Genomic DNA, 57671 nt, shown 5'->3' on the forward strand with positions numbered 1-57671 from the left:
TTGTAAGCAAGTATACGCTCATCTAGATTCGCTTCACGAAGTAATTCAATTCGATTTTGTTCTGCTTTTGCAATTTCCTCAATCGCTCTTGCTTCCCCTTGCGCTTCTAATTCTTTTGCTTCTTTTAACCCTTCAGCTTCTCTGATACGTGCTTCTTTATCCCCTTCAGCCATTAAGATTTTACTTTGCTTTTCCCCTTCAGCACGAAGGACTTTATCTTGTTTTGCAGCTTCAGCCTCTAAAATAATCGCACGTTTATTACGTTCTGCTTTCATTTGTTTTTCCATTGATGCTTGCACATCTTTTGGTGGGTTAATATCTACTACTTCAACACGTTCAATACGAACGCCCCATTTTTCTGTTGCTTCATCAAGCGCTAAGCGAATTTCTGTTGAAATTTTTTCACGACCAGATAATGTTTCATCAAGTTCCATTTTACCAATAATTTGACGCATCGTTGCAGAAGTAATGTTACGAACACCATATTCATAGTTCGAAATACCATATGTCGCAAGTTCTGGTTCCACAATTTGATAGAAAATAATTGTATCAATTTCTACTTGTACATTATCTTTCGTAATTACCTTCTGCGGTGGTACATTCGTTTGTTGAATACGTAAGTCGTGATATACACGAACGCGATCCACAATTGGTATTAATAAATTTAATCCTGGCTGCATAATACGTTGAAACTTACCAAACCTTTCAACGACTCCAACTTTTTGCTGCGGAATAATCTTAATTGTTAATGCGATAAATGTAACAACAATTAGTGCGAAAATAATGGTTAATGTTAATCCTACTACCATAGTTATTCACTCTCCTTTTTCACTTGTAATATAGTACTATGCCTCTTTATAACAATAACTTTTTCTCCAGCATCAATTGGATCATCCGCAATAGCTGTCCAAGTATCTCCATCCACCTTCACAATACCATTCGTTTCGTTTGTAATCGCTTGCATAATAATGCCTTTTTTACCGACTAGCATATCTACTGTATCAGTAAAACCTTTTGCTTCTCGGAAGTTTTTTGAGATTCTTTTTGTGAAGAAAGTCAATGTTAAACTTACAATCGCGCCAACAATAACTTGTAAAAATAGAGCATCAGGAGCAAATAAAGCAATAAGACCTCCGACAACAGCTCCAATTCCAAGCCAAAGCATGTAAAACGTAATCGACAACATTTCTGCAATAAATAAAATACCAGCTATTATAAACCAAATTACCCAAGCAGCCATATGCAACCCTCACTTTCTTTCTCATTTTCTATATGTATATGAAGAAAAGAATGGTTTATCCGCCCTTTCTAATACGTGGGCTCTTACTACAAGCTATTGTACATATTCACTGTTACAATGAGTATTATTAAAATACTATATTAATATATTCTTCATTATACATGAAATTCCCTTTCAAAAAGTGACAAAAAATTTAATTCTTTCAAAATTTATTTTTTAATTTATAATTATTATAACTACTAAAATATTACTTTCTAGGAAGGTGGTGTGCTTATTGCAAACTCGTTCATTAACTTACTATTTAGGATCGAAAATATGCATTACTCTCGCTGACATCGTATACGTAATGATTATTACAACTCATATGTATATCACAACTAAGTCAGCTACATTAACTGCTCTCTTTCCATTATTACAAGTTATTACAAATCTTATAGCAAATACATCTTCACCACTTATAATGAATCGTTTTCCGTCTTATTCATTACTGTTTACACTACAATGGTCAAAAACTGCTCTATTATTTTTATTAATGATATTATTCCCGGTCCTTTCCACAAACATTGTAGCACTATTCTTTTTCATTTTTTTCATTTCATTATGTAGTGGTTGGAGCGCTCCATTACTATACAGTATTCTCCCCCGCCTTACACCACAAGAAAATTTAGTAAAAGTAAATAGTATTTTTTCCTTTTCCATACAAATTGCGCAAGCCGCTGCTTATTCATTTACAAGTGTTATTGTTCTTCTTATCGGCGCTACTTCTACACTCATGATAAATAACATTTTGATGATTTTCGGATTTGTTGCACTACACTTTTCATTACGTTCCATACATAATGAACTAGTAATAGAGCCTTCTTCTTCAAAAGGTGCCGCTTTATTGGAAGGTTGGAAACTCTTATTTCAAAATCCTACTCTCCGTACAGTTACATGTATGGACTTAATTGAAACATTCGCAGGGACAATATGGATCGGCGCTATTACGATAGCTTATGTAACAACTGTTCTTCATAAAGGAGAAGAATGGTGGGGATATATTAATACAAGTTATTATGTTGGGACGTTAATTGGCGGGCTATTAGCGTGGAAAATGAGTACATACATTCAAAACAATTTAATACGCTCCATGGCGATAGGCTCTCTTCTGTTTAGTCTTCTTACATTTTTATATGGTATGACGAGTAGTGGGTTTATTGCGCTTTTTCTATGTGTTCTAATGGGTCCATGTTATCAAATTAGAGATATTTCTCAAACGACAGTGCTACAATCAAGTGTTGCCCCTACTTTATTGTCAAAAATGTATACAGCTCATGGTGCACTCCTCTCGACAGCTTCTGGTCTTTCTATGCTTAGCGTTGGCATTATTACTGATATGTTCGGTGTTCGTACAATTTATATCATCGCTTCTTTTCTTATTTTATGTTCTGCTTGTTTATCTTTTAGCCTATTAAAATATCATAAGACAGATCAAAAAGATATTTCAATGTAATCAATAAAGCAAAAAGGACAGGCATTCCTGTCCTTTTTGTATATTCTATTTATGACAAACCCGGAATTTTTCTATGTTTTGTCGCTTGTTCAAATGCATATGCTACCTTAATTAATATTCCTTCACTAAAAGCCGTACTTGCAAGAGTAATCCCAAAAGGTCTTCCGTTCTCCATATATCCTGCAGGTATTGCTATAGACGGATAACCTGCTTTCGCACATATAGTGGAGCCTATATAAGAAGGGAAAAGAATCGCATCAAGATTATATTTTTCCAGTGCAAAATCAATGCCTTGTTCTTGTGAAAAATATATATCTTCTAATCTTGCATTTAAATATTCTGGATTTCTTAACGTATTAGAAACATCTTTTCTTCTCTCCAACTTAGTTTGTCCATATTTCAGAGCTCTTTCTGCTATATTTTCATTAAACTCCATTAACTCTGAAATAGAATGCACTGGAATCGCAGAAGGTAATTTAGAAAGATAGTTATCTAAACTATGCTTTAATTCATAGAGCGATACACCCCAGCTCCATTCTCTATGAAAAGACGGAATATTTATATCCTCTACTACTGTCGCACCCTCACTACGCAATACTTCAATCGTTTCCTTAAACAATTTTTCATCATACTCACCAGTTTCATAATACTCTTTTGGTGCATTGCTATATACACCAATCTTCGCTCCATTTAAACCATTAACATCAAGGTATTTTGTATAATCATGCTCTGCTATACCTTCACTTTTATGAGTAGCTACATCCTTGTCGTCTAACCCAGTTAAACTCCCTAACAAAATAGCCGCATCTGTTACCGTTCTAGCAAATGGTCCCGCTGTATCCTGCGAATAAGTAAGCGGAATAATGCCTCTACGACTAATTAGACCAACAGTCGGTTTAATACCGACTACAGAGTTTTGAACAGCTGGACTCAATATAGAACCATCTGTTTCTGTTCCAACAGATACTACTGTAAAATTTGCGGCAACTGCTATGGCAGACCCTGTACTTGAGCCTCCAACAAACATATCATCCTCTCCTGTACCGTAAGGGTTTATTGTTTGCCCACCTCTTGCACTATATCCAGCCCACATGTCAAAAGACATTCCATTTGCTAATTCTGTCATATTTGTTTTTCCTATTATCACTGCTCCTGCTTCTCGCAGTTTCGTAACGAGAAATGCATCTTCACTACTTATATTTTGTTCTAGTGCAATCGTACCTGCACTTGTATGCATAGAATCATTCGTTTCAATATTGTCCTTAAGTAACACAGGTACACCGTGTAATGGACCTCTTACACCTTTTGTTTTTCTTTCACAATCCAAAGCTTCTGCAATAAAGATAGCGTCTGGATTGATTTCTAAAATCGAATTGATTTTAGGTCCGTCTTGATCATACTTTGCAATTCTATGAAGATAATACATGACTAATTCTTTTGAAGTTAACTTTCCATCTTCCATCGCAGCTTGTATCTCATGAATTGTTAATTCTTTTTGTAATAGTGACTTGAACTGCATCTCCATTTTCATTCTCCTTCTATAAAACCTTTTATTGATAATATGTCTCTATTACTTTTTCATTTTTTCACTCCTCGCATATACAATTACAATCCCTTTAATTAAATTCAACTTACCAATATAAAAACCTTTTATTTACTGAAAAATAAAAAAAGTCTGAAACGAATGAATTTACGTTTCAGACTCTTTTATTACTGTGCGTATACTTCATCTAACAAATGTAAAAACTCACCTTGTTTCCCAGCTAATCCAGGGCATTTTGCAATACCAATCCATTCGTAGCAAAATACTAAGCCTTCATCTTCCTCACCGGCACTTACAATATGTTCCCAACTATCTTTTACATCTGTTAGTAATGTTACGTGGAAGAAATGGCGTTTTTGATATTCCTTTTTTTCTTTCACATGTATGATGTAATCAGCTAGGAATCGTTCTATGCATAAATGACGTAATCCAGTCTCTTCTTGTACTTCACGTAAAATCGCTGCTTCTAATGTTTCCCCTTCTTCCACTGTTCCTCCTGGTATTTGTATACCAGCTTCAGGTATATCACGATGTTTAAAAACAAGCAGTTGCATAACTCCCTCATTTTCTCTTGTCACATATGCGTGTACTTTTTTATTATATAACACCGTCATAACCCTTCTCTCCCCTCAATTGTTCACTGCGTTACTTCTTCAAGCGTGAGTTGATTTTCATATAAATATGTAGCTTGTGGATTCCCCACATACCTCACATGCCATGGTTCATATCGATAACCAGTAAGCGACTCCTTCTCTTTCGTATATCGAATGACAAAACCAAATTTATGGGCATTTTCAGAAAGCCACTGCCCTTCTTTCGTTTCACCAAAAATTGTCTCTAACTGAAACTTAGCAGATTGTGATGTGATATCCATAGCTAGTCCTGTTTGATGTTCACTCGTTCCAGGAACTGCACTCGACATTGCTGTTTTTGCTTCTCCATCTTGTTTTTTATACATCGTATTTAACGCTTTTTGTCGATCAAAAGATCTAAATCCAGAGACTGCAAATAAGAAAACACGCTCCTTATCCGCTTGCTGAAACATTTCCTCAAGCGCACCAGATGCCTCTTTCCTCATTTTTTTCTTTTCTTGATCCCCATCACTAGAGTAGCGCACTTTCGGAACAACTAAATCAGGCGGTCTATACCCATCTGGTAAACGCCTGCTTTTATTCACAAGCACAAGCATTGAATTCGGATTACTAATTACCGCAATATCCCCATCCATATTCGCAATCGTTTCTTTTGCTTTCGGAAATATATTATTTACATTTACCTCGCGCGCCTGCTTATCCTTATACATTTTATAATTGATTCCCGCTACTCCAACAATGAGTATCGCCGCTACGATACCAAGTAGTATCCATCTTTTTTTCATATAACGACCTCTTATTTTAATAATTTGGCCATTTCATACTCATCGATGTTCTCTCCATCGATAATAAGAGCAGCTCTTTTGACACCTTCCTTCTCAAATCCAGCTTTTTTATATAGTGCCTGAGCTCTTGTATTGTGGGCCATTACCGTTAATTCTAAACGCCATACATCATGTAATCTTGCCCACTTCTCAGTCTCTTTAAACAATCTCGTCCCAATACCTCGCCCGCTATACTCTTGCAAAATACCAATTACAATACTTGCTACATGTCTCTTTCTTTGAATATTATTTCCATTCACTAAAATAAATCCTACTATTCTCTCTTCTTCAACCGCTACCAATATTGTTGCATACTCATTTTCTACAAAGCGCTGAATCATTTGCTCTTGTTGCTTAACTGTAAATTTTCTTTCCCCTGGTTCATACAACATAAATTTCGTTTCTTCATCTAATTGCTTACTTAATTGCAAAAATGATGCTGCATCTTCTACTTTGATTTCCCTAATCACTTCAATCACCCTATCAGTTTCGTAATAAAAAGCTTTCCTTGTAAAAAGATTTTCTCTACTTTCCCGAAAATCCCTTTGTAAATCTCCCAGTATAATTTGACAAATTTCGATATTACTATAACAACGACAAATTATGTCTATTCTGTGACGTCTCCTCATTACAAAAAAACGCAAGCATTACACTCACGTTTTTCATACTCTCTCACCCATTTATGTTTCACTTTATCCATTCACCTTTTCTGCCTGCCAGAAGTATTCACTAAACGCTTTAGCGAGTACATCAATCGATCGGTTTAGCTCTTCCTCTGTATTATCTACGCCACCAACTTCAATTAATATTGCTTGCCCTGACAGATCTTGATTATAGACTCCATTGCCTGTTTGGAATCCTTTTTGAATGACACCGCGGCTAACCCCTGGATACTTCTTATTAATTGTTTCATGTAAAGCCGTTGCTAATTGTAAGTTCTTTTCATAGTTTTTATTTCCTTTTCCTATTACGAAAGCAAGCTTTGCATATGATTTATCTCCAATTGCTTTTGTCGTTACATTTTTCCGAGCACTATCACGATGTAAATCAAAAAAGTACTGCAATTCCTTATTGCTAGTCATTGCTTCTTGTACAATTTCTCGTGACATTTTATAAGAACTATTGCTATTTAATCCTTTACTAATCAACTTTTGCCCAACATCAGTCTTGTCGTTAGTTGCCCCGATTCCTTCATTTGCTAATTGTTCACGAAATCGGTCGCCGACTATTGAAATATTCGTTACGGAACTTGTGGCTTTATTGGGATTTGGATCATTTGTTAAATTCAATAACGGCAAATAAGATTCCCAACTATGCGAATGATAAATAAATGCAACCTGTCGTTTTCCTGTCGTTTGAGCTGGTTGCTTTTTCTCTTTATTCGTATCCTGCTTTGGAGCCTGTCCACCTTCTCCAGTCCGTTCTTTTACTACTTCTTCAAGTGGAACGCTCGACTCTATAGGCAAGTTAGAATAATTTGTTCCTTCACCCGCAATGACAATTTCTGTATCGTACTTACCGAAACCAGGTAGCTCTTTGCCGACAAAACTGCGTACATCGTTAAAACGAATATTCGTAGCCATAGAAAAGAGAAAAGAAGATATTGAAAAATCTTGATTTAAATTTCTATATTCCTGTGTAAAATAATGATTCTCTTTCCCAAGAACGTACATGTAACCATTCATTGATAACTCATTTAACCAATTATATAAATACGTTGACTTTGTCTCTTTCATAGAGGTTACCATCATACTAATAAGAAAAAAAGTCGCTAGTACTATAGCAATAATAAATAATACTAACTTACGTACACTCGTGAACTTCACATAAAAAAAGCCTCGATTCATACTATCACCTCTCTATTTCAAGTTATGTACAAGCTCTAGAGAATAGACCGTCTAAATTCCGGCTATATTGTTAATGAGGTGAGATGAATTGAAGCTACTAATAGGAACATTACCCATTGTACTATCATTTATTTTTTATTGGCTCGCTAAGCATCCTACAGCCCGTGTTGTGTTACATATTTCAGCGTACTTAACACTTTATGTACTCGGTACAATTATTTCTATTCATATATTTGATGTTTTAATGCAAGATTTAGTTTTTATGACAAGCATTCATGGAATTTTATTAAATCCTTTTTTTCTTATTTCAGGAGCATATATAGGGATATACACCTTATACCTACTTTTATCTTACATGATTACAAATATAAAAAATGGAGCGTAATGAAATGCGACCACCGTTCATCTGTCATACCTGCAAAAAAAGAATCGCTCGAAAGAAAGATCTTATTACTGCCACACGATACTTTCGCTTGTATTTATTTCACATTGATTGCTTTAAGCAACAGCAAGTGTTTCTCTCACGATTTATCCCTGTGAATACACTTTTTAATTTCTTTTTTATTATATATGGACTTATTTTTGGCAGCCTTCTGATGCTTACAGAGCCATCTATCATTTGGCTTATTTTCTTATTTCCCATTTTATATCGGTTTCTTTCATATTATTATGTTGAACGTTTTTTCTCTAAATGAAAGTTAGACTTTCCTCTAGGAATACTTAAACATTCCCACTCATTTTCTTTTAACATTTTACCGATGTAAATCATTTGTCCAATATGCAAAGCATAATGAGAAATTTGTCTTTCAATTGCTTGTATGACAGTATGTGCTTCACCGCGAATATATACTGTTTCTAATAAATGTTCTGGCGTTAACACATTCATCGTTTTAAAAACATATTCCCATCCTTCATTCCATGCTGCGAGTACCTCTTCCTTAGAAGAATAACCACCTTCAAATTCAGCATCTCGGTTACGATCTATTTTTTCACCGTCAGATGTTAGAAAATCCGTCCATCTAGAACGCATATTACCGTGTAGATGCTTAATTATGATTGCTATGCTATTTGTTTCTTCATGAGAAGACCATTCAATCTGTTCATATGATAATTGTGAAAGCACCCGTTCCCCTTGTTTCTTTGTTGCTTCAAAATTCGAAATGGCACACTGTACATATTCGCGTCCAATATCCATGTTCCCCCGCCTTTACATTAACTAATTTTTGTTCCATTTGGTAATTCCATATTAGGCTGCAGTAATACAACATCACCAGCTTCAGGTACTCCTCCTAATACTAGGACTTCCGATTTGAACCCAGCTACACGCTTTGACGGAAAGTTTACAATCGCAACGATTTGTTGCCCCACTAAATCTTCTGGATTATACCTTTTCGTAATTTGAGCACTCGACTGTTTTATCCCAATTTCCCCAAAATCAATTTCTAGTTTAATCGCTGGCACCCTCGCTTCTTTAAATTCCTCTGCATATATCACCGTTCCAACCCGCAAATCCAAAGTTAAAAAATCTTCAAAATTAGCCATTTTATCATTCCTCCCAATTATTACTTAGACAAACTTCAAAAATCCCCTTCAAAAAAAGAAAGGTGCCTAAGCACCTTTCTTTTGTAATTCACTTGATTCATTTGATTTGTAGAAGAAGAAACCGAGAATCCCGCCAATACATGATGGGATTAACCATCCTATTCCTTCTTTATATAATGGTAACATCTGTAATACGTTAGAAATCGCGTCAATTTTAATTTTCGCACTTTCTAAACCGTTAAAGAAACTAATTAACAATGCACCTAAAATAGCTCCAATATAAATGGTATTACGCTTCCCAATCCATTTATGGAAGTAAGAAAGTACGATTAATACGATTGCAACTGGATAAATGATCATTAACACTGGTAAAGTAACTGCGATTAATTGTGTTAAACCTAGGTTAGATACAATTAAACTAAACACACATACCATTGTTACAATCGTTTTATGCGAAAGTTTAGGGAATATGTTTGTAAAGAAGCCAGCACAAGCTGATGTTAATCCAACAGAAGTTGTTAAACAAGCGAGTATAATAACAAGTCCTAATAAAATTTTACCACTTGTTCCATACAACTCATTTACAACATTCGTTAAAATAAGTCCACCATTCTCTGATACCCCAAGTGATGTACTTGTTGAACCAAGATAGGCAAGTGATAAATAGATTAACGTTAAACCAAGTACTGCAATAATACCTGATACTACTGTTATTTTTGCAATTTGACTACTCTCTTTTATTCCTTTAGAGCGAATAACTTGTACAACGACAATTCCAAACACGAGAGCACTAATTGCATCCATCGTTAAATATCCTTGAATAAATCCACCAAAGAAAGCATTTTCTTTGTATGATGCTAGCGGCGCAGCTGGTTCTCCAATCGGATCAATAATCGCCTTTCCGACAATAACAGCAACAATCAACACTAACAATGGTGTAAGAAATTTCCCGAACCAATCCACTAATTTAGATGGATTTAATGATAAATACCACGTTATTCCGAAGAAAATTATCGTGAAAAGAAATAACATGTACCACTCTGAAACCAATGCCTCTGATAGAAATGGCTTCATACCCATTTCAAATGAAACGGCTCCCGTACGCGGAATTGCGAAAAATGGTCCAATCGCTAAATAACTAATCAATGGGAAAATAAACGCAAATATAGGGTGAACTCTAGAAGATAGCGCTTTCAAGTCCCCCTCTACAAACGCGACAGCTGTTACAGCTAATAGGGGTAATCCAACTCCCGTTACAAGGAATCCAATTGTAGCAACCCAAACATTCTCTCCAGCTTGTTGCCCTAAAACTGGTGGAAAAATTAAATTTCCTGCTCCTAAAAATAGTGCAAATAACATTAAACCAATTGCTATCGTATCACCTGGCCTTAAACGTCCCTTCATGCTTTTCATTTGCATAGCACTTTTTCATTGTTTATCTCTATTTTCACAATATGCTATGCATCCTCCTCTCTGCTCAAGATGATAAAATATGCCCCTTACAAAGCAGTGTCTTTCTCCATAATTTCTCCATTCCCCTTATTCTTACTCTAATTATTAATTTTGATTTTTTTGAATATTCGACTCATTAGAGTGGTATTACGTGGAGTAAAGTTGTCAGACCTCTTTGTTTTTATCACACATATAGTAACATATTTAGTTGAAAAATAAAAACATATTTTCAAATTGATTTTTTCGAAAATCAAAATTATCTACATTTTTTATTCTTTTGCACAAATATTATAACAATCTCACCTATTATTCTATCGTTATTTGCAAATAACTTTATACGCACAACATAACAAAAGCCATCCAACATAATTAGACGGCTTTTGCATGTTAATCTATCGTTTCAACTTCACGTGGATTTTTCATCTCTTCCACATACACAACTCTAAATCCGTGATCTTCTAAATCTTTCAATAACGTCTCTAATTCACCGTCGTTAAACTCTTCTCCTAATGTAAACATGATTCTACGAACTAATAAGGCATCATTATCAAAAGTCATTAAACTTTGGATACCTGTATATTTTTTTAACACTGTCGATAATTTTTGAATTGCCCCATTATAATCTTGCGTCCCAATCATGACAGAATATTTGCTAGAATGCACACCCCAAGCATCTTCTAATAACTCAAAAACTTTTTTATGCGTTAAAATCCCAAGAAAGACTCCTTTTTCATCAACTACTGATAAATAAGGTAATTTTTTTATTGTAAAAAATACCTTAAAGAACGAAGAATCTTCTCTCACATATCCTTCTTTATCGTTTAATAATTGTAATACACTCTCTTCCAGTGAACCTTTATATTCTAAAATATCTACTTTATATATATTCCCTAAATATTTCTCTTTTTTTTCATCTAAAACTGGTACACAACGATAGCCAGTTTTATTTAAATGCTCCAGTGCTTCCCCTATTGTAATTGAACTTGAACAAAATAAAACTTCCCTTTTCGACACATAATTCCCTTTAATCCTCATAAACAGCCTCCTTATGTTAAAATACTTTCTGTGCCATAACTATATTATATTTTCACAAAAAAATAAATAATTTATTTTACTTTTCTGAAAATTTTTCATTTTCTTGTCATAATTTATTCACGTTTCATTCACTTATATCTCTACAATACCAAACGTTCTCTCGAAACTTCTTTAAGAAAATATATTGTAACTTACGCCGAAAACAGCTAAAATAAGAATAAGAATTTTCTGAATATTCTAAGAGTAGGTGATTACATGTCTTTATTACGCTCACATATTTGTAAATTTACAGTTGGTGTTCTTATTATATTTATCATTAGTCCTATTCCGTCATTATTTATTACACATAAATACTCATACTTCACTGGCTTTATAAGCATTTTTCATAACTTCGCACAGCTTTCTTCTATGACAATTCCAAAGATTGATTGGATGCATGAATCTATCTTTTTCTCACCAAATGAGATGGTACATACTTCTAATCATTCAACTCCATTATTCCCTTACATATGGGAAATATATTTTTTATCGATTGTTCGTTTTACCTTTACTCTTGCAATCGGATTCTTCATCAGTTTAGGGATCGGCCATTTATTTTTTAAAGCACCTCATTCGGTTAAAAAGTTCACTTCTTTATTAAGATGGATACCATACTCTTTTTGCACTGTATTATTACAATGTTCAGTCTTATTACTACTCCTATACATCACAAAATTTATAAAGCTTCCTTACTACTCATCTTTAATTATCGTTTGTAGTACTTCCATGATTATCGTTATGCAAGCAATAAAAAAATGGGTTCCTTTCTTAAGCAACACAAATGAATATGAAATAAAACAATCTTCTTTCCTTGTAGATACATTGTTTTTTGCTCTTACTTCGAATCATAAATCAATTTTAGGCTCCATTATTATTTCATTCCTTTTTATGGAATGCGTTTTTCACGCAAGCGGACTATTGCAATTTATCGTTCAATTCGGCGGAAATGCACCTGTTATTGTTACAATTAGCTTATTACTTTTGTATATCCCGTATTGCATACTCTCATTCCTTCAAACACTATGGACGACAAACCACTTTAAACAACAGTCATACGCTTTAACGAGAAGTATTTCAAAACCTTAATTTGAAATAACCCTCTATAATCTGAAAGTAGGGGGTTATTCCTTTTGTATAGCGGACAAAATAACAGCAAATTCAAAAACTATTACAGAAACATACCAATATTTACCCTTTTCCTTTGACTATTCTTTTCGTTTCGATTTATTATAAAAGTATAACATAATTGCAGGAGGTGACATCTTTATTCCAAACTATGGAATAGAGAACACACTTGGACATATTAAATATTTTTCTCATCTTTGTACTTATCCTTATTTCCGGCTTTTTCGTTGCATCAGAATTTGCTGTTGTAAAAGTACGAAAAAGTCGAATTGACCAGCTTGCAAATGAAGGCAATAAACAAGCATTAGCTGCAAGAAGTGTCATTTCTAATTTAGATGTTTATTTATCAGCTTGTCAGCTCGGGATTACCATTACTTCTTTAGGACTGGGTTGGCTTGGTGAACCGACTGTGGAACATTTACTACGACCGCTCTTTGAAAAGATTAATATTACTGGAACAGTGGCAAATACTTTATCCTTTATAATTGCCTTTAGTGTTATTACATTTTTCCATGTTGTATTAGGTGAATTAGTTCCAAAGTCTTTCGCAATCCAAAGAGCAGAAGCAATCACACTTAAGTTTGCAAGGCCACTTATTTTATTTGATAAAATTATGTATCCATTCATTTGGCTACTTAATAGTACAGCTATCTTTTTCACAAAACTGCTCGGTTTAGAGCCTGCGAAAGAAAATGAACTTGCCCATTCTGAAGAGGAACTACGACTCATTTTAGGTGAAAGTTTCAAAAGCGGCGAAATAAACCAAACCGAATATAAATATGTAAATAATATTTTTGAATTTGACGACCGAGTTGCGAAAGAAATTATGGTCCCTCGTACAGAAATGATTTGCTTATCTACTGAAAATACGTTAGATGAAAATATGGATATCGTTGCAACTGAAAAGTATACACGCTATCCTATCATCGAAAAAGATAAAGATGATATTATCGGTATGATCAATACGAAAGAAGTATTTCACGATCAAACGAAAGGCATTCATAAGCCACTTGAATCTTACATACACCCAGTACTAACTGTATTTGAAACTGTTCCAATTCGCAAAACGTTAGTGCATCTACAAAAGAATCGTGTTCAGATGGCAATCATTATGGATGAATATGGTGGTACTGCTGGGCTTTTAACAATGGAAGATATTCTTGAAGAAATCATTGGAGAAATTCAAGATGAGTTTGATGCGGATGAATCACCTATGATTGAAAAACGTACGCCGAAGCTTACTGTTTTAGATGGAAAAGTACTTATTTCTGAAGTAAATGATATGTTTGGCTTACATATTGACGAGAGCGACTTAGATACAATCGGAGGCTGGCTACTATCTCAAGCAGTTGACGTAAATATTGAAGCTGGCTACTCCATTGAATATGCCGGTTTTCAATTTAAGGCATTAGAGCTTGATGGACATCAAGTCAAAAAAATTGCTGTACATAAATTAGATATAAAAAAGGAGTTATAAAGTGACTGTTTTCTTAACAATCTGTATCATTGCCTGTTTCATCATTTCATTTCTAGCCTTTATTTACCCTATTATCCCAGGCATCCTAGCTGTCTGGGCTGGGTATTTCATTTACCATTTTGGTATAAATGGCGGAGAACTAACGATTTCTTTTTGGATTATTCAAGTTATTTTCACATTATTCATTTTCGTTGCTGATTTTATTGCAAATGGATATTTTTTAAAAAAATACGGGAGTTCTAAATGGGGCGAACGTATTGGAATGATTTCTATCATTGTTGGATCTTTCTTCTTTCCGCCATTCGGTTTAATTATCATACCGTTTTTATCGGTATTTATTACGGAACTAATGCATAAAAAAGCGCCAAAAGACGCTTTTCTAGTAGGAGTTGCTACTGTAGTTGGTTTTTTAAGCAGTACAGTAGCGAAAGCCATTCTCCAAATCATTATGATTATCATATTTGTATGTTATATCGTCTTTTGACCATCCCAGTTTCGGGATGGTTTTTTAATATGAAATACCTACTCGACTATTCTCATATTTATTTTTACTACACAGATTCCACGTAAATTGTGCTGTATCACCAACTGTTATTTTCGCACCACCTTCTGGTAATACATCTTTTTCAGTCCGATATACCCCTGTCACATCACCGTCTATTAAATGCGTTGGACAAACGACCGTCCAGCATAAATTACTACTACTAAGTATCTTATATGCAGCTAAATGATCTTCTGCTGCTGTTGTCGTTTTCCTTTTTGATTCCGTTGATTGAAAACGATATACATTTAGATTTGTTCTTGCTTGTAAAATACCAGCTGTTCCTATTGTAATGATTTTATGAACCCCTTCTTTTTCCATTTGCTTTATAATTTGCGGCATACTTTTCGATAACGTTCCATTTCGATCCGTTCCAAGTGCACTAATTACTATATCGCTTCCTTCAATCGCTTTCTTTATATCATTTTCGTTCAATACATTACCTTCTATAACTTGTAATCTTTCATGATGTATTTCTATTCTATTTAAATCACGCGCTAATGCAGTCACTTCAGCTGAATCCTCTAATGCTAATTTTATTATGTTTGAACCTACTCTCCCTGTTGCTCCCAATATACATACTTTCATATGTTTTCCCCCTCTTTCATTCTTTCTCTATTTTTCAATAATCTCATTCAGTTTGCAACAAAAAAGCTTCCTCACATATAAGAGGAAGCTCTCTATTATTACGTTATTTCTTTTCTTTAGAATCCGTAGACTTCTCAGTTCCACTTGTTTCTTTATCCTTTTTGTCCTCTTGTTGTGTTGTTGTATCGTCTTCTTTCTTCTTGTCCTCATCTTTACTACAACCTACCATTAATAAAGAACTTGCAAGTGCCATAGCAGTTAATGATTTAACCCATTTGTTCATTTGCGTTTCCTCCTTTTGATAGAATATGTACAATCCCATATTACTCTCTATTTTTAAAGGAAAGATTGACAAATAGTAAATAAACGGTAAATATTTGTAAATTTCCTGATAATAAACATGTACACCTAATCATTTTTCTCTACGAAAAATAAAAAACTAAGGCGCCTATCTTTCCGCCTCAGTTTCTTATGCAAACTTCTCATTTTCATATACATGTTTAATCTTATACTCTTTCTTCACAACATATTGCCATACACTATAGGCATAACGGTTCATTTTTAGGAAACAATTTTCTAAAAACGAACGAAATTCTGGATTTGCAACTTCAACTGCCACTTGAGCAAATTTTAACGCTAACCGTTTTAAATGCGAAATATAACAAGTTGCTATTTGGATATCTCCTGAATATTTACTATTAGTTTCCTTCTCCATTCCATGCAAATGAAATGAAATTGGTTCACAGGTTATATGCTGTACATTCTCTCCTTCTTGAAAATTCACTTGTTCATTATACGCTTGCAACATATATGGTAAATGATGCTGTAATAGCTCCTTTAATTCTTCGTCTCTTACCTCTCCTGTATACTCCCCAACCTTGTATATAAGCATATAACTATACTGCATTAACTCTTTCATACAATCCATGAAAGTACCTCCCTTCTCTTTTGTCTATATGTTATAAATATGCTGCTATAACATTTGCTATTCTTGCTAAAAACCAATCCCATTTACTAATTTTCTCAAAATCTTCTTCCGAAAATCTTTTTGACTTATGAAAGTCTTCTTTTAATCGATTCCATACGTCAGCAACAACTGTTTTATCATATATGACACAGTTAGATTCACAATTTAAATAAAAACTTCTATTATCAAAATTCGCTGTACCTATATCAACAATTTCTCCATCAATGATTGTCACTTTCCCGTGAAAAAAACCATTCCGATATTGATAAATCTCCGCTCCAGCATGTAACATATCTTTCAAATACGGATAAGCCGCTTGTTTTAACAATACCGCGTCACTTTTAAATGGCACGAGAATTTTCACATTGACACCACGGTTTAATGCATCTTTTAACTCTTTCATCATTTCTTTACTTGGTACAAAATATGGCGTAGCAATAATTAAAGACTTTTTAGCCCGCTTTAAAAGCGTTCCATATTTTTCCCATAAACCTTTTCCATCTGAAAATAAATATTGATATTTCACATCCCCTATTGCAGGTAAACTTTCATGTACAGGCATTATTTCTCCTGTATCTTCTTTCCAGTCAGCAGCAAATTTTCTTTCCATATCCGTAGCACCATTCCCATTGACTCGTATATGATAATCACGCCACGGACCAAATTTCGGATTTTGTCCAAGGTACTCCTTTCCAATATTAAAACCGCCGACGTATGATACCTTCCCATCTATCGTAACAATGCGTCTATGATTCCGTTGATGCAATGAATAGAATACATGTTTCAGTTTAAGCTTTTTACTAAACGTAAACTGGACACCGTTTCTTTTTAGTTGACGAATTATCTTTTTCTTCAGCTTATATCCACCTATTCGATCAACTGACAATTTCACTTCTACTCCGCTTGATGCCTTTTTCTCAAGTAACTGCAAAAATTCTTTGCTTATTTCATCTTTACCTACAATATAAAAATGGATATATATATACTTTTCTGCATTACGTATATCCTCAAATAATTTCGTATATAATTCTTCACCGTTCGTATACAGTTGAAATTCACCCAATCGAACTTGTCCTAATTCATATTCACTAGCCATTTTTTTCCCCATTTCCACATCGATGTTCATCCAAATGAATACACCTATTAAACAAAGGATTACAACGAAAAAGTGTTTCATGGATATTTTCCTTTCCCACTTACTGTTATTTCTATATCTTCCCTTTTTTAATACAATATCATTCAAGAAAATATGTCATTACATGATATATGTCCATATCAAACGATGGCTCATTTGCATATTGTATGTTGTATCTTAAAATAAAAGGAGGAAATAACAATGGGCTTCGCACATGGTAATGGATTCGCGCTATTAGTCGTATTATTTATCCTCTTAATCATCGTCGGTGCTGCTTGCTTCTGCTAAGTAGTTATCGTCATATGATATGTGGATGAAAAAACTATAAAAGCGGACACCTATTTTTAGGTGTCCGCTTTTCATATAAAAAACATTTCAGTTCGTTATAATACCGTTAACGACTACATATTCAACTCAAAAAGTTAGTAATGTGGCTACTTTCTTACTCTCCGCCTTACGTATATGACGTTGTTCTGCACGCAAAACAGCAATGCGATGTAATTCTTTCTCTTCTTCTGTTTCAGGGATTACTCGAGGAACTGGAACTGGATTATTCTCCTTACTAAGTGCAACGAATGTAACAAATGATGTTGCTGCTATACGTTTCTCACCTGAAATTAAATCTTCTGCTACTACCTTCACAAATACTTCCATAGAAGTTCTACCCGTCCAAATTACAAAGGATTCATAACTAACACAATCTGAAGAGCGAACAGGATGTAAGAAATCTACCCAATCCATAGATGCTGTAACACATTCTTTTCTTGCATGCCTCGTTGCGGAGATAGAAGCAACCATATCCATCTCGGCTAATATTTTTCCACCAAATAGCGTATTATGATCATTTAAATCTGTTGGAAATACTCGGCTCGTTTTAAACACTCTGGATTCATTAGCTGTTTTTCCCTTTACTTCAGTCATTGTTATCACCTCTTTGATTATTTAACCCGCTATTTGCAGACATTAAGACTCCCACCACAAATTTCGGTTGGAGCAAAGAAGTTCGGTAAGAGTTCCATTTCCCATTAACACTAGAGCAGTATGAGCTTACTATCACTACACGTTTAATATTAACAACATTCAGAACTCTTAGTCCACAAAAAAGAACCGATGTGATCAATCGGCTCCTCTAAATACATATTGTTCTTTCGGCTGTTCAACTTTATTCCATTTCGTTACTTCTAAAACAGGAATGTTCGCATGGAATGGCTGATAAAATTCCGTTGATATTTCTCCTTCAACTTGAATCCAATCATCATTATTCCATTCTACCCCTTCTGGTTTTTTCACTAACATACCATATACACCGGAATCCGCTACACAATGTATAATACCGAAACGGAATAAGAAATATTGTTCTTTTTTAGAAGAATCATCTTTGAAAACAAACCCTTTAAAAGATAATTTTTTCCCAGTAAACTCGCCAGGATAATTGTAAATTGTTTCCATCCCTTTTAGGAAGTCTTCATCTTTTAAAGTAATACTATCTTTCGTAACGAACTCTTTTTTCCCTTTTTCCATTACACCACGGTATCCTTCTTTCCCGTAATAAATGCTCGTATCAGGTCTTAGAAATTGCCTTGTCATAAATGGATCTTTACTTTCCGCTTGTGCTACTGGAAAATGAAATCCTTTCGCCTTAACAATGTCCGAATCTAATGTTGCAATCGGGAAAAACAATCCTGTGACTATCGGAAAACAAAATAATGTGTACGAAAATGCTTTTTTCCACCAAGTATTTTCATCTTTCGAATGATCATGCCCGCAATGGCTATGATCGCAACCACAATTGTGCTGTTCTTTTTCTCTTTCTTTTTCCTTTTGATGTTCTTTTTGGAAAACGATAATTATTTGAACGACCGTTAAAAAACCTAAAATAATAGCTGCTGTTTTTGATAAATAGGCATACTTCATATTGATATACTTCGTAATATTACCTGAAATATGAAGTTGCGCGATTAAGATTGTAAAACCTAATAATATATATGCTCGAAACATAACCTACCACCCCATCGCATAAATGAGTAGTGAGCTTGCATAAACAACAAGTGTAACTGTAACTGTAACGACAATTACAAATCTCGTTTTAAATGTTGCAAGCATCATAAACATATTTTTAATATCCACCATCGGTCCATACACGAGGAACGCGACAAGTGATGCTGTTGAAAACGTACTTTGGAATGACGAAGCAATAAATGCATCCGCTTCTGAACAAAGTGATAAAATGTAAGCAAGTCCCATCATAACAGCAGGTGAAGAAAACGGCCCTTGTCCTATAGCAAGCAGTGTTGAAGTTTGTACGAACGTTTGAACTGCAGCTGCAATTAACGCACCTAATACTAAATATTTTCCCATCGAGAAAAATTCCTCAACAGCATGCGTACATACATCCCACATTTTTTTACGTAATGGACGCTTATGATTCACTTCTGGGAAGTGATCATCTCTTAATTGATGTTCTTTAAACATAAATGATAATATAATTCCAACGATAATTGCTACGATAATCGCTACAATAGAACGATACCATACCATGTGCATACTACTTCCAAAGGCAACATAAGTTGCAAATAATACAACCGGATTAATAATTGGACCAGTTAACATAAATGCAATCCCGGCATATGGCGGAACCCCTTTTCCGATTAACCGTCTTACAATCGGAACGATTCCACATTCACAACCCGGAAACATCATACCTAAAAAAGTAGCCATTAAAACAGACAGAAAACGGTTTTTCGGCATCCATTTTGCTACCATATCCTCTGTCACAAACATTTGAATGAATCCTGAAATAAATACACCAATGAGCACAAAAGGAAGTGCTTCGATCAAAATAGAGATAAAGATTGTATTCATTTGCAGGAATGCTTTCGGTAATTGAAACATTTCCATGATGTATTTCCTCCAACTTTTCATTAACAATATGTAATTTTAACCCCATTTTATTAATTGGACAAGACTTATACAGAATTCACTCCCTTCATATACATTACATTTTATAAGTTATATTCTATTCAAAACTTTGGATTCCATAGCAAAAAAGCTGCTCTAGCGCAGTTATACAACTATGCTAGAGCAGCTTTCTTATCGTTAAAAGTAACGTTTCTTCCAAAATACAAATGCTAAAGCGCAAGATAATGTTAAACATATTATAAGCACAATTACAAAACCTTGAGCCTCACCCTCAAACGGAACCTTTACGTTCATTCCAAAGAAACTAGAGACCATTGTTGGTAACGATAATATGATGGTAATAGACGTTAACAGTTTCATAACACTGTTTAAATTATTCGATATAACAGAGCTAAAAGTATTCATCATTCCACTTAAAATATGACTATATATTTCCGCCATTTCAATAGCCTGTTTATTTTCAATTAATACATCTTCTAATAAATCTTGATCGTCTTCATACATTTTTAAAAATGTACTGTTACGCATTAATTTTTGAATTACAATTTTATTCGCCTTTAATGACGTTGTAAAGTAAACTAAACTTTTTTCAAGGCCTAACAATGTGAAAATCTCTTTATTTTTCATCGACTTATTTAACTGATGCTCTAAATCGATTGTTTTTCTGTTAATTTGCTTTAAGTATCTTAAATAATAAGTAGAAATCGTATATAAGAGCTGCAGTGCAAAGCGTGTCTTTTTAAACGTATAAAATTCTTTAATACGTTGATTAATAAAACGTTCAAAAATTGGGTTTTCTTCTAAACAAATTGTCACAAAACAATCTGGCATGACAATCATACCTATTGGAATCGTGTCATAAATCGAATTTCCTTCTTCATCGTGTCTAACTGTTGGAATATCCACGATTATTAAAGTATTATTGTCTTCTTTCTCAATACGAGAGCGTTCTTCATCATCTAAAGGGTCTTTAATGAAATCTAAGTCTACATTTAAAGTTTGTACTAGATATTGAATTTCTTCTTCCGTTGGATGAAGTACATTAATCCAGCAACCCTTTTGCATTTCCTCAACCTCTTGTAGTTTTCCGTTTCGGTCTGTTAAATAAATATTTAACATACTATCACCCCGATTCTATTTACATGTAGGAATCTACCTCTCTTACACAACAGTTTTTGAACCGCCATTCTCAGCATATGAAACATACGTTTAAATTTCAATAGAAAAATTATTTTGAAAACGTTTTTATAAGAAAAATATTATAAACAAAGAAAAAGACAGAGTGCTCTCTGCCTTAAAAAGCTTATGTTGCCTTTATAACATATTTAGAAAGCATCCACAAGTTAAAGCCAACCGAAATCGTATAACCAGCGTATGTTGAAATGATAAAGCTTACATAATCGAAATACGGGAGCAACACAATATTTAAAACTATCTTCACAATAATGCCAATCACTAATCCTAGCACTGTTTTCTGTTGTTGATTAATTCCTTGTAACATCGCAGCTGTTACTGTAAATAGCGAAAATAGTATACAGGCAGGAGCATAATACTGTAAAATCACTCTCCCCATCTCCGGATCATTGCCGGCACCAAATAAAAGCGTATATACTGGTTTTGCTAGCAACATCATTCCAATTGCTGCTGGTACCGTAATACCTACTACTAATACATTCGTCCTCGTAAAATGTTTGTACAGTAACTTCACATTTCCTGCTGTATAGGCTTTTGTCATCTCAGGTACGAGAGACATACTAAAAGCAGTTGCAACGGAAACTGGGATAAGTACAACCATCTGAACAAGACCGATTATTGCATTAATCTTCTCTGCTTCTCCTTGCATATATCCTATTTGTATAAGTAGTTTATTAATTGTAAATGTATCAATCGTCTGATACAACGGAATTGCTAAACCAACGACAACAAACGGTATCGAATATGTAAAGAGCTCCTTATACAGCGAGAAAAAAGATTTCGTTGTTTGCGGTATACTTGCCATTTCTTTTTTCTTTAAGTGCCTTCTCCTTCTCATATAATACGCACTTAAAACAGTTAATCCACCTATCGCTCCCATAAAGGCACCGAACGTTGAAATACCAACAGCTAGAGAGACAGAAGCTTTTAAAATATATAAAACGACAAAACTTCCTATCAAAATGGTTAGAACCCGAAAAAATTGCTCTACAACTACACTTAGAGCAGAAGGCCCCATCGATTGGAATCCTTGAAAGAAGCCCCTTAATAAACTCATTACTGGCACAAGTATTAACGCAAAACTTACAATTCGAATATTAGTAGTGACCGCCCCTACACTATTCCCCGTTTGATCATTTCCATCGATTACAAGTTTAGCCAAATGTGGAGCTAGCAAATATAACGCAAAACACGAAATAACTCCCATTATAAACATAAACACGATTCCACTTTTCAACACTCTCTTAACCGTATGATAATCATTCAGTTGATCATATTTTGATACCATTTTTGAAACTGCAAGTGGTAGTCCCATCGTCGCAATGCTGAGCATAATCGTATATGGACGATATGCATACGTGTATAAAACGTACCCACTCGTACCGACCATTGCTGTAAATGGTATAACATATATAAACCCTAACATTTTTGATATCATAGTTGCCATCGTTAAAAATATCGTTCCACGTATAAACGGTGACCCTTTCATCACATTCCCCCGCTACGCTTTATTATTACACATTATGGACAACTCCTTTTCTTTAGAACCGAAACAAATAAAAAAAGCCAATGAAAAATCATTGACTTTAACGCGCTGCTTTTTTCTTTTTGAAATACTTTAAACCGAAGTATAGGGCAACAAAGAGAACAGCCCCTATAATTATGTAATGTGTGTAATCAGATGCATACTCTTTAATATGTCGCCAATTTCCACCAAGCTTTTCACCTAAATATATAAATAGTATTGACCATGGAATAATCGCAACTACTGTATACAGTGTGAATAGTTTTAACGGCATTTTAGCTAATCCTGCTGGAATAGAGATAGCATGACGTACGACTGGGATAAAGCGCGCAGAAAAGATTACTCCTGCCCCATAACGCTTAAACCAATTTTCTGCTATGTCTAAATGGTGTTTATTAATAAGTAGATATTTTCCATACTTCTCTACAACTGGACGTCCTCCATAGTACCCAAGCCAATATAAAAATATTTGAGCTAAAGTACCACCGATTGTTCCAGCAATAACTGCACCGACAAAACTAATTTTACCATCTGCGACTAAAAAACCAGCATATGAAAGTACAATTTCACTCGGGATAATTTCAATCATTAAAGCTAGTGCTACTCCAAAGTAACCTAAGCTTGCAAAAAATTGCAATAACTGATCTATTATGCTTGCTAACATTTTATTTTCTATCTCCTTTTTTCTTCACATACCATCCCATTATTACATAAAGGTTGCATTCTGCCAATATCTTCATTTCAACAATATCATCGACATAAGCATTATTAATCTATTAATGTTTCTTTCTGTGGTTCTTTCATATAGGCAAACATTTCTTTAATTTGCTCTTCTGTATTTCTAGCAATCGATAAATTAGGTAATTCATTCTCACCAAAAAACTCCACATCTTCTGTTTCAATACTAGTTTTCTTTTCACCACCAATAATCTTACAGGCAATAAAAATTTTATATACATGCGTTGCTGAAGGCGATGGTTGATGTTTTTCTTTATCAAATATAGCTAGTAATTTAAAATGATCTACCTCATAACCTGTCTCTTCGAAAACCTCTTTTGCTGCTACTTCTGTCGGCGTATAACCGATATCAGCCCATCCACCTGGCAATGCCCATTTCCCATCACTTTTTTCTTTCACAAATAATAACTTTTCATTTTGAAAAACGACTGCTCTTATATCGACTTTAGGTGTTTGATAGCCTGTCTCACTTGCAAATAACTTCTCTACAACTTCCCAATCTGTCTTTGTATAATGTGACATCATCGAAATGGAAATATCCCGTAATTGTTGGAAACGTTCTATATCATACACATCCTTAGAATACGTTAAACCCGCTTGAGCTATAGATTGTATTTGTTTTACCCAATCAATCCATTTTACCGTCATGTTTCCACATCTCCATCCTTTATTAAGTATATATTACGTCAATTCTACCAATACATCTTTATTATACAAAAAAAGAGATTGATAATGTTCCAATCTCTTTCAAAATTAATCCAATTCATGTAAATGATCTTGTATATACTTTCTTCTTTTATTTATATATTCCTCAATCATATCAGCTTCTTGATCAAATATTTCTAATTTTTCTTTCATATATGGATCTTGTAGTAAATAAGGACGAATCGACTCACACAAACTTTCTACTTTCGGCATCATAAATGAAACGGTAAATTGTTCTTCTAATATTTCTTCCAAAATACCTCGGTATTGCTTTCTAAATACAGGTATATCTAACAATCTTGCACTTAACGTGTTATAACCTTGAATACGAATATATTCATGATTAAGTGGTCTTCCTTGTACATCGCGTCCCCAAGTCGCATCATAATCCCACGGTATCACTTCAAATAAATTTGTTTCATCGTTATGATATAATGCATAGTTATGAACAAAACCATCAAAGTTTTGTGTAAAAATAACGCCAGCTAACCATCGTAAATATTTATCAACATGCAAAAACTTCCCAATTTCTTTTTCATAAGATTCCCTCGACAAAGCGTTCGCTTGAAATACAAATTCACTCAGCTGTTCTTCACTATTTGCATTCGAATACTTAAATTCATAACCCGCAAAGAGCTCCGTCTTAACATCTTTATCTCTCTCACTCATTAAAGAAAAATTCGCATCATCATCTATCGCATAATAAATAGAACCACTCGGTAATCCTCTATTTTTCAAAAAGTTTTCGTCAACTGATTCTAACTGTAAATATACACCTTGAATTTGACCATTTATTTTTATAAACACATGTTGTGATTTCGGTGAAAGTACACCAATATCATGAAAAAAGTCTAAAGATAATTTATTTCGTATGAGAGACGGATCCATAAACTCAGAATTTAAATGAATCTCTTTCGCACCTTGAAATTTTTTAGGCTTATAAAACATAACATGATAAGACTTTTTCTCAAATTCACGAATATGAGCACCACGGTATACGATATCAATATCATACTTCTTTTTTCCATAAGTTAATTTTGCTGGCACTGGATTGTCTGACCAAATTTCTTTTTTCAATTCCACTAGGTTCATTGGATGAATAAAAAAATCATATGAAGGTAACATATTTCCTCATCCCTTCTCAGTTCTCTTCATTCAATGTATGCACCTTGCCTTGTCCATACATCCGCTATCATCTATTTATATAAAATTACACTCTTGTCCTGTTCAGAAAGACTTCATCTCTCATATCATGTTAAGGAAAAAGAATACCTTTTCACTTTAATACATGATAAGGAGGATTTCTATGAAACGTGATATTAGAAAAGCTGTTGAAGAAATCAAAAGTGCAGGGATGGAGGATTTCTTACACCAAGATCCAAGTACTTTTGAGTGCGATGATGATCATCATAAATGTACAACAGGGTGTAAATGTACAACAGGGCGTAGATGTACAACAGGGAATAAATGTCCAAGAACAAGATGTACTCGCGTGAAACATTGTACTTTCGTTACAAAATGTACTCATGTAAAAAAATGGACTTTCGTTACAAAATGTACTCGTGTACGCGTTCAAAAATGGACTTTTGTTACAAAAGTTACTCGTAGAAAAGAATGCGTTATAGTTACAAAACGTACTCGCGTGAAAAAATGCACTTTCGTTACAAAATGCGTTCGTTTTGAAAAGAAATGTTTCTGGACAAAACGATGTTTCTGTAAAAAATGTGTATTTTTCCCTCATAGCCATCATGGTTCTTGTGATGATTCGTGGGATCATGGTAAGGACTGTCACGATGACGGACACAAATGGAATGATTGCAAAGATAGCAGACACAAGTCTTCTTCTTGCAAGAATAAAAAATTCGATCACTTCTGGTATAAAAAACGTAATTGCTAGTTTTTATGCCTACAAAAAAGGCCGTTTTGCGGCCTTTTTTACGTTCATTGAAAATGACTTATATCTGCAAATTGCTTCACTGCACCTTTCCCTTCTTCAAATTCTATTATACTTAGACTAGCACTATGCATAAATGGATCATCCCATACATTTTCTATTTCAATACCCGCAAAATGTCCTACAAGTAGTTTTGCCGCTGCCGCATGAGAAACAATTAATATACTTTCTCCTTTATGCTTTTCTAAAAGAAGCTGTATCCCATCCATTACCCTTTTATGAACAGCCTCAAAATTTTCTCCCGATGTTGACTGGAAAAGATGTGGCTCATACCAAAACAACTGTATTTCCTCTGGGTATTGCCTTTCTATATCATCAATTGTCTGCCCTTCCCATATCCCCATGTTGATTTCATAGAAATGCTCATCCGCGATTATCGGTATATCACGATCGCCCTTTATTAACTCTGCAGTATGTAGGGTTCTTTCACTTGGACTACTATAGATCGCATGGACAGATAAATCTTTCATTCGATCTCCTAATTGCTTAGCTTGTAACATACCATTTTCAGTTAAAGCAGAATTTTTCCGTCCTTGCATTCGTTTCGCTACATTCCACTCTGTTTCACCATGCCTTGTTACATATATAGTTGTTTTCATTTCTTACTCCCCCTCACCATTTTGGTCGTAACTCCCACGGTTCGACTCTCCCTACAATCCACTCCGCTCGTTTACTTTCAATCCCTTTTATAACTCCATCAGCTATCTCTTCATGAGTAAGCCATCTTCCATATGTATCTTCTAAAATAAAACCTAAAATAATTCTACGATAACTACATCGCGTACTCCCTATTTTTTGTGCAGTCATACGTGATGCTTTACTACCTAAAATATGAAATAAACTATATGTTTCAGACGACAAATCTAGCTCTTTACAAATATTTGATAGTGCATGCTTTGCACTTGTGTGTACCCATGCAACAACTAATGTGATTGGGCCATTTTTCTCAATTGTGCTTTTAATTGCTAGCATTACATCTTCATCATTATGATAATCTAACGCAAGGCATGTAATATTTTCTGTTGCAGAACTCATTTGCTTGACATTTTCTAACTTCTCTTCATCTCTTCCAATAATAGAAACATGAAACCTTTGCTCACAAAGCCAAGTAGAAACTTTCTTTAGCATTCCTGTTCCACCAATTACTAGCGCATGCAACTTTCTTTGCCCCCTTAGTAAAACGTCATATGTGGTTTATCTTCCTTATAATAAGTAAGTCGGTCTTGCAATGTCCCTGAATGAAATTCAAACTTATGCCCGTCTGGATCAACAAAATATATAGATTCACAATCCCTTACATCCCGTTCTCTTCCTTGTAAAATATGAACATCGTTTTCTTCTAACCGCTGCAGTAGACGTTCAAAATCTTTCTGTTCAACAGAAAACGCAATATGCGTATATGATTGATGAATCTCATTTCTCGGAATATGCGTTTCTTCATTAAGCGCTATCCATACCCCACATATATTAAAATATGCAAGTTTTCTTCCTCTAACTAACAACTCTCCTTCCAATACTCTTTCGTAAAATGTAATAGAATCTTCTAGATTAGATACTGAAAAACATAGATGATTGATTCCCTTTAACAACTAAAATTCCTCCTATACAAATAAAAGATGAGCGAAAATTCACTCATCTTTTATTATACTATTTTTTTGTAATATATGCCCATTTATAACTAAAGTCCCCACCGAATGTATGATTCGCAATACCTTTTACGTACGGTTTCTCTAAGTATGCGGTACTTTGTTGATACGTAGGAGAAATCGCAGCATCTTGACCAATTAAGATTTTTTCAGCTTCTGCAAGTGCATTCCAGCGTGCTTTATCATCTTTTAATAGCTCTCCTTTTGATTTCGCTACTAACTCATCATACTTCGGATTAGAATATTCCATTTCATTAAATGAGCTTCCAGTAACAAACATATCAATATAAGTCATTGGATCTGGATAATCTGGACTCCATGCAGATAAAGAGAATTCATATTCAAATTTCTTTTCTAAATCTAACTTCTGCTTATATGGCTGCTGTTTCAAATTCACTTTAATACCAGGTAAGTTTTTCTCTAACTCTTCTTTAATAAAGTCTCCTACCTTTTTACGACTACCGTTATCATCATTTAGTAATTCTACTGTAATTGTATCTTGGCCAAGTTCTTTCTTCGCTTCTTCCCATAATTTTTTTGCTTTTTCTGCATTATCTTTACTGTCACGGAAATTTTTATTTACAGTACGGAAATCTTTCCCATCAGGTCCTGTCGTAAATTTTTCAGGTACTAAGAAATACGCTGGCAATGAACCGTCATTTAAAATAACATTTGCAATTCCTTTTTTATCATATGCCAGGTCAATCGCTTCACGAACTTTTTGATTTTTAAACGTTGCATTTTTTTGGTTAAAGCGCAAGAAATACATACGTGGATCTAACTTCGTTTTAAATTCATCTGGCTTATTCTTTTTATATTTATCAACAAATTCAGAAGTTAAAATAACTCGATCTGCTTGATCACTATCATATAAATTTACTCCCGTGCTTGTTTCCTTCACAATATTCACATTAATTTCGTCTAACTTTACAGTATCTTTATCCCAATAATTAGGATTTTTCTTCAACTGATAATTTTGTTCATGTTTCCATTGACTCATTGTAAATGGTCCATTATATACTAATTTATCTGCTTCTAATCCGTATTTATCTCCTTGCTCTTTCACATATTTTTCATTTAATGGGAAAAATGTAGGGAACGACGTAAGCTCAAGAAAATAAGGTGCTGGTTGCTCTAATTCTACTACCAACGTTTTATCATCCTTCGCTTTAACACCCAATTGATCTGCTGGTAATTCACCTTTATTTACTTTCTGTGCATTTTTCACATCAAATAAAATGAATGCATATTCTGCCGCTATTGCTTTATCTAATGTACGTTGCCATGCATATACAAAATCTTGTGCTCGAACTGGATCACCATTTGACCATTTCGCATCACGTAATTCAAATGTATATGTCTTTTTATCTTCACTAATCTTCACATCTTTTGCCATACCTGGTGTTGGTTTATTATCTTTATCTAGACGATATAAACCTTCCATTGCATTTACAAATACACGGAAAGATACAGAATCTGTTGATTTAGATGTATCCATTGAAGGAATTTCAGCTGTTTCTAGCAAATTTAAAACTTGTTTATCGGCCATTCCCTTATTCGATTCTTTCTTCGTTGTCGAAGCCTTCTCACCATTCCCACATCCTGCAACCAATACACTCGTCGTTAACGCAAGTGCAGCAATTGTTGTTGTCTTTCTCTTCATTCTTCCTTCCCCCAATCTATATGTATAAGTTAAATCCTATATAATATATTTTATTATACAAAAGATTCTGATTATTTTAAATATTTATTTTAACAAACATAGAAAAAAGCGATCGGAAATTTCTTTCCAGCCGCTTTCTTGAATAGCATTTACTTGTAATCCATCCTCTATATCAAATGGATTTTGAACTTTAAATATTTCTTCCATCAGCTTCAAAAACTCTTCTTCAGTTTTAGATTCACCATTAACCATAAATGAGTATGGTTCCACTTCACCTAATTTATAATCGACAACAAATTGAATCTTCACCTTTTGTCTTGGCGTTCCGGTGTTATATCCTTGGAATTCTACTAATTCTAACCCTTCCGTTCCACGATAATATATCCAACCTGAATTTTGAAAATAATTTTCGAAAGATTCACCTATTGAAAAGAAAGGATATTCATAAAGCGAGCTTGTACGAACCTTTTGAATAACGTCTCGATCAGTCGGAAAAAAGAAATGACTAAAAAATATGCTAGCAACTGCTAAAATAGTAACAATTGTCGCTCCCATTTTGCTCGTTCCGCCGCTATCATTGATTAGATAGTTTTCAACTGATTTATCTTTTATTTCTCTTGCTTTTATTCGGTATATACGCCTTTCTGCAAATTGATAATATAATCCATTTGCAAAAATCCCCATACCAAATAGAATAAACACGAGTAATAGAAACGTAAGAGGCACCATATTAATGATTGGCAATGCTACGTTGAAACCCATATAATAAGAAAAAGCATCACACGCTACTAATAACAATACAAATAAAGCTGCAGGTAAATAATACTTACGATATCCGAGCCAACCTACATTGAAAATAGCTGCCCAACCATTCCAGCTCCACTTAGCAATCCGCTTTTCCTCAAGCTCCCATTTCCTTTTGTAATACGGATATTGTCTCCCTACATATACTTCTAATTCCTTGTCTATTAGCGAGCTTCCTTCACTCTGTTCAGTATGCAAAGTCCGCTGGCAACTTTCACAATTTAACTGATTTCCCTCGCAAAGTTGCCCACAATTTATACATTTCAAAACAATCCCTCTTCCCATCCATACGTCATTTCAAAATACCTTCGTGTTTTAATAACCACTCTTTCCTCCATAAACCGCCCGCATACCCAACAAGTTTCCCGCTCTTCCCTATTACACGATGACACGGAACAATTATTGAAATCGGATTACGACTATTTGCTCCTCCTATCGCTCGTACAGCTTTCGTATTTCCGACTTTCTCTGCAATATCTAAATATGAAGCACTTACGCCATAAGGAATAGTATAGAGCGCATCCCATACATTTTTTTGAAATGCTGTTCCCTCGGCAGACAGCGGGACTGTGAACTCTTTTCTATTCCCCTTAAAATATTCATCGAGCTCATTTATACATTGATCTATCATTTCATTTGTATGTTCTTCTTGTCTCTCATCAACAAATATAACAGACGTAATTCCTTTATCGTTCGCTGTAATTTCTAGCAAGCCTAATTCACTTTCATAATAAGCCTGGTACATAAGTCATCCTCCAATTCAATTCATATTAATTATTGTAACACGAATAGACAAAATTTTTCGTATAAGCGTTTTAATAGAGAAACAAAAAAGAGAATGATACAATGTAAGAAAATTCAATCTAGGAGGCTATTGGATGAATTCCAAACTTTTTTCACCTTATACAATTAAGGACGTTACACTAAAAAACCGGATTGTCATGTCACCTATGTGCATGTATTCATCAGAAAACGAGGATGGCCAAGTAACGAATTTCCATCTCGTTCATTATGGAACAAGAGCTGCCGGTCAAGTTGGTTTAGTAATGATTGAAGCAACAGCCGTGTTACCTGAAGGTCGAATTTCTAATAAAGACTTAGGCATTTGGAATGACAGTTTAATTGAAGGCTTACATAAAACGACTACTTTTATACATGATAACGGTGCAAAAGCAGCTATTCAACTTGCTCACGCCGGAAGAAAAGCTGAATTAGAAACGGATGCTTTTGCTCCATCAGCAATTCCGTTTAATGAAAGTATGAAAATACCAGTAGAAATGAGTATACAGCAAATAAAAAATACCATATTAGCTTTTCAGAAGGCTGCTATACGATCTAAACAAGCTGGATTTGACGTTATTGAAATACATGGTGCCCACGGTTATCTTATAAATGAATTTCTTTCTCCACTTTCTAATAAACGAACGGATGAATATGGGGGCTCATCTGAAAATCGCTATCGTTTCTTACGTGAAATCATTGACTCGATAAATACAGTTTGGAATGGACCGTTATTTGTTCGGATTTCAGCAAATGATTATCATCCTGATGGGTTAACGGTTCAAGATTACGTTCAGTATACAAAATGGATGAAAGAACAAGGGGTAGATTTAATCGATTGTAGTTCTGGAGCTGTTGTACCGGCACACATCAATGTATATCCCGGGTATCAAGTACAATACGCTAAACATGTTAAAGAGCATGCTAACATTGCAACTGGTGCAGTTGGATTGATTACGACTGGGTCTCAAGCGGAACAAATTTTAAATAATAATGAAGCAGATTTAATTTTTATCGGACGAGAGTTACTCCGCAATCCGTACTTCCCAAGAATAGCTGCCAATGAACTTGGCTTCGAGTTACAAGAGCCGTATCAATACAAGCGAGCACCGGGGAAAATCAGTACAAATAAATAAAACCGAGAAGCTATTCTTCTCGGTTTTATTTATTCTATCGTTGTAATTTCATTCGAATTATAAATGTGGATACCTGATTCTTCTCGCAATGCAGTTATATACATCCCTTTTGCCACATCTTTAGCAGAAATTGGTTTATACTTTTTGAAAGCCCCTTTAAATATAAAAGGAATCATACGAGATAACTTTTCAGCTATTCGTTCACCGAAACGGAATTCTTGTCGATTTCCTACTAATAAAGATGGTCTAAAAATGTGAATACCACCAATCACTAGCTTTTGTAATTCCTCTTCCATTTTCCCTTTCACTTGTGAATAAAAGAAAAACGATTTTGGATTTGCTCCCATTGAGGACACAACAAGGAAATTTTGCACCCCTTGTTTCTCAGCTAAACAAGCAGCTCGTAACGTATATTCATAATCTACCTTTTTGAAATTTGCCTTTGTTTTTGCTTTTTTGATTGTTGTTCCTAGACAACTAAATACATCATCTACTGCAAAAAATTCTTTATATTCCTCTAATACCGAATAATCTACTTGCTTTTGCTGTAACTTCTCATGTTTCCATTCCATTGGTTCTCTTACAAAAATAGTAACCGAATCGTAGTAATCTGATTCAAGTAATAGACGCGTTATCTCTTGTCCAACTAAACCACTTGCACCAAGTACTAACGCTGTTCGCTTATTCATATATGCATATACCTCTTATTTTACTTTTCTCTCCTTCAGTAAAATACAACTTTTAGGAGTTTCCTTCTCTCATTTTACCACAAGTAAAGCACTATGCGTACGCATAGTGCTTTACTCACTCTTTTTTCTCATCTTTCTCTCGTAATTTTGTTACTGTTGATGCATCCCCTAAATTACTTATTAATCTTCTTAAAAAAATTAAAACTAAGGCTAATGGTAATACTACCGCTAATATCAATAAAATAGCTTCCATTAAGTAGCCCAAACACTCATCCCCCTCTACATCCTCCTTTCATATATATGAACACAGCGTTGTCACATATGCATGTATTCGCAAAAATAACACATCTATATTTGACAACTTTATAACAAAATCAAATCGGAATGATTATTATTTATTGCAACTTTATAAAAGATGTATTATACTAAGTTCGCAAACTAAAACGTAATTATTCCGTTTTGTATTAAAATGATATTTTTCTTCTATAATTGGGGAAAATATATCCGTAAAAAAGAAAAGAGGAGAACTTCATGCCTAAAAGATTGACTATATTTTCATTCTTACTTATTTTCACTTTAATTTTTACTGGCTGCTCAAATAAAAAAGAAAGTACTGCCAAGAAAGATGGAAAGCTAACTGTTTATACAACCATCTTCCCTCTTGCTGATTTCGCAAAAAAAATTGGTGGCGACTATGTAACTGTTGAAGCGATTTATCCACCTGGTGCAGATTCTCATACATTTGAGCCAAGTCAAAAACAAACAGTACAAGTTGCAAAAGCCGATTTATTCGTTTATAACGGCGCTGAATTAGAGCCATTTGCTGAAAAAATGGAAAAAGCATTACAAAAAGAAAATGTTAAAATTGTAAATGCATCAAAAGGTATTGAACTGCGTACTTCTACTGAAGAAGAGCATCATGATCATGGAGACGGCCACAAAGAGGATGAACATCATCACGATAAAGACCCACACATTTGGTTAGACCCTACTCTAGCAATGAAACAGGCAGAAAAAATTAAAAATGCACTTGTAGAATTACAACCTGACCATAAACAAGAGTTTGAAAAAAACTTTGCAGCACTTCAAACAAAATTTACTGATTTAGATGATCAATTTAAAGCTGCTGTAGCAAATGCAAAAACGAAAGAAATTTTAGTTTCTCATGCTGCATACGGGTACTGGGAACAACGTTATGGCCTGAAGCAAATTCCTATCGCTGGAATCTCAGCTTCTGATGAACCATCTCAAAAGCAACTTGCTGATATTACAAAAACAGCAAAAGAGCATAACTTAAAATATATTTTATTTGAAACATTCTCTACTCCAAAAGTAGCATCCGTTATTCAAAAAGAAACAGGTACAAAGATTTTACGTTTAAATCACTTAGCTACTATTTCTGAAGACGATGCGAAAAATAATAAAGATTACTTCACTTTAATGGAAGAAAACGTGAATACATTGAAAGAAGCTACTAACTAATCAACTTTTGATAAGAGGCTGAATATAACATTCAGCTTCTTTTTTTATGTGCTTCTGCTTGACTGGACCAAAATAACAAGTAAAATTATCCATATTAGCTTTTGAGCTATATTAATTTAGAAGGTGAGTTGGAATTATGACTCTTCACATTTGTGAAGTAACAGCAAAAAATTGGCGTTCAGTAGCTGCTTTAAACGTCGCAAAAGACCAGCAGCAATTTATTGAAAGTAATGCGTTTTCTTTAGCAGAATCATTATATGAAGGAAACGGAACGTCAATAGGTTTATATGATGGAGAAACACTTGTAGGATATGCAATGTACGGATGGTATTGGGAAAAGCGTAAAAGTGTGTGGTTAGACCGCTTTATGATTGACCAACAATATCAAGGAAAAGGATACGCAAAACGTTTCCTTCGCATACTCCTTCAATTCTTACAAGATAAATTTGAATGTAAAATAATTTATTTAAGTTTACATCCAGACAACAAACTCGCAATGGGACTATACGAATCCTTTGGTTTCCGTTTAAACGGGGATATTGATGATGAAGGCCCAGTTGTAGGTGTTGTAATGGAGTTACTTTTAGATGAACATACAAGCCTGTGAAAACAGGCTTTTTTAATCCTTCGTTTTTTACAATCTAGCATTTTTCTCAAAGCGCTTAGTTAAGTCCCAAAAATAAGCCTGCAATATACGCAGACTTATTTCACACACTCCTCGAAATGTTCTTGGAACCATTCTTTATTAATATCTTTTCCGATAAATACGACTTCACTTACTCGTTCTTCACCCTCTTGCCACACTCTATCGTATGATGCAGCAAACAATGTATGCACACCTTGGAAAACGATACGTTTATCTACTCCATCGATAGACAAAATCCCTTTATAACGATATAAATACTCCCCTAGCTCTTGAACGACAGCTGACATCCACTCATTTAGTTTTTGTAAATCTAACGGGCGCTCTTCACGTAATACAAACGATCTTACCCCTTCTAGATGGTTATGTTCTGTATGAGGATAAATTTGTAACGTATCTTTCGTTTTAAACGTTTGAATTTGTAGTAATGATGGAATATCTACATCACAGTTAGTGGCCTCGATTAACTTTGCAGTTGGGTTAATACCTTGCAGTTCCTGCAATAGATTTTCCTTTTCACTTTCATTCACTAAATCTAATTTATTTACTAAAACGACATCAGCAAATGCAATTTGTTCCTTTGCTTCTAGCCCTTTTTCAAAATGTTTATGTATATGATAACTATCTACTACTGTTACAACACCGTTAATTTGGTATGCAGATTGAATGACTGGATCTAAAAAGAATGTTTGAATAATCGGACCCGGATTTGCAAGACCAGTCGTTTCAATTACTAATCCATCAAAATCCATTTTACCTTCTGCTTTTACGTCCAGTAATTGTTTTAAAGCAACGAGTAAATCCTCACGTACAGTACAGCATAAACAACCGTTTGTCATTTCCATAATTTCTTCTTCAACATTCATAATCAACTGATTATCAATACCAATTTGCCCGATTTCATTTACGATCACTGCTAATTTTTGGCCGTGATTCTCTGATAAAATACGATTTAATAATGTCGTTTTCCCTGATCCAAGAAAACCAGTTAATATTGTTACTGGAATCATTTCCTACATCTCCTTATAGCTATATGTTTCTACATTATAGCATATAGAGAAAATCGTTTTTGTAGCAAAACATATTTATTGTTTGTACGCCCCTCTAACTATATAATAATATGTAGTAAGAAAGCCTTTTCAAAAAAATAACCATTCATCAAGGGGGTACTTATAATGGAACGAGTTCAAATGGCCGAAACGCTAGAATTTTCTCGCATTATTCAAGGTTTTTGGCGCTTAGCAGAATGGAATATAACGAAACAAGAATTACTTTCTTTTATTGAAGAATGCATGGATATGGGGATTACTACTTTCGATCACGCTGATATTTACGGCGGTTATACGTGTGAAGGGCTGTTCGGAGAGGCATTACAACTAAAGCCTTCCTTACGTGAAAACATGCAAATCATCACAAAATGTGGAATCGCTCCCCCATCACCAAAATTTCCAGAGCGGTATGTTGCTCACTACAACACTAGTGCAGAACATATTATTCAAAGTGCAGAAGCATCACTTAAAAATTTACATACGGATTATATTGATGTACTGCTCATTCATCGTCCTGATCCTTATATGGATCCAAATGAAGTAGCGGAAGCATTCTCACGCTTAAAGCAAGAAGGAAAAGTTCGTCACTTCGGTGTATCTAACTTTTTACCTTCTCAATTTAATATGCTTAGTTCGTACTTAGATTTCCCGCTTATTACGAATCAAATTGAAGTATCTGCACTGCAGCTTGAGCATTTTGAAAAAGGGACAATTGATTTATGTCAGGAGAAACGAATCAACCCAATGATTTGGTCACCACTTGCAGGTGGTGAAATTTTTACTGGTCAATCAGAACGCGCTGTACGTGTACGTGAAAATGTTCAAAAAGTTGCTACTGAGCTAGGTGTTAATAGCATCGATACTGTTATGTACGCATGGTTACTCGCTCATCCAGCTAATATGATGCCAATCGTTGGCTCTGGTAAATTAGATCGTGTAAAAACAGCCGCTATTGCTACAAAAGTTAACTTAGATCGTCAACAATGGTTTACAATTTTCGAAAGCTCTAACGGGCATCCTGTGCCATAATATAAAAAAAGAAGAGCTGTTTTCTTACAACTCTTCTTTTTCATATGTATTTCTCGTCATTGCAAATACACACATATCCCTTAATCCATTTCCATCGACCGCAACACTCGCACTTTCTAAAATGCCTTCTAACTTAAATCCTAATTTCTCTGGTATGGCTCTACTCTTCTTATTTAGAGAATCACAACGAATTTCTACTCGGTTTGCTTTCAGTTCAGAAAACGCGTAATCCGTTATACCTTTCGCAGCCTCTACCATATAGCCCTTTCCACTAAACCTTGAATCAATCCAATACCCGATTTCAAATTGAGGTATATCCCAATTAATACGATGTAATCCAGCAGATGCAATAAATTCACCTGTTTCTTTCGAAAAAACTAGTAATCTTAAATCCTCACGCTGCAAAAATTGGATATGTGATTTTCTAATGCTTTCTTCTACTTCTTCCTCTGTTTGCTCCTTTTGAGCAAAAACCATCCATGGTTTTAATTCTTCCATAGAAGCTTGAATTGCATCGTATACAACTTTACCGTCACCCGGTTTCGGCATTCGAATACATAGCCTTTCAGTATAAAATTCAGAAGGAAAATCGAATAATAATGGATTCACTGTAAACACTCCCTATAGTTCTTTTATATATAATAATATCCATCTCAAACTATACAGTAAAGAAATTTCTGAATTTTACACATTTTACTCGTTCACCTCTACTGCTACACGAACCCCAGATTCAATTGCCCCTTGAATCCAACCGTGATATAACGTCGTATGGTCTCCAGCGAAGAATATTCTTCCCTCTGGTTTGACAATCACTGGTTGCAACTCAGATTCTTGACCTGCCTGAAATAGCGCAAACCCTCCAAGTGCATATGGATCCAATGTCCAACTTTTTGATATTCCAGACAAGAATTCATCATATACTTGACCACCTAATATCGTTGCTAAGTTTTGTAATGTGTAATAAATACGATCCCCCTTTGATAATCCATCCCATAACAACGCATCATATGACCATGTATAGCTTCCTAGCATCATAGCTGGTCCCTTCTCTCCAATTCCATAGCTTGGATAATAGGCGTAACGAATTGGCAAATCCGTTATAATTCTGCCACCTAATTGTCCTTGTTCTTCCCAAAATCTACTTTTAAATTGAATTCCTATTTTTGTCGCAGGCATATAATGCAATTCACGAATTGCTTTCCATTTTTCATGAGATATAGAATCAAATGGATCTACTTCCACAAAACGCATTGTCGAAAACGGAATCGTAACAATAACCAAATCACCAGTTATGCTACTATATTCAAACGTTTCTTCGTTCCGATAGAAAGCCGTCACCCCATTATCGTGTTGATGCAGTTTCATTAATTTTTGGTTATAAATAATATTTTCTTCTAATTGTGGTAAAAAGGACTTTGGTAATCTATCATTCCCGCCTACTATTTCACAAAATCCACTCTCCTCTTGCATAATATATAAAAAGCGCAACGTTTCAACAAACGACCTTTCCAAAAAACCTTCTAAGTCTAAAAGAACACCAATCATTTCAATCGCTACTGGCGAAAAGTACGTATTATATTGATAAGGATGATACTTTAAAAATTGTCCTGTAGAGTACCTTCCAAAATCCTTTACTACAACATCCCAATTTTTTTCTGGGTTCTTTTTTATAAAATTTATAATTGGCTGTACCGCTAACAATAAGAGCTCCTCAGACGTTTTCCCGACTTCATTCATTTCCACAGGATACTTTAATATACTTGGGTCTTTTTCATATTGTTTTAATGTCGTTTTCCGGCCATTTACGTAAATAATATCCGTCTCATTCCTATTAATAAAAGAGCTTACCTGCAGCCCAAATTTTCTTATATACGCCATCGTTAATATGTGCGAATATGGAATTCTCATTGCCCCTACATCCAAATATAATCCGGTATCTTCCATTCTAACCGTCTCTATGCGGCCACCTACCCGGTTGTTTGCTTCAAAAATTTTCACTTCATGTCCGGCAGCTTTTAATAAAGATGCCGAAACCAATCCAGCCATACCGGCCCCTACTACTATAATTCGCTTCGAACGAGTCGTCTTCTTTAACCCATTATTTATAACTCTTAACGTTTCATCCATCTCTGTGTTATACATTATATCTTTCTGCACAATTCCACCCCTTACTTCATAAAATGGGCATTAGTGGTTTAGTGCATTTTATTCATACATCCCCATAAACATAACAACATGGAAAGAGGAATATTCACTAAAAGTACATAAGAATTAGCTTTCACACCTCTTCACGCCTCGTATAATATAGCAACAGCAAAGAAGGAGTGGTTGAAAATGAAACAAACTTACGACTACCACGCTACAAAGAAGTATTTAGAAGAAAAGAAACAACAGCTATGCAACAAACTTAGTAATATGCATCTATCTAAAAAAGAACGTGAACAACTAAAACTTGAGATTGATAACTACGAATATATTCTAAATGTAGTCGAAATGAATCATTATGAACGAGGATTTTCACGTTAAAAGTGGATATGTAATTTATCCACTTTTTATTTTGAGCATTTCATTACGCATTTTTCGTAAGTAAATATATAATAGGATGTACATTAAGATTGAGAGGTATATTCTATGATCAAATTAAGTGTATTAGACCAATCCCCTATTTCAGATGGTAGTACGGCAGCCCAAGCTTTTTCACATACAGTTACGCTTGCACAAGAAGTTGAAAAACTCGGATATACACGCTTTTGGGTATCCGAGCATCACAATTCTGTAAGCCTTGCTGGTTCAAGTCCTGAAATACTTATTTCTCACATTGCAGCAAAAACGGAGCGTATGAGAGTTGGTTCAGGTGGTGTTATGTTGCCGCACTATAGTCCATATAAAGTCGCTGAGAACTTCCGCGTTTTAGAAGCGCTTTACCCAAACCGTATCGACCTCGGTGTTGGTAGAGCACCTGGCGGTATGCCAATTGCGACTCGCGCACTTCAAGAAGGAAAAATGGTCTCACTTGATCAATATCCAGAACAAATTGCAGATGTTGCAATGTACTTACATGATCAAGTACCAGAAAACCATCATTATGCAAATTTAAAGGCTACTCCTGTGATTCCAACATCTCCCGAAATGTGGATGCTTGGTTCTAGTGGAGAGAGTGCAAGGATTGCCGCACAACAAGGTGCTTCTTTTGCATTCGCACAGTTCATCAACGGATACGGTGGACCCGAGGTAATGGAGGCTTATCAAGAACAATTCCAACCTTCCTATCTAGGAGATACACCAAAATCAATCGTCGCTATTTTTGTTATTTGCGGGGAAACAACTGAAGAGGCGGAAAAAATTGCTTCTAGTTTAGATTTATCAATCTTATTACTAGAGCAAGGGAAGCGAACAACTGGTACTCCTTCTATCGAAACTGCACAAAATTATTCATACAGCGCTTATGATTTATTCCGTATAAAAGAAAATCGTCAACGTATGATTGTCGGTGATCCATCTTCTGTGAAAGAAAAAATCGTAAACTTAAGTAAAGCGTACAATACTGATGAATTTATGATTGTCACAATTACTCATCGATTTGAAGATAAATTAAATTCTTATCGCTTACTAGCAAATGCTTTTCATTTATAATAATAAAAGGGAGATACATCAATTATGATGCATCTCCCTTTCTTACTACTTATTACTTTTGTCATCTATATATTCAATAGCCTCTTTTAATAACTCATCAAAATTCTCAGGATAATCATGGTTTAAATTAGGCACAACTTTATACTTATGTTCTATATTCTTATCTCTTAATAATTGTACAAATTGTTGCGCACATTCGAAACAATCTTCATCTTGATCCCCGCACACTATATATCCCTTTATATTTTTATCTTGTAGCACTTCCAACCACTCATTCCATTCTTCAATCTCTGGAAGCCACGGTGCCATAAAAATAAAACCATCTACATCTATATCTTTGTGTAAAATCGTATACAAAGCTACTCCTGCACCAGCAGAAAAACCACCAATTATTACTCTTTCTACTGTATGATTTTCTATAAACTTAACGTAATGCTCTTTTAATTCTTCTTTTGCTCTATGTATATCATCCCAAACAAACCCATCTGAAAACTGAATTTGCGAAGACTGTGGTAAAGCTAACGTATAATCTTGTGTCAAAACAGATTTCCAATATGGTTCTACTATTCCTATATTTTCTTGATCACCGTGCATTGCAATAAATAGTTTGTCTTTTCTCTTGCCGTCTATATATTTCACGTCTGCTCGTTCTGTTTTCTTTGCTAACTCTTCTCTCTCTTTACATAATTGAACCATTTTCTGAAAGTCTTCAAATTTATGTAATGATTTTAAATCGTCGTCCGAAATTAAATACTCATTTCCATACCAAAAACCCTTTTCTATAATAGCTTCCTTCATTAAATGCAACGCTTCTTCTTCAAGTCCTGCTGCACTCGCTAATGCATATTTAAAATTATATATTTGCGCCTCATTCCCCACTATACCTTTAGCATGCTCCATTATATAAGTGTACGCTTCCAAACTTCCTTTCTTTGCATAACAATGTAACGTTTCATTTAATAATTGAATATAAGTCATATTATTTTTCATACTCAATTCCCCCGTAACCTTTTATAATATTTATTTCTCAAATCTTTATACCATTCTGTAATCAATGTATATAACCCACGCTAACAATACTTTATTCTTGGAATGATACTTAATCATTACTCCTATTTGTCCAATAAGTTTATTATAAAGTTTAATAAACTGAAAAATCAATATATTCTCAAGCAAAAAAAGACAACAATATATGTATTGTTGTTTTCCATACATCTACCCACTCTTTTGTTTTTTTCTATCTGGTTTACTTGAAACTAAATAATGCTTTTCTGAAATATATAAGTTTCTTTTTAATATACGATTTAAATACGGCCCTAATTTCACCCCGCATATAAGGCGATCTTCACTACCTTCAACAATTGGAAACATTTCTTTTTCTGTTACATATTGATCTACTGCTTTTTGTACGATATCAATTTCTTTCACTAGGTTTAAGTTTTCTTCTGTATGTTCAAATACCTCAAGCGTTTCCTTCGTAATCAGAAAAAGATTTGTTGGAAATGCAGGTAAATACGGCTTTAACAAATCATAATTTACTGTATAATTATCATTTACTAATACTGTATAAACGATATTAGCATTCGTTTCTAGAAACTTAGCCATTGCTTGCTCTAATTCATCTTTCGTAATTTCACGCTCTTCTTTTCCAGTTTTGAAAAAGCGAAACATCGCATCGCCTCCTTTTTACTATATTATAGCATAAAAGAAAACTGAAAAATCACAAAAAAGTCATTGAAAAGATTTTTCAATGACTTTTTTCTTTGTATACTTATATTTATTTTAAGAACGCACTTAGCATCCATACATGTTGTTCTAATGTTGTATGAATTGCTAATAACATATCAGCTGATGTTTCATCTCCAGCTTCACCAGCAACTTCCATACCTTCTTTTAATTCTTGAATAAGTGCAGAGTAATCATTCACTAATGTTTGCACCATTTCCTCTGCAGATTCCTTGCTTGTCCCTTCGCTGACACTGGAAGTAGCAAGATATTCTTTCATTGTCGCTAGCGGTTTACCTTCCAATGCTAAAATACGTTCTGCTAATTCATCAATATACGTTCCAGCTTCATTGTAAAACTCTTCAAATTTCTCATGTAATGTAAAGAAGTGTGGTCCTGTCACATACCAGTGATAATTATGTAATTTCACATATAACACATTCCAGTTTGCTACCTGCTTGTTTAATACTTCAACAACATTTGCTTTCGTACTCATACAATCCACTCCTCTTATCATTTTGTAATGATTATCTTTTAATAACCCAATTACATTTTACCATACATTCCCTATCCTTTTGAACTATTAGCTCATATGTAACAAAGTTTTAACACCTTTAATACTTCCCTAATATCTATTAATTCATGTATGTTTTCAAACACTTCATACGTCTAATTGTCCAAGCTCCTACATATGCATAATAGTAAATCAAGCTCATCGTAGTAGAAAGAGGGATAACATGGACAATCAACAATGGCAAGTAGCAAAGAAAGTCGCTGCTACTTATATTGGAACAGTCGTTGGAGCTGGATTTGCTACTGGACGAGAAATTGTTGAATTTTTTACAGTGAACGGATTTTATGGAACAATTGGTATATGTGTAAGTGGATTTTTTTTTATTTGGCTTGGCACAAAGATGATGTTACTTTCATCACAAATCGGTGCATTTTCAGCGCAGGAATTTAACAAATATTTATTTGGGGATGTATTTGGTAACGTTGTAAATACACTATTATTACTCGTATTATTTGGTGTAACGAGCGTTATGTTATCAGGAGCTGGTGCAGTATTTGAAGAGCAACTTCATTTACCAAGACAACTCGGTATTTTCATTACAGTGATCGCCTGTCTAATTATAAGTAGTCGCGGATTACAAGGTGTTTTTGAAGTAAATACACTTGTCGTACCTATTATGATGATTTTTATTATCGGACTTGCTATTACAACTTTTATTCACGGTACAACACCTATTAGTAACACTATTCCTGCAGAAAGTTGGAATATGAAGTGGATAACTAGTCCTATTACATATGTCGCCTTAAATCTTTCTCTCGCCCAAAGCGTTCTCGTCCCGTTAGCCAGTGAAGTAAAAGATCGAAAGGCCATTTTATGGGGTGGTATTTTAGGTGGTGCAGGACTTTCTTTAATTTTATTATGCAGCCATTTAGCAATCTTATCAGTCGATCAATTTTATCAATATAATATCCCAATGGCTGAAGTCATCAGAAAATTCAATGCAACTTTTCACTTTTTCTTTGTTCTTATCATTTTTGGTGAAGTGTTCACAACTTTAGTTGGCAATGTGTTCGGCATGACAAAACAAATGCAATCCATCACCGGTTGGAAAAGTAACAATATTATTTTCTTCATTTTACTAATAAGCTATTGCTTTAGTTACGTTGGCTACAGTGAATTACTCCACATTCTATATCCTATAATCGGGTGGGTAAGCATCATTTTACTTCCGATTATTGCTTTTAAACAACTGCAAAAAACATAAAAGAAGCATCCATGTTATTGGATGCTTCTTTTATATTTATTCACAATCAGCACATACTTCCCAGTACGGTCCCATTTCGATTGCTAAATACGGCTTTAATTGCAACCGAATCATCCGACTAGGCATACGTTCTAAAACGAATTGAATCCCTTCTTCCTCTTCGTCTAATTCAACTTTTGAAATCGCAATTCTTTGCATCGTCGAAATAGGCATTCCATCTTTATATAAAATGATTTTCACCTCATCATATTCATTAAAATACAATTCAACACTCATTTGATTTTTCAACATTTCATCAACAATTTCATATTTATCATTTCGTTCCTGGATTATATATTTCCAGCCGCCTCTACCTTCTTCTTTCGGAGCCGCTTGAAATAATGTCATCAAATCCTCATATAGCATAAGATAACCCCTCTCTTACTAAAAAACGATGAGTATTTTATATACCCTTTATCTCTATCACTATCCATATGTATTGTACCATATATCACCGTTCTTACCGTATTCATTTGCTTCATAAGTCTATATAAAACACTTTATTTAGTCTTCATTATTATATGGCTTACTTTATTACTTCCCCCCCTTATATTTTAAACCTGCACCATTCATTATTTGCTCACAACAAAAAAGAAGAGTGACTTATATCACTCTCCTTAAAAGAATTTCCCAGTAGCTGCTAATGCTAATACTATTATTAAAATTGTAAATAATAATGATACAATAAAGCTAAAAATAGGTAATGCTTTCTTTTCATTCTTCTTAAATAGTAATTTTAAGCTAAGTAAAATGTTTACTGGTACAAGTATAAAATAAAAATATTTAACAATTTGCACCGAACTATTCGAAAGTGTTTTTAATATAAACACTTCAATTAGAAAAACGATAAAAAATGAAATACTTAACCAAAATGAGACATAACTAAGCCAAGAATGTCTTTTGGTCCCCCAGTACACTCCCATATTAATAATCTCCTTTATTTGCATTCTATATGATTATAATTATACATAAAGTTAACAAACACCTCTATTTTTCGACAAATATTATACATGATATACCTTTAAACATCATAAACATACTCTCTATCCCATTTCATGTTACATAATAAAAACAGACTACTCCAAAATCGCATACTGCTGTTTTGGAGTAGTCTGTCCGCTGCTACACTTTAAATCTTTCAATTAACCCTTGTAATTCTTCAGCCATTTGAGATAATGTACCCGCCGCAGAACTAATCTCCTCAATGGACGCTAGTTGTTCTTCTGCTGATGCTGCAACGTTTTGGGTACTCGTCGCATTATTCTGTGCTGTCATTGCAATTTGACCTACTGAAATAGACACTTCATTTGCACCTTTCGACATCCCATTAGCCGTTTCAACCATTGTTTTAATTTGATCTGCAATTTCATTTGTAGATTGTAAAATCTCAGTAAAGTTTTGCTTCGTTTCATTCGCAATAACAAGTCCAGATTGAACTTCTTCATTTACATGCCCCATAGATTTTACCGTCTTACTCATGTCATCTTGTATTTCACATATTAATTTACTAATTTCACTAGAAGATACGCTAGACTTCTCCGCCAATTTACGTACTTCATCTGCAACAATTGCAAACCCTCTTCCGTGCTCTCCCGCTCTTGCAGCTTCAATTGCTGCATTCAAAGCTAAAAGATTTGTTTGATCTGCAATATTTTGAATTACTTCTAGTATGTCACCAATTTGTTTTGATTTATTATTTAGTAACTGTATAACTTCATCTGATTGTGAAACAGATTCTGCAATAGATTGCATTTGATTTACAGTTTTTCCGACTAGTTTTCCGCCATCTTCTGCTTTTTCACGAGTATGAGCAGAAGCGGTACTAATTGATGATGAACTATTTGCTACATGCTGAATTCCTTCTGTCACATCAAATAGTAACATTGCACCATTTTCTACACTTGTCGTTTGCGTTGTTGCCCCGCTCGATATTTCATCCATTGCCATTGTAATTTGCTCAGTCGCTTCACTCGCTTGTCTTACACTTGCCGTTAGCTCTTCTGATGCTGCTGCAACATGTCCAGCCGAAGTATTAATTCTTCCAATTAACGTCCGCAATGCATCAGTCATCTCATTAAATCCTTTTGCAAGTTGGCCGATTTCATCATTAGAATGAATATCAATTGTTTGCGTTAAATCTCCCTCACTTATTTCTTTAGAAGTGGCAACTAATCTTTTTAAGGGCTTCGTTATAGAAAGTGTCACAAAATAAATAAGTGCCCCGCCTATAACTAATGAAATAAACATAACAATTAACATATTATAAAATACAGGCTGCGCAGCTTCAATTACTTCATTTGAGTACATCGTCCCGCCGATTTTCCAACCTGTTTTTACATTTGTAGCAAATACCATTTGTTTTTCGCTACCGTCATACGTATATGAAAAAGCGCCATGATTATCTTCATAAATTTTCTTCGCCCAAGAATCAGCTGCTTTTTCTCCTGATTTTTCTTGAGGATGTGCAATTATTTTTTGTTTTCCATCTAAAATGAAAGCATATCCTTTTTTACCGATATTGATTAACTTTGTTGTTTTTAATAAATTATCTAAACTTAAATCTATCGCTACAACACCGTTTTTATCTTCTGCTTGTTTTGCAATCGTTACGACAATATGTCCATTTCCTTTCGCCTTATACGGCTCAGTAATGACAATACCACCTTGTTTTGCCACTGCATCTTTATACCAAGAACGTTCTGTTGGATCATAGTCTGCTGCCATTTGTATATTTGGTTCCTGCACAAATTTCTTATCATTCCCAGCAACATATACTTGTTCAACATCTTTATTCAAATTGATATATTGAGATAGCATTTTTCTTACTTCATCTTGATTATCACCTTGATACATATTACCTTGAATCACCCGTGCAAAATTATTCACATCATTAAATTTCGCCTCAATCATTTGATTGATTAAATTATCTAATATTTTTATATTGTCGTGAGCACTGCTCGTAATTTGTGATTCAAAATTCTTCTTAGCTGTTTGATAAGACATGCCCCCGATAATAGAGACAGCCGCAATTAAAATGACGAAAAATGAAATCAGTAGTTTTTTTGCTACTTTCATATCACGAAACAAATTTAATAGTCTACCCATTACAAACCTCCTGCTTTTCAATTTTAAAAGTTAAATCTAACGAATTATAAATATTTCCCAATCCCTAATTATTATTTTCATAACCTATTATGATGAATACTTTGTAAAGTTTAAACAATTAAATTCTCTTTGTCTATATATATGAATAATATTATTATAAAATTTACAAATGCAAAAAGCCAAAGGGAACCACCCTTTGGCTTTTCACATTTTTTTGTGCTGTTTAGAAATCTTTTTCCATTTATCACGCTCTGCCCTTGCAAGAATAGCATCTTGTTTTCTCATAAAATACGCTAGTTCTCTTTGTAATTTTTTATAGCTTTGCAAACGATTTATCGTAATAATTCCGTTATCAATTGCACTATGCACTGCGCACCCTGGCTCATTTTCATGCTTACAGTCCCTAAAACGGCACGTTTTTGCAAGTTCTTCAATATCAGAAAAGGTTGTTTGAATTGCATCGCTTCCTTCCCAAAGCTGTAGCTCCCTCATACCAGGAGTATCAATAACTAAACTACCACTCGGTAATCGGAACAATTCACGATGAGTTGTCGTATGTCTTCCTTTACTATCTTCCTCACGAATATCACCCGTTTTTGCTACTTCAATTCCTATTAGTGCATTTAACAAAGTGGATTTTCCAACCCCCGATGATCCGACTAGAGCAATTGTTTTTCCTGAAGAAACAAATTGCTGCAACGATTCAATACCAGTATGTTCTAAACTATCAACAACGAAGATCGGAACACCAATTGCCACAGCTTCTGTTTCAACGATTTTCTTTTCCACGTCTTCACATAAGCTACTCTTTGTTAAAACAATAACAGGCATCGCACCACTTTCATACGCTAATAGTAAATAGCGCTCCATTCTTCTTACGTTAAAATCATGGTTAAGTGCATTCACTAAAAATAGATAATCTACATTTGCTGCTATTACTTGTTCTTCCGTTCGAGTACCAGCCTCTTGCCTAGAAAAAGAGCTTCTTCTAGGAAAAATACGATGAATAATTGCCTTCTTTTCATTCTCTATTTTCTTTATATAAACCCAATCACCAACTGCTGGATAATCACCCTTCGTTACTGCTTCATGCCGAAACTTACCAGACAGCTCTGCCATATATTCACCATCATTACAAATAATTCGATATATATGCTTATGCTCAAGTAAAATACGCCCTACTTCAAAGTTCTCTACAGCTTGTTCCTCAAAAAAAGAATCCCAGCCGAACGATTCTAAAATATTTTGATTCAAATTGATATCCTCCCTAGTGTAAGCTAAGTGGAAGGATCGTGCGCTCCCTTATATAGTCTCGCCCTTTCCATCCACCTTTGTATTTGGTTTATTATTCATATAAGTTATGTTCGCCATAATACATCACCCCGTTCTCATTTTAATTACTCTCATTATATGGAATATTTATTTAAAAAGCTACCTTATTTAACGTAATTTTCAAATAATTTATTTTTCATCATTCTAATTTGTCCACGGTGATTAATCTCATCTTCTAGCACATGAAACCACAGATAATGCTGGTTATACGCTACACCGTTAGGCCACTTTCTTTCTGACATAAGCCATTCATCATCTTGTTCACTCAAATACTTCAGTGATTCTTCTCGAACACTTTTTAGAAGTTGTACATAATACTTTATTTCATGACCACGGATTGTTTTCCCCACTTCCCCTAAATACAGTGCGTCTTCCCATATTTCTAATTCTTCTTTAGTAAAGTCACGCTCTTGAAATGAAATAAGTTGATGAGCTTTTTCTATAGCTGCTATATGCTTTAGTAACGCTCCAATGGAATTCCCTCTACTCGGTATAATTAAATCTAATTGCTCAACTGATAGATCTTTTATTTCCAGCAATGTTACAGCCCTCGTATGTTCCAGCATGCTTACTAATTCCCCTATATTTTTGGTATAACCAGCCACACTTCTTATACGGTAATCTATATTCATATCACGCACCCCTTTCTACATTCATATTAAGGAATAACCGCTTCATATAATAGACTCATATACATCAGATTTTTCTGTTATAATTAAATTGAATATAGAAAAAAACCAAACAAACTTTCTCAATATGCTTCTATGAAATATTAAAAGGAATCAATATAAAATAATCGAATCTTATTCACTAAAAGGAGTGGATTCGATGGAAATGTATCAATGGCTAACTGCTGTTCTCGTTGGTGGCATTACCGGTTTCGTTTCCCATCTAATCAATAACCAAGGCAAGTTATTGCTTCCACGCCGTTTGAAAACTTTTTTCCACTTTGGATTTTTGACTGATATTTTCACTGGTAGTCTAGCTGCACTTCTTGGGCTCGTTTTATTCGATGTCACCTTAATAAAAGAAATTATTAAAGTGTCCATTGTGACTGCTATTTCCGGTCAGACTTTCTTACTACACCAAGCGCTTGGTGGTGAGCAGGCTAAAAATACACAAATTGGGAAAGCTGATGAGAAGATTCAAGAAATTGACAAATTATTACGACGTTAGTCTATACTTTCTTTAAAAATTATTGCTATAATAAACAATAAATATTTTCTATTGCGTCGTTTGTCAGAAGAAAGGGTGTTTCGTATGACAAAAAAGAAAATAGAAGATTTCTTAACAAACACTGAAAAAGAGGAACTGCTAGAAAACTATAAATGTTTACGAGAAGCCCGCACAAAAAGCGAAGCTAACTATTTTGGTGAAGCAGTAAACCATCTATTAAACAAAGCAAAACAACGAATCATTAAAGATGCAGGCATACATGATGAAAATGCAGCAACTGTTCAATCAAAAAGAAAAGCACTGTTTTAGTTACATTAGCTAAAACAGTGCTTTTTATTTAGAATTTTTTTCTTACCATGTTACTTTCACTCTGCCTTTATTCTTCCCCTTTTTACTGCTCCAAAAGTCATATTGGCTTAGATCGACCCACAATATAACCTCATGTAAACCATTTTAAGAATAGATAAATTAAGCAAAATTTGTTGAACTAGTAATGCTATAAACGAAATTAGTTTATTAAATCGCTTCTTTTAACTTTGTATGCGGATTTGGTCCGTATTGATTGTCATTTTCTTCACTTTCAATGATGAAAAATACAAGTAAAACAACGCTACCAAATGGTACAAAATTTAATAGTTGCCACCATCCTGTTTTCCCAATATCATGTAACCGACGTGCTCCAACCGAAAAGCTTGGTATGATCATTGCTAACATAAATAGCAATGCAATAATAGCAACCAAAACCTCTGAAAATGATGATAAAAACAAAAGTAGCCAAAAAATTACGATATTGGATAAACTAAAAATCCAGTACTCTTTTCGCGTAGCTCTACCACTAAAATTCCCATAATTCTTTAGAGCGTTCAAATACCATTGCATTTAAATCTCTCCCTTTTATCCCCAATAATTTAAAAATATATAACATTTAACATATAAGTAAAAATACAATATAATATCCATGTAAAATCCATACTCTTATCTACATTATCCTCTATTTAAATAGTGTTTTTCTTTCAGCATTTTTCACATTACTTTCACATCTACTTCACAAATATAAGTAGTCCTATATGTTATACTAAATACATCCTTTTCCAAGGAACTATATGCCGATATATAAATCCCTATTTCTGTAGGGATTTTTATTTTTGGATTCTCCATAACTTTGTTACAATGCCTATACACTATTTCTCTACTTTCTGTAACTTCTGCACTTAAAAACTACTTCGTGTATTATTACTCTTCTAATATTGGTTTAATATATTTCATATTTGGTTTTCAACTGATATTTTCATTACTACACTAACCGCACTTCTTGTACTCGTTTTATTTGATGTCATCTCAACCGAAGAAATACAGCTATTTTTTATTTGTACAGATTTTATGAAGCAATTCCTGTTTCACGATTTCCAGTAAGTTTTTCACTTTTTCTAAACAATAATAAAGCGACTACATATAGGAAAGCAGTAAAACTACCTATAAATATAAAATTTTGAGATGCTGCAAATAGCAGTCCTGCTATTGCCGCTCCTATCATTTGACCAATATACATCGAAGCATTAGCAAGAGCTGCTCCTGTTCCTCTTGCTACAATAGACATGTTTTGTAAGTACCTCATCATCAATACAAACAAAATTCCTGTCACAAAAAATAAAACAAAAAATAATAACTCCACAAATATAATGTTCTTTATATGAGGAAGTAATACATATAGCACTGCTGTAAATATAATGCCGCCATAGAAAGAACGGTTATAACCAATTTTATTTACGATTCTAGGACCAAAAATATTCCCAGTTAAATTTCCTAATCCTAATACGAGCATAGCTGTACCTACTTCATGAACTTGTAAGCCAAATTGAATGGAAAGCCACACACCAAAGAATGAAAATGCAGCAAAATTACCCGTTTGAAAAACAAAATATGCAAAATAAGATAATGAAGCCTTTGAATCTGTAAGTAATTGTTTATAGCGTTTTAAAATGTTTGTTTTATTTCCACCTATGTGAACCGGTTGTATTTCTGGTAATACTACATAAATAAGGACGACAAGTAGTGCTGATAATATACCAATGACGAAGAATGGTGTTGTATAATGTGTCGTTGCTAAATATGCTCCAATTGGCAGTCCTAAAATTTGGGCGATTGATAACCCTGCTGTTGCAATTCCAATTGCTTTTACAATTTGCTTCTTCTCTATTAGGAGCGGAATAGATGCCCACACTTGTGGAGATACAAAGGCTGCACTTACACCTGCTAAGAATCTAAATGTTAGCATCCATAGAAAACTCGGTGCAATTCCACATAAAAACGTACTTATCGCAAAAAAACTCATTCCTATTACCATCACTTTTTTTCTGTTTAAGCCATCTGATATAGGACCAGCGATAAGCGCAAATCCAGCGTATCCTAAAGCATATGAACTCACCATCCACCCTGACAACTCAGTTGAAATGTGATACACCTGTTGTAAAGTCGGTAAAAGTGGTGAAATTAAGAAAGTATCTGTACCGATCATAAACATGATTGTAAAGAATACAGCTAGTACTCTTTTCATTTAAATCTTCTCCTTTTATATAAAAAGAGGGAACTATCCCTCCTTTCAACTAATCTTCTAAAATAGATTCAATCTCTTTTATAACCTTTTCATTCAATAAAACTTCCACCGCTCTTACACTTTCTTTTATTTGCTCCGCTCGTTTCCCACCAGGAATAACAGTATCAATTCCTTTTTTGTTTAATAACCACGCTAAAGCTAAATGCGATACTTCGAGATCCTTTTCTTTAGCTAAGCCTTTTAACTTTTCAACTTTCTTAAAGTTATTCTTATATGTATTCTCTTCAAATAGATTTACACTTTGACGCCAATCCCCTTCGTTTAATTTAAAATATTCTGTATATTTACCACCTAGTATCCCAAAAGCAAGAGGCCCATAAGGAATAAATGAAATACCTGATTCTATACAATATGGCAAAAGTTCTGCCTCAGCAGTACGATTTAACATATTATACGGTGATTGTACAACATCTATATGACCATGTTGGTTCGCTTCTTTTAATTGTTCTACGTTTACGTTAGATATGCCAATTGAACGAATTTTCCCTTCTTCTTTTAGGCGAGTAAGCTCTCCAATTGAATCTATGTAACTTGTTTCAGAATTTGTAAAATGCAAATAATATAAATCAATATAATCAGTTTGTAATCTTCTTAAACTATTTTCTACAGCATTTCTTAAATAGCTTGGTTCATTATTAATATAAACCTCTCCATTTAATAGCGGCTGTATTCCACCTTTTGTAGCAAGTACAACTTCGTGGCGTTTTCCTTTTAATACTTCTCCTACTAATTCTTCTGATCTACCGAAACCGTATGAATCTGCTGTATCAAAAAAGGTAATCCCTTGCTGGATAGCTTCTTCTATTAATCGTTTTCCTTCTTCCTCATTCACATCAGCATATAAATTATGTCCCCCAACAGCGTTTGTTCCTAACCCCAACTTTGAAATATTTAGTCCTGCCTTTTGCAATTTTGTATACTTCATTTTTTCTCCCCCTATATTTCTATTGTTCGAATATATTCGAACAATAGAAATATAACACTTTATATGTTATAGTGCAAATATATTAACTTATACAAGCAGGTGAAAAAATGCGTACTCTCTATCATCCAAATCGAGAAGAAATTCAATTCTCTTCTGTCTTATATGCACTTAGCGATCAAATTCGTTTACAAATTGTAACTACGCTACTAGAAAAAAATGAACAATCTTGTGGTTCATTAAACATTCCAATTGCGAAATCAACTTTATCTCACCATTTCAAAGTTTTACGTGAATCCGGTGTTATGTATACACGCCTTGAAGGAACTCAACGTTTCATTTCAATTCGTGAAGATGACTTAAATGCTAGATTTCCAGGTTTATTAAACGTCGTAACACATGCGACAAAACCATACTAAAAAACATCTCATATTCATATGGGATGTTTTTTAGTTTTTTATATTCTTTTAATACTTCAAATCTTTAATCAGTGGGCATTTTGTTCTTCACCATAACTACCAAGCCCATTCCTAAATTAAAGTCTGAATAAAACGTTTGAACGCCGATATCCCTTCTTCATCTCGTTTAAAAACACCAGCATCTTCAAGCGCCTGTATAAATTTCCGTCCCAATTCTTCTCTGATAATCTCCTGTACATTTTGTTCATTTATCCGATTGTCATATTTGTTTTTTAATTGTTCTGCCCATCGTATATGAGGCGATGGAATATTGCTTGGAATATTTAGTAAGAATTTTTCTACTTCCTTAATTTCTATTTTTAAACGAGCAGGAAGCACAGCTAATCCCATTACTTCAATCAGACCGATATTTTCCTTTTTGATATGTTGTATTTCCGCATGAGGGTGGAAAATACCGAGGGGGTGTTCTTCACTTGTACGATTGTTTCGCAAAACAAGGTCCAATTCGTACATACCATTCCGTCGGCGAGCAATTGGCGTAATTGTGTTATGCGGATTTTCATTTGTAAATGCGAATATACCAACGGAAGGATCACTATATCCTTTCCACCTCTCTAATATGTACTCCCCTGCATTTACTATTTTTTCTATGTCGTTACTTCTTAAGCGAATAACTGACATAGGCCATTTAATAATAGAACATTGGATTTCTGGAAAGTTGGTTAGTTTAAAAATTAGGTCGTTCGATGCATTTGCCATAGCAAATTCATAGTTTCCACCTTGATAGTGGTCATGTGTTAAAATAGATCCTCCTACAATTGGCAAATCTGCATTGGAACCAAGGAAATAATGTGGGAATTTTTCTACAAATTGTAACAAATGTAAAAATGTTTGACGATCAATTTTCATATCTCGGTGTTCTGAGAACAAGACAATACAGTGTTCATTGAAGTATATATACGGAGAATACTGTAGAAACCAGCTTTCTTCTGTAAGGTTTATACGGATCATACGGTGATTCGAGCGTGCAGGATGTCCAATTTTGCCCCTATATCCTTCATTCTCAATACAGAGTAAACATTTTGGATAATTTGTACTTTCCAATACTTTTTCTCTAGCAATTTGTTTAGGATCTTTTTCCGGTTTTGATAAGTTAATCGTTATATCAATGGCACCATATTCCGTATTGACTTTATAATTTATATTTTTGGCAATTTGCTTCATTTGGATATAGTTGCTGTTTTTACTTAATTCATAGAAGTAATTTGTCGCAACCTTCGGATCTTGTTCGTATTTTTCATAAAATAGAGTATTGATAACGGACGGTTTGGACATAAAAACATCCATAATTGCACTTGCTAAAATCTCCTTCTCATCCAGTACTTCCTCAATGACTTTTTGCATACAAGCATATTCTATTAACTCTTCCAATAACTCCGAAATTGCTTTCTTTGCGGACGCAGGAGCTGATGCTTCCACTACAAAGTCATCTAAACGAAGTAAGGAAAGGATTTTATTCCTTGTATATATGGCATCTTCTTGTTCAATCAATTGAATTTTAATAGCAAGATCAATTAACTGTTGGATAGCTTGATATATCATCAGTATATACCTCCTCTAACCTTATAGCGGTTTATGTTGTTACGATGTCATTTCTATGTACCTTTTATAATTTTATGAACAGACGTACGGGATAACCACCAGCCTAATATACATTTCGTGAAAAAGAATTATATACTAGATTCCCCGTTACATGCGAGGGAACCCTACTAAAAAAACATCTCATATGAATATGAGATGTTTTTTTAGTTATTCTATTCTTTTAATAAATCTATTAATCCATTCCCTTCAGAGGTACGTTCATATCCTAAAGGTACAGTTCTTTTAATAAGTTGTGCATATATTTCTGGCTCTGATAATTTTCTACCATATTCCCTTTCACACTGCTTTATGAGCAATGCTAACGCTCCAGCGACATGCGGTGTCGCCATAGAAGTTCCACTTAATACCGCATATTTCCCCTCAGGATACGTAGATAATATTTCATCGCCTGGCGCCACTAAATCAATTTCTTGATTTGAATTACTAAAACATGCGATTTTCCGCTCTAAATTGACAGCGCCGACTTCGATTACTTCGGAATAGGCACCTGGGAAATCTAGTTCCTCCGTATTATCATTACAATCTCCATTATTACCCGCAGCACATACAACAAGAACATCTTGCTTTACCGCATTTTGAATTGCTTCATGTAATTCTGGGACGTCTTGCGGGCCACCAAGTGACATTGAAATAACTCTAACTCTTTCTTTATTAGGCCCTCTCCAATTTACAGCATAATGAATCGCCTCAATAATTTGCTCATAACTTCCAGAACCATCTCCTGCTAAAACCTTTAACACTAACATTTTAGCGAGTGGTGCGACTCCTAAAACACCGACACCATTTTCAGTCGCTGCAATTGTCCCAGCTACATGAGTACCGTGTCCGTTATTATCAAGATATATATTTGGATCCCCTTTATAATCTTTCGTGAAATTTCTTCCACCGATAATACGATCCTTTAAATCTATATGATTCATATCACACCCTGTATCTAATACGGCAACTACAATATCTTTTCCTTTTGCACTCTTCTCCCATACTTGTGGAGCATGAATGAGTTGTACACCTGGTGGAATTTCATTTACTTGTTCAACTACCTTATCTACTGTAAAAGGAATCAATTGTATACCTTTTTGTTTATTCGCTGTACTACTGTTCATCGTAATCCCTCCTGAAAATATATTATTTTCATTTCAGACCACTTTTGAAAATGCTTAAATGTAACATTCGTTTTATGCGTTTCATTTTCCTTCCTTAAAAATGTTTCTCAATAAGGCTTACGAATTTTATACTACTCTATTATTTATCTCGTAATTTTTAGACACCAAAATCCGATTGGTACAACCAATAACTAAAATAAAAGGACCATTAAATTGGTCCTTTTATAATTTTTAAAGAATGATATGAAATTTTTAAAATAATATAAATTAAGACTAAATCTCACTCTTGTTTAAAAACTTCTCTATTTCTTTTATTAAATATTTCGCTCCATCTATACTAACAGTAATGTTTCCATTTGCTAATGATATGTTTTGATTTGAAACATCACCTGTTATTTGACAAGCATTGTAAGGTTGATATTTTTGTAAAATGACTTTGTCTTCTTCTACGAAAATTTCAAGTGGTGATTTGATTTGTATTCCCAATACATCACGTAATTCTTTAGGAATAACAATTCGTCCTAATTCGTCTACTTTTCGAATAACTCCTGTTGCTTTCATATTACTCCCCCCTTACTTGTTATTAATTTTTCCACCTCGCTTTTTCCATTTTATCACTTTTTGGTAATACCTGCCTCTTTTTAGAAAATTTTGTACTCAAGTTAAAAAAACACATTTAACGAATACGTAATCTCTCTTTCAATTGTTTTAAATAACGAGATCGAATCAGTAAGAAATATACAACTTGAATTCCTACGAAAATACTT

67 protein-coding genes (2 of these 67 cut by a window edge) are annotated in these 57671 nt (G+C 34.3%); 18 read left to right on the plus strand and 49 right to left on the minus strand.

Annotated features, from left to right (window positions below; genetic code table 11):
* Positions 1-809, minus strand: the 5' portion of a protein-coding gene (locus DN390_RS15065) for an SPFH domain-containing protein (protein WP_098608525.1). Its footprint begins 163 nt before the window's first position; only the first 809 of its 972 coding nucleotides appear in the window; it begins with the start codon at positions 807-809; its stop codon lies off the left edge, out of view.
* Positions 810-811: 2 nt separating this feature from the next.
* Positions 812-1240 carry an NfeD family protein gene (locus DN390_RS15070; RefSeq protein WP_147807711.1) on the minus strand — a complete coding sequence of 143 codons (429 nt, stop codon included), beginning with the start codon at positions 1238-1240 and terminating at the stop codon, positions 812-814.
* A 274-nt stretch (positions 1241-1514) separates the two neighbouring features.
* Here DN390_RS15070 and DN390_RS15075 point away from each other — a divergent pair, with 274 nt between their 5' ends.
* Positions 1515-2732 carry an MFS transporter gene (locus DN390_RS15075; RefSeq protein WP_147807712.1) on the plus strand — a complete coding sequence of 406 codons (1218 nt, stop codon included), beginning with the start codon at positions 1515-1517 and terminating at the stop codon, positions 2730-2732.
* A 49-nt stretch (positions 2733-2781) separates the two neighbouring features.
* Here DN390_RS15075 and DN390_RS15080 read toward each other — a convergent pair whose 3' ends face one another.
* From DN390_RS15080 to spoIIP, 5 genes are all read right to left on the minus strand, one after another.
* Positions 2782-4257 carry an amidase family protein gene (locus tag DN390_RS15080; RefSeq protein ID WP_147807713.1) on the minus strand — a complete coding sequence of 492 codons (1476 nt, stop codon included), beginning with the start codon at positions 4255-4257 and terminating at the stop codon, positions 2782-2784.
* 185 nt (positions 4258-4442) lie between these two features.
* Positions 4443-4889: an NUDIX hydrolase gene (locus tag DN390_RS15085; protein WP_147807714.1), complete on the minus strand. Its 447-nt coding sequence runs from the start codon at positions 4887-4889 to the stop codon at positions 4443-4445.
* A 23-nt stretch (positions 4890-4912) separates the two neighbouring features.
* Positions 4913-5653, minus strand: coding sequence for a M15 family metallopeptidase (locus DN390_RS15090; protein ID WP_147807715.1), 741 nt, complete (start codon positions 5651-5653; stop codon positions 4913-4915).
* Between the two features lie 11 nt (positions 5654-5664).
* The gene (locus tag DN390_RS15095; protein ID WP_141541913.1) at positions 5665-6162 is read right to left on the minus strand and encodes a GNAT family N-acetyltransferase; all 498 of its coding nucleotides are present in this window, start codon (positions 6160-6162) and stop codon (positions 5665-5667) included.
* A gap of 222 nt (positions 6163-6384) precedes the next feature.
* Positions 6385-7539 carry a stage II sporulation protein SpoIIP gene (gene spoIIP, locus DN390_RS15100; RefSeq protein WP_098608519.1) on the minus strand — a complete coding sequence of 385 codons (1155 nt, stop codon included), beginning with the start codon at positions 7537-7539 and terminating at the stop codon, positions 6385-6387.
* A gap of 88 nt (positions 7540-7627) precedes the next feature.
* Here spoIIP and DN390_RS15105 point away from each other — a divergent pair, with 88 nt between their 5' ends.
* On the plus strand, positions 7628-7924 hold the full coding sequence (locus tag DN390_RS15105) for a hypothetical protein (RefSeq protein WP_098608518.1): 297 nt from the start codon (positions 7628-7630) through the stop codon (positions 7922-7924).
* 4 nt (positions 7925-7928) lie between these two features.
* The gene (locus DN390_RS15110) at positions 7929-8234 is read left to right on the plus strand and encodes a permease (protein WP_141541919.1); all 306 of its coding nucleotides are present in this window, start codon (positions 7929-7931) and stop codon (positions 8232-8234) included.
* On the opposite strand, the gene DN390_RS15115 is transcribed toward DN390_RS15110, so the two are convergent.
* From DN390_RS15115 to cbpA, 4 genes are all read right to left on the minus strand, one after another.
* Positions 8207-8734, minus strand: a complete 528-nt coding sequence (locus DN390_RS15115) for a DUF1572 domain-containing protein (protein ID WP_147807716.1) — start codon at positions 8732-8734, stop codon at positions 8207-8209. The genes DN390_RS15110 and DN390_RS15115 overlap by 28 nt on opposite strands.
* Positions 8735-8751: 17 nt before the next feature.
* Complete coding sequence (csaA, locus tag DN390_RS15120) at positions 8752-9081, minus strand: chaperone CsaA (RefSeq protein WP_060630565.1); 330 nt, start codon at positions 9079-9081, stop codon at positions 8752-8754.
* A gap of 66 nt (positions 9082-9147) precedes the next feature.
* Positions 9148-10485 (minus strand): branched-chain amino acid transport system II carrier protein BrnQ4, encoded by a 1338-nt coding sequence (brnQ4, locus tag DN390_RS15125; RefSeq protein WP_472926134.1) that lies wholly within the window; start codon positions 10483-10485, stop codon positions 9148-9150.
* 435 nt (positions 10486-10920) lie between these two features.
* Positions 10921-11568, minus strand: a complete 648-nt coding sequence (cbpA, locus tag DN390_RS15130) for a cyclic di-AMP binding protein CbpA (protein ID WP_063222760.1) — start codon at positions 11566-11568, stop codon at positions 10921-10923.
* 255 nt (positions 11569-11823) lie between these two features.
* On the opposite strand from cbpA, the gene DN390_RS15135 reads away from it, so the two are divergent.
* The 3 genes from DN390_RS15135 to DN390_RS15145 all read left to right on the plus strand — a co-directional run bounded on the left by DN390_RS15135 (position 11824) and on the right by DN390_RS15145 (position 14693).
* Entirely contained in the window at positions 11824-12693 is an 870-nt protein-coding gene (locus DN390_RS15135) for a hypothetical protein (protein WP_098608514.1), read from the plus strand.
* Between the two features lie 208 nt (positions 12694-12901).
* On the plus strand, positions 12902-14209 hold the full coding sequence (locus DN390_RS15140) for a hemolysin family protein (RefSeq protein WP_060630561.1): 1308 nt from the start codon (positions 12902-12904) through the stop codon (positions 14207-14209).
* Position 14210: 1 nt separating this feature from the next.
* Positions 14211-14693: a DUF456 domain-containing protein gene (locus tag DN390_RS15145; RefSeq protein ID WP_147807718.1), complete on the plus strand. Its 483-nt coding sequence runs from the start codon at positions 14211-14213 to the stop codon at positions 14691-14693.
* A 24-nt stretch (positions 14694-14717) separates the two neighbouring features.
* On the opposite strand, the gene DN390_RS15150 is transcribed toward DN390_RS15145, so the two are convergent.
* The 4 genes from DN390_RS15150 to cls all read right to left on the minus strand — a co-directional run bounded on the left by DN390_RS15150 (position 14718) and on the right by cls (position 17482).
* Entirely contained in the window at positions 14718-15338 is a 621-nt protein-coding gene (locus DN390_RS15150) for an NAD(P)-dependent oxidoreductase (protein ID WP_098608513.1), read from the minus strand.
* Positions 15339-15441: 103 nt separating this feature from the next.
* Positions 15442-15621: a hypothetical protein gene (locus tag DN390_RS15155; RefSeq protein WP_001045957.1), complete on the minus strand. Its 180-nt coding sequence runs from the start codon at positions 15619-15621 to the stop codon at positions 15442-15444.
* A gap of 186 nt (positions 15622-15807) precedes the next feature.
* Positions 15808-16266, minus strand: coding sequence for a spore coat protein (locus tag DN390_RS15160; protein WP_098608512.1), 459 nt, complete (start codon positions 16264-16266; stop codon positions 15808-15810).
* A 31-nt stretch (positions 16267-16297) separates the two neighbouring features.
* On the minus strand, positions 16298-17482 hold the full coding sequence (gene cls, locus DN390_RS15165; protein ID WP_060630557.1) for a cardiolipin synthase: 1185 nt from the start codon (positions 17480-17482) through the stop codon (positions 16298-16300).
* 159 nt (positions 17483-17641) lie between these two features.
* Here cls and DN390_RS15170 point away from each other — a divergent pair, with 159 nt between their 5' ends.
* Positions 17642-17728: a YjcZ family sporulation protein gene (locus DN390_RS15170; protein WP_000505094.1), complete on the plus strand. Its 87-nt coding sequence runs from the start codon at positions 17642-17644 to the stop codon at positions 17726-17728.
* Between the two features lie 126 nt (positions 17729-17854).
* On the opposite strand, the gene DN390_RS15175 is transcribed toward DN390_RS15170, so the two are convergent.
* From DN390_RS15175 to cotH, 8 genes are all read right to left on the minus strand, one after another.
* Positions 17855-18361, minus strand: coding sequence for an acyl-CoA thioesterase (locus DN390_RS15175; RefSeq protein ID WP_000141167.1), 507 nt, complete (start codon positions 18359-18361; stop codon positions 17855-17857).
* Positions 18362-18556: 195 nt separating this feature from the next.
* Complete coding sequence (locus DN390_RS15180; RefSeq protein WP_098608511.1) at positions 18557-19438, minus strand: TIGR03943 family putative permease subunit; 882 nt, start codon at positions 19436-19438, stop codon at positions 18557-18559.
* Positions 19439-19441: 3 nt separating this feature from the next.
* Complete coding sequence (locus DN390_RS15185; protein ID WP_060630555.1) at positions 19442-20338, minus strand: permease; 897 nt, start codon at positions 20336-20338, stop codon at positions 19442-19444.
* 198 nt (positions 20339-20536) lie between these two features.
* A complete protein-coding gene (locus DN390_RS15190; RefSeq protein ID WP_060630554.1) occupies positions 20537-21478 on the minus strand; it encodes a magnesium transporter CorA family protein in 942 nt (313 codons plus the stop codon).
* Between the two features lie 184 nt (positions 21479-21662).
* Positions 21663-23042, minus strand: coding sequence for a putative polysaccharide biosynthesis protein (locus DN390_RS15195; RefSeq protein ID WP_060630553.1), 1380 nt, complete (start codon positions 23040-23042; stop codon positions 21663-21665).
* A 97-nt stretch (positions 23043-23139) separates the two neighbouring features.
* Positions 23140-23742 carry an undecaprenyl phosphate transporter UptA gene (gene uptA / locus DN390_RS15200; RefSeq protein ID WP_000881208.1) on the minus strand — a complete coding sequence of 201 codons (603 nt, stop codon included), beginning with the start codon at positions 23740-23742 and terminating at the stop codon, positions 23140-23142.
* Positions 23743-23846: 104 nt separating this feature from the next.
* On the minus strand, positions 23847-24464 hold the full coding sequence (locus tag DN390_RS15205; RefSeq protein ID WP_098264209.1) for an NUDIX hydrolase N-terminal domain-containing protein: 618 nt from the start codon (positions 24462-24464) through the stop codon (positions 23847-23849).
* Between the two features lie 105 nt (positions 24465-24569).
* A complete protein-coding gene (cotH, locus tag DN390_RS15210) occupies positions 24570-25646 on the minus strand; it encodes a spore coat protein CotH (RefSeq protein ID WP_147807719.1) in 1077 nt (358 codons plus the stop codon).
* Positions 25647-25827: 181 nt separating this feature from the next.
* Between cotH and exsB the strand changes: the two genes are divergently transcribed.
* Positions 25828-26418, plus strand: a complete 591-nt coding sequence (gene exsB / locus DN390_RS15215; RefSeq protein ID WP_000817489.1) for an exosporium protein ExsB — start codon at positions 25828-25830, stop codon at positions 26416-26418.
* 44 nt (positions 26419-26462) lie between these two features.
* Here the strand turns inward: exsB and DN390_RS15220 are convergent, their stop codons facing one another.
* The 6 genes from DN390_RS15220 to DN390_RS15245 all read right to left on the minus strand — a co-directional run bounded on the left by DN390_RS15220 (position 26463) and on the right by DN390_RS15245 (position 31333).
* The gene (locus tag DN390_RS15220) at positions 26463-27074 is read right to left on the minus strand and encodes a phosphoserine phosphatase 1 (RefSeq protein WP_147807720.1); all 612 of its coding nucleotides are present in this window, start codon (positions 27072-27074) and stop codon (positions 26463-26465) included.
* 13 nt (positions 27075-27087) lie between these two features.
* Positions 27088-27633 (minus strand): short-chain dehydrogenase, encoded by a 546-nt coding sequence (locus tag DN390_RS15225; RefSeq protein ID WP_147807721.1) that lies wholly within the window; start codon positions 27631-27633, stop codon positions 27088-27090.
* A gap of 14 nt (positions 27634-27647) precedes the next feature.
* Positions 27648-28064 (minus strand): FosBx1 family fosfomycin resistance bacillithiol transferase, encoded by a 417-nt coding sequence (fosB, locus tag DN390_RS15230; RefSeq protein ID WP_097949742.1) that lies wholly within the window; start codon positions 28062-28064, stop codon positions 27648-27650.
* 58 nt (positions 28065-28122) lie between these two features.
* On the minus strand, positions 28123-29784 hold the full coding sequence (locus tag DN390_RS15235; protein WP_097949743.1) for a peptide ABC transporter substrate-binding protein: 1662 nt from the start codon (positions 29782-29784) through the stop codon (positions 28123-28125).
* An 84-nt stretch (positions 29785-29868) separates the two neighbouring features.
* Positions 29869-30873, minus strand: a complete 1005-nt coding sequence (locus DN390_RS15240) for a DUF2628 domain-containing protein (RefSeq protein WP_147807722.1) — start codon at positions 30871-30873, stop codon at positions 29869-29871.
* A 7-nt stretch (positions 30874-30880) separates the two neighbouring features.
* The gene (locus DN390_RS15245) at positions 30881-31333 is read right to left on the minus strand and encodes a methylated-DNA--[protein]-cysteine S-methyltransferase (RefSeq protein WP_049113109.1); all 453 of its coding nucleotides are present in this window, start codon (positions 31331-31333) and stop codon (positions 30881-30883) included.
* A 133-nt stretch (positions 31334-31466) separates the two neighbouring features.
* Here DN390_RS15245 and namA point away from each other — a divergent pair, with 133 nt between their 5' ends.
* Positions 31467-32504, plus strand: a complete 1038-nt coding sequence (gene namA / locus DN390_RS15250) for an NADPH dehydrogenase NamA (protein WP_060630543.1) — start codon at positions 31467-31469, stop codon at positions 32502-32504.
* 29 nt (positions 32505-32533) lie between these two features.
* Here the strand turns inward: namA and DN390_RS15255 are convergent, their stop codons facing one another.
* Together DN390_RS15255 and DN390_RS30650 are read right to left on the minus strand one after the other, a co-directional pair.
* A complete protein-coding gene (locus DN390_RS15255; protein WP_060630542.1) occupies positions 32534-33193 on the minus strand; it encodes an oxidoreductase in 660 nt (219 codons plus the stop codon).
* 115 nt (positions 33194-33308) lie between these two features.
* Positions 33309-33458, minus strand: coding sequence for a hypothetical protein (locus tag DN390_RS30650; protein WP_000540925.1), 150 nt, complete (start codon positions 33456-33458; stop codon positions 33309-33311).
* 266 nt (positions 33459-33724) lie between these two features.
* On the opposite strand from DN390_RS30650, the gene DN390_RS15260 reads away from it, so the two are divergent.
* Both DN390_RS15260 and DN390_RS15265 read left to right on the plus strand, forming a co-directional pair.
* Entirely contained in the window at positions 33725-34675 is a 951-nt protein-coding gene (locus DN390_RS15260) for a metal ABC transporter substrate-binding protein (protein ID WP_060630541.1), read from the plus strand.
* Positions 34676-34811: 136 nt separating this feature from the next.
* Positions 34812-35282 (plus strand): GNAT family N-acetyltransferase, encoded by a 471-nt coding sequence (locus DN390_RS15265; protein ID WP_000172416.1) that lies wholly within the window; start codon positions 34812-34814, stop codon positions 35280-35282.
* A gap of 95 nt (positions 35283-35377) precedes the next feature.
* Here DN390_RS15265 and DN390_RS15270 read toward each other — a convergent pair whose 3' ends face one another.
* Entirely contained in the window at positions 35378-36328 is a 951-nt protein-coding gene (locus tag DN390_RS15270) for a CobW family GTP-binding protein (protein WP_147807723.1), read from the minus strand.
* Between the two features lie 165 nt (positions 36329-36493).
* Between DN390_RS15270 and DN390_RS15275 the strand changes: the two genes are divergently transcribed.
* On the plus strand, positions 36494-37396 hold the full coding sequence (locus DN390_RS15275) for an aldo/keto reductase (protein WP_147807724.1): 903 nt from the start codon (positions 36494-36496) through the stop codon (positions 37394-37396).
* Between the two features lie 24 nt (positions 37397-37420).
* Here DN390_RS15275 and DN390_RS15280 read toward each other — a convergent pair whose 3' ends face one another.
* Positions 37421-38005: a GNAT family N-acetyltransferase gene (locus DN390_RS15280; RefSeq protein WP_147807725.1), complete on the minus strand. Its 585-nt coding sequence runs from the start codon at positions 38003-38005 to the stop codon at positions 37421-37423.
* Positions 38006-38089: 84 nt separating this feature from the next.
* Positions 38090-39553, minus strand: a complete 1464-nt coding sequence (locus DN390_RS15285; protein WP_147807726.1) for a flavin monoamine oxidase family protein — start codon at positions 39551-39553, stop codon at positions 38090-38092.
* A 177-nt stretch (positions 39554-39730) separates the two neighbouring features.
* On the opposite strand from DN390_RS15285, the gene DN390_RS15290 reads away from it, so the two are divergent.
* Positions 39731-39922: a DUF3896 family protein gene (locus tag DN390_RS15290; RefSeq protein ID WP_060630536.1), complete on the plus strand. Its 192-nt coding sequence runs from the start codon at positions 39731-39733 to the stop codon at positions 39920-39922.
* A gap of 105 nt (positions 39923-40027) precedes the next feature.
* Complete coding sequence (locus DN390_RS15295) at positions 40028-41029, plus strand: LLM class flavin-dependent oxidoreductase (protein ID WP_060630535.1); 1002 nt, start codon at positions 40028-40030, stop codon at positions 41027-41029.
* 45 nt (positions 41030-41074) lie between these two features.
* Here DN390_RS15295 and DN390_RS15300 read toward each other — a convergent pair whose 3' ends face one another.
* From DN390_RS15300 to DN390_RS15310, 3 genes are all read right to left on the minus strand, one after another.
* Entirely contained in the window at positions 41075-42019 is a 945-nt protein-coding gene (locus tag DN390_RS15300) for an alpha/beta hydrolase (protein WP_060630534.1), read from the minus strand.
* Positions 42020-42244: 225 nt separating this feature from the next.
* Complete coding sequence (locus tag DN390_RS15305; RefSeq protein WP_060630533.1) at positions 42245-42700, minus strand: DUF3939 domain-containing protein; 456 nt, start codon at positions 42698-42700, stop codon at positions 42245-42247.
* Positions 42701-42806: 106 nt separating this feature from the next.
* The gene (locus DN390_RS15310) at positions 42807-43250 is read right to left on the minus strand and encodes a Dps family protein (RefSeq protein WP_000104654.1); all 444 of its coding nucleotides are present in this window, start codon (positions 43248-43250) and stop codon (positions 42807-42809) included.
* Positions 43251-43491: 241 nt separating this feature from the next.
* Here DN390_RS15310 and DN390_RS15315 point away from each other — a divergent pair, with 241 nt between their 5' ends.
* Entirely contained in the window at positions 43492-44532 is a 1041-nt protein-coding gene (locus tag DN390_RS15315; RefSeq protein WP_000370192.1) for a YkvI family membrane protein, read from the plus strand.
* A 36-nt stretch (positions 44533-44568) separates the two neighbouring features.
* Here DN390_RS15315 and DN390_RS15320 read toward each other — a convergent pair whose 3' ends face one another.
* The 5 genes from DN390_RS15320 to DN390_RS15340 all read right to left on the minus strand — a co-directional run bounded on the left by DN390_RS15320 (position 44569) and on the right by DN390_RS15340 (position 49640).
* On the minus strand, positions 44569-44937 hold the full coding sequence (locus DN390_RS15320) for a DUF3979 family protein (protein WP_147807727.1): 369 nt from the start codon (positions 44935-44937) through the stop codon (positions 44569-44571).
* Positions 44938-45188: 251 nt separating this feature from the next.
* Positions 45189-45494 (minus strand): hypothetical protein, encoded by a 306-nt coding sequence (locus tag DN390_RS15325; protein WP_060630531.1) that lies wholly within the window; start codon positions 45492-45494, stop codon positions 45189-45191.
* Positions 45495-45693: 199 nt separating this feature from the next.
* Positions 45694-47676: a HAMP domain-containing methyl-accepting chemotaxis protein gene (locus DN390_RS15330; RefSeq protein WP_060630530.1), complete on the minus strand. Its 1983-nt coding sequence runs from the start codon at positions 47674-47676 to the stop codon at positions 45694-45696.
* A 204-nt stretch (positions 47677-47880) separates the two neighbouring features.
* Complete coding sequence (rsgA, locus tag DN390_RS15335; protein WP_060630529.1) at positions 47881-48930, minus strand: ribosome small subunit-dependent GTPase A; 1050 nt, start codon at positions 48928-48930, stop codon at positions 47881-47883.
* Between the two features lie 182 nt (positions 48931-49112).
* Entirely contained in the window at positions 49113-49640 is a 528-nt protein-coding gene (locus DN390_RS15340; RefSeq protein ID WP_147807728.1) for a DinB family protein, read from the minus strand.
* Between the two features lie 196 nt (positions 49641-49836).
* Between DN390_RS15340 and DN390_RS15345 the strand changes: the two genes are divergently transcribed.
* On the plus strand, positions 49837-50184 hold the full coding sequence (locus tag DN390_RS15345; protein ID WP_000426320.1) for a DUF4257 domain-containing protein: 348 nt from the start codon (positions 49837-49839) through the stop codon (positions 50182-50184).
* Between the two features lie 84 nt (positions 50185-50268).
* Positions 50269-50493, plus strand: a complete 225-nt coding sequence (locus DN390_RS15350; RefSeq protein WP_000162606.1) for a hypothetical protein — start codon at positions 50269-50271, stop codon at positions 50491-50493.
* A 207-nt stretch (positions 50494-50700) separates the two neighbouring features.
* Here DN390_RS15350 and DN390_RS15355 read toward each other — a convergent pair whose 3' ends face one another.
* The 3 genes from DN390_RS15355 to DN390_RS15365 form a co-directional block, all read right to left on the minus strand.
* Positions 50701-51063 (minus strand): DUF805 domain-containing protein, encoded by a 363-nt coding sequence (locus tag DN390_RS15355; protein ID WP_060630527.1) that lies wholly within the window; start codon positions 51061-51063, stop codon positions 50701-50703.
* A 499-nt stretch (positions 51064-51562) separates the two neighbouring features.
* Positions 51563-52738, minus strand: coding sequence for an MFS transporter (locus DN390_RS15360; RefSeq protein WP_147807729.1), 1176 nt, complete (start codon positions 52736-52738; stop codon positions 51563-51565).
* A gap of 49 nt (positions 52739-52787) precedes the next feature.
* On the minus strand, positions 52788-53723 hold the full coding sequence (locus DN390_RS15365) for an aldo/keto reductase (protein WP_147807730.1): 936 nt from the start codon (positions 53721-53723) through the stop codon (positions 52788-52790).
* A 107-nt stretch (positions 53724-53830) separates the two neighbouring features.
* Between DN390_RS15365 and DN390_RS15370 the strand changes: the two genes are divergently transcribed.
* On the plus strand, positions 53831-54139 hold the full coding sequence (locus DN390_RS15370) for an ArsR/SmtB family transcription factor (protein ID WP_060630524.1): 309 nt from the start codon (positions 53831-53833) through the stop codon (positions 54137-54139).
* 111 nt (positions 54140-54250) lie between these two features.
* On the opposite strand, the gene galT is transcribed toward DN390_RS15370, so the two are convergent.
* From galT to DN390_RS15390, 4 genes are all read right to left on the minus strand, one after another.
* Positions 54251-55741 (minus strand): UDP-glucose--hexose-1-phosphate uridylyltransferase, encoded by a 1491-nt coding sequence (galT, locus tag DN390_RS15375; RefSeq protein ID WP_147807731.1) that lies wholly within the window; start codon positions 55739-55741, stop codon positions 54251-54253.
* A gap of 212 nt (positions 55742-55953) precedes the next feature.
* The gene (locus DN390_RS15380; RefSeq protein WP_147807732.1) at positions 55954-56904 is read right to left on the minus strand and encodes a serine protease; all 951 of its coding nucleotides are present in this window, start codon (positions 56902-56904) and stop codon (positions 55954-55956) included.
* Positions 56905-57177: 273 nt separating this feature from the next.
* Positions 57178-57465, minus strand: a complete 288-nt coding sequence (locus DN390_RS15385; RefSeq protein WP_060630521.1) for an AbrB/MazE/SpoVT family DNA-binding domain-containing protein — start codon at positions 57463-57465, stop codon at positions 57178-57180.
* Positions 57466-57580: 115 nt separating this feature from the next.
* Positions 57581-57671: the 3' portion of an ABC transporter permease gene (locus DN390_RS15390; protein ID WP_147807733.1), read on the minus strand. Its footprint extends 1790 nt past the window's final position; 91 of the gene's 1881 nt are visible here — the last part of the coding sequence; its start codon lies beyond the right edge, outside the window — the gene reads right to left on this strand; its stop codon occupies positions 57581-57583.

It is taken from the genome of Bacillus sp. SH7-1 (assembly GCF_008042405.1).
Taxonomy (GTDB): Bacteria; Bacillota; Bacilli; order Bacillales; family Bacillaceae_G; genus Bacillus_A; species Bacillus_A thuringiensis_N.

Coding starts and splice junctions, on each gene's coding strand:
- DN390_RS15110 (WP_141541919.1), top strand. CDS start 7,929: ATGCGACCACCGTTCATCTGTCATACCTGCAAAAAAAGAATCGCTCGA.
- DN390_RS15205 (WP_098264209.1), bottom strand. CDS start 24,464: ATGACGGTAAAATGGATTGATTGGGTAAAACAAATACAATCTATAGCT.
- DN390_RS15185 (WP_060630555.1), bottom strand. CDS start 20,338: ATGGAAATGTTTCAATTACCGAAAGCATTCCTGCAAATGAATACAATC.
- DN390_RS15115 (WP_147807716.1), bottom strand. CDS start 8,734: ATGGATATTGGACGCGAATATGTACAGTGTGCCATTTCGAATTTTGAA.
- DN390_RS15295 (WP_060630535.1), top strand. CDS start 40,028: ATGATCAAATTAAGTGTATTAGACCAATCCCCTATTTCAGATGGTAGT.
- DN390_RS15220 (WP_147807720.1), bottom strand. CDS start 27,074: ATGAAAACAACTATATATGTAACAAGGCATGGTGAAACAGAGTGGAAT.
- DN390_RS15175 (WP_000141167.1), bottom strand. CDS start 18,361: ATGACTGAAGTAAAGGGAAAAACAGCTAATGAATCCAGAGTGTTTAAA.
- cotH (WP_147807719.1), bottom strand. CDS start 25,646: ATGTTACCTTCATATGATTTTTTTATTCATCCAATGAACCTAGTGGAA.
- DN390_RS15090 (WP_147807715.1), bottom strand. CDS start 5,653: ATGAAAAAAAGATGGATACTACTTGGTATCGTAGCGGCGATACTCATT.
- brnQ4 (WP_472926134.1), bottom strand. CDS start 10,485: ATGAAGGGACGTTTAAGGCCAGGTGATACGATAGCAATTGGTTTAATG.
- DN390_RS15340 (WP_147807728.1), bottom strand. CDS start 49,640: ATGAATATAGATTACCGTATAAGAAGTGTGGCTGGTTATACCAAAAAT.
- uptA (WP_000881208.1), bottom strand. CDS start 23,742: ATGTTAGCAAGCATAATAGATCAGTTATTGCAATTTTTTGCAAGCTTA.
- DN390_RS15260 (WP_060630541.1), top strand. CDS start 33,725: ATGCCTAAAAGATTGACTATATTTTCATTCTTACTTATTTTCACTTTA.
- DN390_RS15160 (WP_098608512.1), bottom strand. CDS start 16,266: ATGGATTGTATGAAAGAGTTAATGCAGTATAGTTATATGCTTATATAC.
- DN390_RS15080 (WP_147807713.1), bottom strand. CDS start 4,257: ATGGAGATGCAGTTCAAGTCACTATTACAAAAAGAATTAACAATTCAT.
- DN390_RS15330 (WP_060630530.1), bottom strand. CDS start 47,676: ATGGGTAGACTATTAAATTTGTTTCGTGATATGAAAGTAGCAAAAAAA.
- DN390_RS15265 (WP_000172416.1), top strand. CDS start 34,812: ATGACTCTTCACATTTGTGAAGTAACAGCAAAAAATTGGCGTTCAGTA.
- DN390_RS15380 (WP_147807732.1), bottom strand. CDS start 56,904: ATGAACAGTAGTACAGCGAATAAACAAAAAGGTATACAATTGATTCCT.
- DN390_RS15275 (WP_147807724.1), top strand. CDS start 36,494: ATGGAACGAGTTCAAATGGCCGAAACGCTAGAATTTTCTCGCATTATT.
- DN390_RS15370 (WP_060630524.1), top strand. CDS start 53,831: ATGCGTACTCTCTATCATCCAAATCGAGAAGAAATTCAATTCTCTTCT.
- spoIIP (WP_098608519.1), bottom strand. CDS start 7,539: ATGAATCGAGGCTTTTTTTATGTGAAGTTCACGAGTGTACGTAAGTTA.
- DN390_RS15345 (WP_000426320.1), top strand. CDS start 49,837: ATGGAAATGTATCAATGGCTAACTGCTGTTCTCGTTGGTGGCATTACC.
- exsB (WP_000817489.1), top strand. CDS start 25,828: ATGAAACGTGATATTAGAAAAGCTGTTGAAGAAATCAAAAGTGCAGGG.
- DN390_RS15255 (WP_060630542.1), bottom strand. CDS start 33,193: ATGAATAAGCGAACAGCGTTAGTACTTGGTGCAAGTGGTTTAGTTGGA.
- DN390_RS15070 (WP_147807711.1), bottom strand. CDS start 1,240: ATGGCTGCTTGGGTAATTTGGTTTATAATAGCTGGTATTTTATTTATT.
- namA (WP_060630543.1), top strand. CDS start 31,467: ATGAATTCCAAACTTTTTTCACCTTATACAATTAAGGACGTTACACTA.
- DN390_RS15360 (WP_147807729.1), bottom strand. CDS start 52,738: ATGAAAAGAGTACTAGCTGTATTCTTTACAATCATGTTTATGATCGGT.
- DN390_RS15155 (WP_001045957.1), bottom strand. CDS start 15,621: ATGAACAAATGGGTTAAATCATTAACTGCTATGGCACTTGCAAGTTCT.
- DN390_RS15310 (WP_000104654.1), bottom strand. CDS start 43,250: ATGAGTACGAAAGCAAATGTTGTTGAAGTATTAAACAAGCAGGTAGCA.
- DN390_RS15325 (WP_060630531.1), bottom strand. CDS start 45,494: ATGGGAGTGTACTGGGGGACCAAAAGACATTCTTGGCTTAGTTATGTC.
- cbpA (WP_063222760.1), bottom strand. CDS start 11,568: ATGAGGATTAAAGGGAATTATGTGTCGAAAAGGGAAGTTTTATTTTGT.
- DN390_RS15195 (WP_060630553.1), bottom strand. CDS start 23,042: ATGAAAGGGTCACCGTTTATACGTGGAACGATATTTTTAACGATGGCA.
- DN390_RS15085 (WP_147807714.1), bottom strand. CDS start 4,889: ATGACGGTGTTATATAATAAAAAAGTACACGCATATGTGACAAGAGAA.
- DN390_RS15170 (WP_000505094.1), top strand. CDS start 17,642: ATGGGCTTCGCACATGGTAATGGATTCGCGCTATTAGTCGTATTATTT.
- DN390_RS15190 (WP_060630554.1), bottom strand. CDS start 21,478: ATGTTAAATATTTATTTAACAGACCGAAACGGAAAACTACAAGAGGTT.
- DN390_RS15135 (WP_098608514.1), top strand. CDS start 11,824: ATGTCTTTATTACGCTCACATATTTGTAAATTTACAGTTGGTGTTCTT.
- DN390_RS15385 (WP_060630521.1), bottom strand. CDS start 57,465: ATGAAAGCAACAGGAGTTATTCGAAAAGTAGACGAATTAGGACGAATT.
- DN390_RS15315 (WP_000370192.1), top strand. CDS start 43,492: ATGGACAATCAACAATGGCAAGTAGCAAAGAAAGTCGCTGCTACTTAT.
- DN390_RS15365 (WP_147807730.1), bottom strand. CDS start 53,723: ATGAAGTATACAAAATTGCAAAAGGCAGGACTAAATATTTCAAAGTTG.
- DN390_RS15350 (WP_000162606.1), top strand. CDS start 50,269: ATGACAAAAAAGAAAATAGAAGATTTCTTAACAAACACTGAAAAAGAG.
- galT (WP_147807731.1), bottom strand. CDS start 55,741: ATGATATATCAAGCTATCCAACAGTTAATTGATCTTGCTATTAAAATT.
- DN390_RS15150 (WP_098608513.1), bottom strand. CDS start 15,338: ATGAAAGTATGTATATTGGGAGCAACAGGGAGAGTAGGTTCAAACATA.
- cls (WP_060630557.1), bottom strand. CDS start 17,482: ATGAAACACTTTTTCGTTGTAATCCTTTGTTTAATAGGTGTATTCATT.
- DN390_RS15290 (WP_060630536.1), top strand. CDS start 39,731: ATGAAACAAACTTACGACTACCACGCTACAAAGAAGTATTTAGAAGAA.
- DN390_RS15355 (WP_060630527.1), bottom strand. CDS start 51,063: ATGCAATGGTATTTGAACGCTCTAAAGAATTATGGGAATTTTAGTGGT.
- DN390_RS15305 (WP_060630533.1), bottom strand. CDS start 42,700: ATGTTTCGCTTTTTCAAAACTGGAAAAGAAGAGCGTGAAATTACGAAA.
- DN390_RS15300 (WP_060630534.1), bottom strand. CDS start 42,019: ATGAAAAATAATATGACTTATATTCAATTATTAAATGAAACGTTACAT.
- csaA (WP_060630565.1), bottom strand. CDS start 9,081: ATGGCTAATTTTGAAGATTTTTTAACTTTGGATTTGCGGGTTGGAACG.
- DN390_RS15245 (WP_049113109.1), bottom strand. CDS start 31,333: ATGTACCAGGCTTATTATGAAAGTGAATTAGGCTTGCTAGAAATTACA.
- DN390_RS15320 (WP_147807727.1), bottom strand. CDS start 44,937: ATGCTATATGAGGATTTGATGACATTATTTCAAGCGGCTCCGAAAGAA.
- DN390_RS15235 (WP_097949743.1), bottom strand. CDS start 29,784: ATGAAGAGAAAGACAACAACAATTGCTGCACTTGCGTTAACGACGAGT.
- DN390_RS15270 (WP_147807723.1), bottom strand. CDS start 36,328: ATGATTCCAGTAACAATATTAACTGGTTTTCTTGGATCAGGGAAAACG.
- DN390_RS15240 (WP_147807722.1), bottom strand. CDS start 30,873: ATGGGAAGAGGGATTGTTTTGAAATGTATAAATTGTGGGCAACTTTGC.
- DN390_RS15180 (WP_098608511.1), bottom strand. CDS start 19,438: ATGTTTCGAGCATATATATTATTAGGTTTTACAATCTTAATCGCGCAA.